At 69.8% G+C, this 44700-nt stretch carries 44 protein-coding genes (2 of these 44 running past the window's edge); 18 read left to right on the top strand and 26 right to left on the bottom strand.

Annotated features, from left to right (window positions below; all coding sequences use genetic code 11):
• The 8 genes from AAG689_RS24125 to AAG689_RS24090 form a co-directional block, all read right to left on the bottom strand.
• Positions 1-122 carry the 5' portion of a benzoate/H(+) symporter BenE family transporter gene (locus tag AAG689_RS24125; protein ID WP_406624121.1) on the bottom strand. It extends 1072 nt beyond the left edge of the window, so 122 of the gene's 1194 nt are visible here — the first part of the coding sequence; it begins with the start codon at positions 120-122; the stop codon falls past the left edge of the window.
• A 108-nt stretch (positions 123-230) separates the two neighbouring features.
• The gene (locus AAG689_RS24120) at positions 231-2102 is read right to left on the bottom strand and encodes a potassium transporter Kup (protein ID WP_020229459.1); all 1872 of its coding nucleotides are present in this window, start codon (positions 2100-2102) and stop codon (positions 231-233) included.
• Positions 2103-2222: 120 nt separating this feature from the next.
• On the bottom strand, positions 2223-3518 hold the full coding sequence (gshA, locus tag AAG689_RS24115) for a glutamate--cysteine ligase (RefSeq protein WP_406624120.1): 1296 nt from the start codon (positions 3516-3518) through the stop codon (positions 2223-2225).
• Positions 3519-3563: 45 nt separating this feature from the next.
• On the bottom strand, positions 3564-5030 hold the full coding sequence (locus AAG689_RS24110) for a TrkH family potassium uptake protein (RefSeq protein WP_406624119.1): 1467 nt from the start codon (positions 5028-5030) through the stop codon (positions 3564-3566).
• Positions 5031-5037: 7 nt separating this feature from the next.
• Positions 5038-6498 (bottom strand): Trk system potassium transporter TrkA, encoded by a 1461-nt coding sequence (trkA, locus tag AAG689_RS24105; RefSeq protein WP_406624118.1) that lies wholly within the window; start codon positions 6496-6498, stop codon positions 5038-5040.
• 13 nt (positions 6499-6511) lie between these two features.
• Positions 6512-7792, bottom strand: coding sequence for a glutamate-5-semialdehyde dehydrogenase (locus tag AAG689_RS24100; RefSeq protein WP_406624117.1), 1281 nt, complete (start codon positions 7790-7792; stop codon positions 6512-6514).
• Positions 7789-9267: a sensor histidine kinase gene (locus AAG689_RS24095; protein ID WP_406624116.1), complete on the bottom strand. Its 1479-nt coding sequence runs from the start codon at positions 9265-9267 to the stop codon at positions 7789-7791. Before AAG689_RS24095 ends, AAG689_RS24100 begins: the two co-directional genes overlap by 4 nt.
• Entirely contained in the window at positions 9260-9934 is a 675-nt protein-coding gene (locus tag AAG689_RS24090) for a response regulator transcription factor (protein WP_406624115.1), read from the bottom strand. The genes AAG689_RS24095 and AAG689_RS24090 overlap by 8 nt, the downstream gene beginning before the upstream one ends.
• Positions 9935-10085: 151 nt before the next feature.
• Here AAG689_RS24090 and phnD point away from each other — a divergent pair, with 151 nt between their 5' ends.
• From phnD to AAG689_RS24065, 5 genes are all read left to right on the top strand, one after another.
• On the top strand, positions 10086-11090 hold the full coding sequence (gene phnD / locus AAG689_RS24085) for a phosphate/phosphite/phosphonate ABC transporter substrate-binding protein (RefSeq protein WP_406624114.1): 1005 nt from the start codon (positions 10086-10088) through the stop codon (positions 11088-11090).
• On the top strand, positions 11087-11857 hold the full coding sequence (gene phnC, locus AAG689_RS24080) for a phosphonate ABC transporter ATP-binding protein (RefSeq protein WP_406624113.1): 771 nt from the start codon (positions 11087-11089) through the stop codon (positions 11855-11857). Before phnD ends, phnC begins: the two co-directional genes overlap by 4 nt.
• 161 nt (positions 11858-12018) lie before the next feature.
• The gene (gene phnE / locus AAG689_RS24075; RefSeq protein WP_406624112.1) at positions 12019-12801 is read left to right on the top strand and encodes a phosphonate ABC transporter, permease protein PhnE; all 783 of its coding nucleotides are present in this window, start codon (positions 12019-12021) and stop codon (positions 12799-12801) included.
• Positions 12794-13591, top strand: coding sequence for a phosphonate ABC transporter, permease protein PhnE (phnE, locus tag AAG689_RS24070; RefSeq protein WP_406624111.1), 798 nt, complete (start codon positions 12794-12796; stop codon positions 13589-13591). Before phnE (AAG689_RS24075) ends, phnE (AAG689_RS24070) begins: the two co-directional genes overlap by 8 nt.
• Before the next feature lie 11 nt (positions 13592-13602).
• Positions 13603-13890 carry a hypothetical protein gene (locus AAG689_RS24065; protein WP_020230639.1) on the top strand — a complete coding sequence of 96 codons (288 nt, stop codon included), beginning with the start codon at positions 13603-13605 and terminating at the stop codon, positions 13888-13890.
• 36 nt (positions 13891-13926) lie between these two features.
• Here the strand turns inward: AAG689_RS24065 and holA are convergent, their stop codons facing one another.
• From holA to leuS, 3 genes are all read right to left on the bottom strand, one after another.
• Positions 13927-14976 (bottom strand): DNA polymerase III subunit delta, encoded by a 1050-nt coding sequence (gene holA / locus AAG689_RS24060; RefSeq protein ID WP_020230638.1) that lies wholly within the window; start codon positions 14974-14976, stop codon positions 13927-13929.
• A 52-nt stretch (positions 14977-15028) separates the two neighbouring features.
• Positions 15029-15529, bottom strand: a complete 501-nt coding sequence (lptE, locus tag AAG689_RS24055) for an LPS assembly lipoprotein LptE (RefSeq protein ID WP_406624110.1) — start codon at positions 15527-15529, stop codon at positions 15029-15031.
• 158 nt (positions 15530-15687) lie between these two features.
• On the bottom strand, positions 15688-18393 hold the full coding sequence (gene leuS / locus AAG689_RS24050; RefSeq protein WP_406624109.1) for a leucine--tRNA ligase: 2706 nt from the start codon (positions 18391-18393) through the stop codon (positions 15688-15690).
• A gap of 188 nt (positions 18394-18581) precedes the next feature.
• Here leuS and AAG689_RS24045 point away from each other — a divergent pair, with 188 nt between their 5' ends.
• Positions 18582-19790, top strand: coding sequence for a mechanosensitive ion channel family protein (locus AAG689_RS24045; RefSeq protein WP_406626400.1), 1209 nt, complete (start codon positions 18582-18584; stop codon positions 19788-19790).
• A gap of 91 nt (positions 19791-19881) precedes the next feature.
• Here AAG689_RS24045 and AAG689_RS24040 read toward each other — a convergent pair whose 3' ends face one another.
• Complete coding sequence (locus AAG689_RS24040; protein WP_406624108.1) at positions 19882-20577, bottom strand: helix-turn-helix transcriptional regulator; 696 nt, start codon at positions 20575-20577, stop codon at positions 19882-19884.
• A gap of 173 nt (positions 20578-20750) precedes the next feature.
• Between AAG689_RS24040 and AAG689_RS24035 the strand changes: the two genes are divergently transcribed.
• Complete coding sequence (locus tag AAG689_RS24035) at positions 20751-23363, top strand: EAL domain-containing protein (protein ID WP_406624107.1); 2613 nt, start codon at positions 20751-20753, stop codon at positions 23361-23363.
• 3 nt (positions 23364-23366) lie between these two features.
• Positions 23367-24992, top strand: a complete 1626-nt coding sequence (locus tag AAG689_RS24030) for a methyl-accepting chemotaxis protein (protein ID WP_406624106.1) — start codon at positions 23367-23369, stop codon at positions 24990-24992.
• 101 nt (positions 24993-25093) lie between these two features.
• Here the strand turns inward: AAG689_RS24030 and AAG689_RS24025 are convergent, their stop codons facing one another.
• The 4 genes from AAG689_RS24025 to AAG689_RS24010 are packed head-to-tail and all read right to left on the bottom strand — an operon-like array spanning position 25094 to position 27613.
• Positions 25094-25522 (bottom strand): ExbD/TolR family protein, encoded by a 429-nt coding sequence (locus tag AAG689_RS24025; RefSeq protein WP_406624105.1) that lies wholly within the window; start codon positions 25520-25522, stop codon positions 25094-25096.
• Position 25523: 1 nt separating this feature from the next.
• The gene (locus tag AAG689_RS24020; RefSeq protein WP_020230629.1) at positions 25524-26180 is read right to left on the bottom strand and encodes a MotA/TolQ/ExbB proton channel family protein; all 657 of its coding nucleotides are present in this window, start codon (positions 26178-26180) and stop codon (positions 25524-25526) included.
• A 7-nt stretch (positions 26181-26187) separates the two neighbouring features.
• The gene (gene dapB, locus AAG689_RS24015; protein ID WP_406624104.1) at positions 26188-27009 is read right to left on the bottom strand and encodes a 4-hydroxy-tetrahydrodipicolinate reductase; all 822 of its coding nucleotides are present in this window, start codon (positions 27007-27009) and stop codon (positions 26188-26190) included.
• Positions 27010-27067: 58 nt separating this feature from the next.
• Entirely contained in the window at positions 27068-27613 is a 546-nt protein-coding gene (locus tag AAG689_RS24010; RefSeq protein WP_369799116.1) for an outer membrane protein assembly factor BamE, read from the bottom strand.
• Positions 27614-27706: 93 nt separating this feature from the next.
• On the opposite strand from AAG689_RS24010, the gene fur reads away from it, so the two are divergent.
• Positions 27707-28123 (top strand): ferric iron uptake transcriptional regulator, encoded by a 417-nt coding sequence (fur, locus tag AAG689_RS24005; RefSeq protein ID WP_020230626.1) that lies wholly within the window; start codon positions 27707-27709, stop codon positions 28121-28123.
• 6 nt (positions 28124-28129) lie between these two features.
• On the opposite strand, the gene hprK is transcribed toward fur, so the two are convergent.
• From hprK to hpf, 3 genes are all read right to left on the bottom strand, one after another.
• Positions 28130-29083 (bottom strand): HPr(Ser) kinase/phosphatase, encoded by a 954-nt coding sequence (gene hprK, locus AAG689_RS24000; RefSeq protein ID WP_406624103.1) that lies wholly within the window; start codon positions 29081-29083, stop codon positions 28130-28132.
• Between the two features lie 10 nt (positions 29084-29093).
• Positions 29094-29561 carry a PTS sugar transporter subunit IIA gene (locus AAG689_RS23995; protein ID WP_034691713.1) on the bottom strand — a complete coding sequence of 156 codons (468 nt, stop codon included), beginning with the start codon at positions 29559-29561 and terminating at the stop codon, positions 29094-29096.
• Between the two features lie 106 nt (positions 29562-29667).
• Positions 29668-30018, bottom strand: a complete 351-nt coding sequence (hpf, locus tag AAG689_RS23990) for a ribosome hibernation-promoting factor, HPF/YfiA family (protein ID WP_020230623.1) — start codon at positions 30016-30018, stop codon at positions 29668-29670.
• Between the two features lie 335 nt (positions 30019-30353).
• Between hpf and AAG689_RS23985 the strand changes: the two genes are divergently transcribed.
• Positions 30354-31274 carry a phosphoribosylaminoimidazolesuccinocarboxamide synthase gene (locus tag AAG689_RS23985; protein WP_406624102.1) on the top strand — a complete coding sequence of 307 codons (921 nt, stop codon included), beginning with the start codon at positions 30354-30356 and terminating at the stop codon, positions 31272-31274.
• Positions 31275-31284: 10 nt separating this feature from the next.
• Here AAG689_RS23985 and AAG689_RS23980 read toward each other — a convergent pair whose 3' ends face one another.
• A complete protein-coding gene (locus tag AAG689_RS23980; protein WP_406624100.1) occupies positions 31285-32058 on the bottom strand; it encodes an META domain-containing protein in 774 nt (257 codons plus the stop codon).
• 49 nt (positions 32059-32107) lie between these two features.
• A complete protein-coding gene (gene trxA, locus AAG689_RS23975; protein WP_406626399.1) occupies positions 32108-33016 on the bottom strand; it encodes a thioredoxin in 909 nt (302 codons plus the stop codon).
• 85 nt (positions 33017-33101) lie between these two features.
• On the opposite strand from trxA, the gene purE reads away from it, so the two are divergent.
• The 4 genes from purE (at position 33102) to AAG689_RS23955 (ending at position 36787) form a co-directional block, all read left to right on the top strand.
• Positions 33102-33599: a 5-(carboxyamino)imidazole ribonucleotide mutase gene (gene purE, locus AAG689_RS23970; RefSeq protein WP_020230618.1), complete on the top strand. Its 498-nt coding sequence runs from the start codon at positions 33102-33104 to the stop codon at positions 33597-33599.
• A complete protein-coding gene (locus AAG689_RS23965; RefSeq protein WP_406624099.1) occupies positions 33596-34762 on the top strand; it encodes a 5-(carboxyamino)imidazole ribonucleotide synthase in 1167 nt (388 codons plus the stop codon). The genes purE and AAG689_RS23965 overlap by 4 nt, the downstream gene beginning before the upstream one ends.
• Positions 34762-35760: an L-threonylcarbamoyladenylate synthase gene (locus tag AAG689_RS23960; protein WP_406624098.1), complete on the top strand. Its 999-nt coding sequence runs from the start codon at positions 34762-34764 to the stop codon at positions 35758-35760. The genes AAG689_RS23965 and AAG689_RS23960 overlap by 1 nt, the downstream gene beginning before the upstream one ends.
• Positions 35761-35833: 73 nt before the next feature.
• Positions 35834-36787, top strand: a complete 954-nt coding sequence (locus AAG689_RS23955) for an SGNH/GDSL hydrolase family protein (protein ID WP_406624097.1) — start codon at positions 35834-35836, stop codon at positions 36785-36787.
• A 148-nt stretch (positions 36788-36935) separates the two neighbouring features.
• Here the strand turns inward: AAG689_RS23955 and AAG689_RS23950 are convergent, their stop codons facing one another.
• The 3 genes from AAG689_RS23950 to dacB form a co-directional block, all read right to left on the bottom strand.
• Positions 36936-37610 carry an OmpW/AlkL family protein gene (locus tag AAG689_RS23950; protein ID WP_406624096.1) on the bottom strand — a complete coding sequence of 225 codons (675 nt, stop codon included), beginning with the start codon at positions 37608-37610 and terminating at the stop codon, positions 36936-36938.
• An 11-nt stretch (positions 37611-37621) separates the two neighbouring features.
• Positions 37622-38761, bottom strand: a complete 1140-nt coding sequence (locus tag AAG689_RS23945; protein ID WP_406624095.1) for an SGNH/GDSL hydrolase family protein — start codon at positions 38759-38761, stop codon at positions 37622-37624.
• Between the two features lie 103 nt (positions 38762-38864).
• Positions 38865-40286 carry a D-alanyl-D-alanine carboxypeptidase/D-alanyl-D-alanine-endopeptidase gene (dacB, locus tag AAG689_RS23940; protein ID WP_406624094.1) on the bottom strand — a complete coding sequence of 474 codons (1422 nt, stop codon included), beginning with the start codon at positions 40284-40286 and terminating at the stop codon, positions 38865-38867.
• A gap of 35 nt (positions 40287-40321) precedes the next feature.
• On the opposite strand from dacB, the gene tsaB reads away from it, so the two are divergent.
• The 4 genes from tsaB (at position 40322) to corA (ending at position 43391) form a co-directional block, all read left to right on the top strand.
• A complete protein-coding gene (tsaB, locus tag AAG689_RS23935; protein ID WP_406624093.1) occupies positions 40322-41029 on the top strand; it encodes a tRNA (adenosine(37)-N6)-threonylcarbamoyltransferase complex dimerization subunit type 1 TsaB in 708 nt (235 codons plus the stop codon).
• On the top strand, positions 41026-41502 hold the full coding sequence (gene rimI, locus AAG689_RS23930; protein ID WP_406624092.1) for a ribosomal protein S18-alanine N-acetyltransferase: 477 nt from the start codon (positions 41026-41028) through the stop codon (positions 41500-41502). Before tsaB ends, rimI begins: the two co-directional genes overlap by 4 nt.
• On the top strand, positions 41499-42233 hold the full coding sequence (locus AAG689_RS23925) for a uracil-DNA glycosylase family protein (protein WP_406624091.1): 735 nt from the start codon (positions 41499-41501) through the stop codon (positions 42231-42233). Before rimI ends, AAG689_RS23925 begins: the two co-directional genes overlap by 4 nt.
• 171 nt (positions 42234-42404) lie before the next feature.
• Complete coding sequence (gene corA, locus AAG689_RS23920; RefSeq protein WP_020230607.1) at positions 42405-43391, top strand: magnesium/cobalt transporter CorA; 987 nt, start codon at positions 42405-42407, stop codon at positions 43389-43391.
• 96 nt (positions 43392-43487) lie between these two features.
• On the opposite strand, the gene AAG689_RS23915 is transcribed toward corA, so the two are convergent.
• The gene (locus AAG689_RS23915; protein ID WP_406624090.1) at positions 43488-44234 is read right to left on the bottom strand and encodes a 5'-methylthioadenosine/adenosylhomocysteine nucleosidase; all 747 of its coding nucleotides are present in this window, start codon (positions 44232-44234) and stop codon (positions 43488-43490) included.
• 61 nt (positions 44235-44295) lie between these two features.
• Positions 44296-44700: the 3' end of a long-chain-fatty-acid--CoA ligase gene (locus AAG689_RS23910; RefSeq protein WP_406624089.1), read on the bottom strand. The gene runs 1272 nt beyond the window's last position; only the last 405 of its 1677 coding nucleotides appear in the window; its start codon lies beyond the right edge, outside the window; its stop codon occupies positions 44296-44298.

The following is a 44700-nucleotide window of genomic DNA, read 5'->3' as shown; positions in this document are numbered from 1 at the left end:
GGCGTGGCGCCGAACGCCTGGGCCGCCTGGAACACGATGGCCACCGAGCTGGTGAAGCCCACGAGCACGGCGACGAACCCTGCCGTGAACGCAGACAGGCTCAGGTCTTTGAAGAATCGCATGGCGCCCGATTGTGGCAGCTCCCCCGGCCGGGCGCTGGGCACGGGCATTCAAAAAGCATAGCTGCTTGCGCTTGACTGGCAAGCGCTAGAGACCAAAATTGCTCTCAATCAGATTTCCACCTTCGAGCCCAGCTCCACCACCGCATTGCTGGGCAGGTGCAGGAAGGCCGCCACGCCGCTGGCGTTGTGGTGCATCTGCGCGAACAGTTTTTCGCGCCAGGGCGCCATGCCGCTGCCGATGGTGGGCACCACCACGTCGCGCGACAGGAAATAGCTGGTGCTCATGGCGTGCAGCTCGCAGCCGCGGCCCTGCATGAGGCCCAGGGCGCTGGGCAGGTCCAGCTCGTTCTTGAAGCCGTAGTTCACGGTGACCTGCCAGCAGTCTCCGCCCAGCGCCTGCACCTGCAGCCGCTGGTCCAGGCCGATCCAGGGCGTCTCGTGGTAGCGCACGGTCACGAACAGGTTCTGCCGGTGCAGCACCTTGTTGTGCTTGAGGTTGTGCAGCAACGCATTGGGCACGATGCCCGGCTCGGCGCTCAGGAACACGGCCGTGCCGTCCACGCGGACGGGCGGGTGGGCCAGCACCGAGGCCAGGAAGTCCGGCAGGCCGATGGCCTCCTCGCGCAACCGGTCGTTGAGCAGTTCGCGGCCGCGCTTCCAGGTCATCATGAGCGTGAACACCAGCGCGCCGATCAGCAGCGGGAACCAGCCGCCCTGCAGCAGCTTGAGCAGGTTGGAGGAGAAGAACGCCAGGTCCACGACGAAGAAGAACCCGGTGGCCGCCAGGCACAGCGCCAGCGGATAGCCCCATCCGTAGCGGATCACGAAGAAGGTGAGCACGGTGGTGATCAGCATGTCCAGCGTCACCGCGATGCCGTAGGCCGCCGCCAGGTTGCTGCTGGAGCGGAACATGACCACCGCCAGCACGATGGCGACGAACAGGCTCCAGTTGACGAAGGGCAGGTAGATCTGGCCCGTGTCCCGCACGCTGGTGTGCAGGATGTTCAGCCGCGGCAGGTAGCCGAGCTGGATCACCTGCTTGGTGACGCTGAACGCCCCGGTGATGAGCGCCTGCGACGCGATCACCGTGGCCATGGTGGCGAGCAGCACCAGCGGCAGCAGCGCCCAGTCGGGCGCCATCATGAAGAACGGGTTCTTCACCGCGGCCGGATCGGCCAGCAGCAGTGCGCCCTGGCCGAAGTAGTTGACGGTCAGCGCCGGCATGGCCACGCTGAACCAGGCGATGCGGATCGGGCGCTTGCCGAAGTGGCCCAGGTCGGCATACAGCGCCTCGGCGCCGGTGACGCACAGCACCACCGCGCCCAGGATGATGAAGCTGACGCCCGGGTTGTGCCAGATGAAGCCCAGCGCATGGTGCGGACCCAGGGCGCCCAGGATCTCGGGGTGGCCCGCGATGTGGGGCACGGCGAGCAGCGCGATCGACAGGAACCAGGCCAGCATCAGCGGCCCGAAATAGCGCCCGATGCCCGCCGTGCCGCGCTTTTGCACGGCGAATAGCCCGAACAGCACCACCAGCGTGAGCGGGATGACGGCCTTGCGGAAGTGGGGCGACACCACCTCCAGCCCCTCGATGGCCGAGAGCACCGAGATCGCCGGCGTGATCACCCCGTCGCCATAGAAGAGCGAGGTGCCGAAGATGCCCACCACCAGCATGCCGCTGCGCAGCCGCGGATGGCGCTGCTTGAGCGCCTGCGAGGCCAGCGCCAGCATGGCGATCAGCCCGCCTTCGCCATGGTTGTCGGCGCGCAGCACCAGCACCACGTATTTCAGCGAGACGATGACCGTGAGCGTCCAGAACAGGATGGAGAGCACGCCGTAGACGTTGGCGTGCGTGAACGGCACATGCCCGGAGCCGAACACCTCCTTGACCGCGTACAGCACGCTGGTGCCGATATCGCCATAGACGACGCCGATGGCGCCCAGGGTGAGCGCGGCGAGCGATGACTTGGAATGTTGCACTGCAGGTTGCCGGTGCCCGGAGGCATCGGCGGGTCAAGCGGGATCGCCATTGTGCGCCGCGCCTGCGCGGCGTGCATGCCCCCGCCGCCGATGTTGCAACGCAGCAACTGGCGGTCGGCGTCAGTCGTAGACCTCGGCCTCGGGGTCGGTGGCTTCCAGCTCGTAGCTCGCCGCCAGCATGGCCAGGCGAGCGATCACGCCGTACATGTAGAAGCGGTTGGGCGCGCTCGCGCCCGGGCGCGCGCCGGGCTGGGGCAGGCGGGTGCTGTGCTCGAAGGCCAGGGGGACGAAGCTGGCGCCGGGGGCGTTCAGGTTCTCGTCCGTGCCGCGCTCGGCGTGCATGCGGTAGAAGCCGCCGACCACGTAGCGGTCCATCATGTAGACCACCGGCTCGGCCACCGCCTGGTGCACTCGCTCCTGCGTGAGCACGCCTTCCTGCACGATCACGTCGTGCACCACCTGGCCGTCCTTGATGACGGCCATCTTGTTCTTGGTCTTGCGGTTCAGGCCGTCAAGCTCCTTGGCGTCGCGCACAGTCATGATGCCCATGCCGTAGGTGCCGTTGTCGGCCTTGACCACGACGAACGGCTTCTCGTTGATGCCGTATTCCTTGTACTTGCGGCGCACCTTGGCCAGCGTGGCGTCGACGGCGCCCTGCAGCGCATCCAGCCCCAAGCCTTCGTTGAAGTCCACGCCCTCGGCGCGGGTGAACAGCGGGTTGATGAGCCAGGGGTCGATGCCCAGCATCTTGCCGAAGCGCTTGGCCACCTCCTCGTAGCTCTGGAAGTGGCGGCTCTTGCGGCGCACGCTCCAGCCCGCGTGCAGCGGCGGCAGCAGGTACTGCTCGTGCAGTTCCTCCAGGATGCCCGGGGGGCCGGCCGACAGGTCGTTGTTCAGCAGGATGGTGCAGGGGTCGAAGTTCTTCAGCCCCAGGCGGCGCTTGGTGCGGATCACCGGCTCCAGCACGACGGATTCGCCGTGCGGCAGCGTGACGGTGGTGGTCTTCTTGATGTCCGGGCTGATGGAGCCCACGCGCACGTTGAGCCCGGCCATGTTGAAGATGCGCTGCAGCTGCACCACGTTGGCCAGGTAGAAGGTGTTGCGCGAATGGTTCTCGGGAATGATGAGCAGGTTGCGCGCCTCGGGGCAGATCTTCTCGATCGCCGCCATGGCCGCCTGCACCGCCAGCGGCAGCATCTCGTCGGTCAGGTTGTTCCAGCCGCCGGGGAACAGGTTGGTGTCCACCGGCGCGAGCTTGAAGCCCGCGTTGCGGATGTCCACCGAGGTGTAGAACGGCGGCGTGTGCTCCATCCACTCCAGGCGGAACCAGCGCTCGATGGCGGGCATGGAGTCGAGGATGCGCTGCTCCAGTTCGTTGATCGGTCCGGTGAGTGCCGTGATGAGATGGGGAACCATGTATCGCCCTCGGAAAAAGGTTGCGGTCGATTGTAGGGATCAGCCCTAGCGCCGCCAGAACGCCGGCGCCAGCAGCGCCATGAAGCTCAGGATCTCCAGCCGCCCGAGCAGCATGGCGAGCGTGCACACCCAGAGCTGGAAGTCGGTGAGCACCGCGTAGTTCGACGCCGGCCCCAGTAAACCCAGGCCCGGGCCGGTGCAGTGCACGCTCGCCAGCACGGCGGAAAACGCGGTCACCATGTCCAGGTCGGTCAGCAGCAGCACCATGCTCAGCGTGATGACGGTGGCGCCGTACATCAGCATGAAGGCCAGCACCGAGAAGATCATGCGGTTGTCCACCACGCCCTCGCCCAGCCGCACGGGCTGCACCGCGCGCGGGTGCACGATGCGCGTCATCTCGCGGCGCGCCTGCTTGAGCAGGATGAGCATGCGCACCATCTTGATGCCCCCGCCCGTCGATCCCGCGCTGGTGGCCACGCCCGACAGCAGCAGCATGAACACCGGCGCGAACACCGGCCAGGCGAGGTAGTCGGTGGTGGTGAAGCCGGTCGTCGTGGCGACGGAGACGACGTGGAACATGCCGAAGCGCAGCGCCTCCAGCGGCCCGTACACGCCCTTGGCCCACAGCAGCAGCGCCACCAGCAGCCCGCCGCCGATCAGCGCGGCCATGGTGGCGCGCATCTCGGGGTCGCGCCAGAAACCCTGCCAGTTGCCCTTGCGCAGGGCGATGAAATACAGGGCGAAGTTGCAGCTCGCGCACAGCATGAACACCAGCGCGATCGCTTCCACCAGCGGCGAGTGGTAGTAGCCCAGGCTCTCGTCGTGCGGCGACAGCCCGCCCAGGCTCACCGTGGCGAACATGTGCATGAGCGCTTCCTGCGGCGCCATGCCGGCCAGCCAGTAGGCCAGCGCACAGGCCAGCGAGAACAGCACGTAGACGCCCCACAGGCCCTTGGCCGTCTCGGTCATGCGCGGGGTGAGCTTGGTGTCCTTCACCGGGCCGGCCGCCTCGGCCTTGAAGAGCTGGCTGCCTCCCACGCCCAGCAGCGGCAGCACGGCCACGGCCAGGATCAGGATGCCCATACCGCCGATCCACTGCATGAAGGTGCGCCACACGTTCACCGACAGCGGCAGCGTGTCCAGGCGCGCCAGCACCGTGGAGCCGGTGGTGGTCAGGCCCGAGACGGCCTCGAAATACGCATGCGTGAACGACATCGGCCGGCCGATGGCCTGCATCACCATCAGCAGCGGCAGCGCCGCGAAGAACGGGATCACCATCCACACCAGCGACACCAGCATCACGCCGTGGCGCGGCAGCAGCTCGCGCCGGTGCTCGCGCAGGCCTACCCAGAGGATGGCGCTGGACAGGCAGGTGACGCAGATCGCCAGCGCGTACTGCGGCCACAGCCCCTCGTGCGCCCACAGCGACGCGGCCAGCGGCACGCACAGCGAGACGGCGAACATGGCCAGCAGCGCTCCGAGCACGCGCAGGACGGGCAGCACATCGGACATGGCGGCGTCAGAAGAAGGTCGCGCTCACGCGGAACAGCCGCTCCACCTCGCGCACCAGGCGCTTGTGGGGCAGGAAGAACACCACGTGGTCGTTGCTCTCGATCACCGTGTGGCTGCGCGGGATGATCACCTGCGGCTCGGCAGCGGCGGCGGCGCCCTGTGCATCGCCCGCATCGGGCAGGCCGCGCACGATCAGGCCCATGTGCACCTCGGCCGGCAGGTGGATCTCGCTGACCTTGCGCCCCACCACGCGCGAACTCTTGCGGTCGCCGCGCGCCACGATCTCCAGCGCCTCGGCCACGCCGCGGCGCAGGCTGTGCACCGCCTGCACGTCGCCGCGGCGCACGTAGGCCAGCAGCTCGCCCAGCATGGCCTGCGCGGGCGACAGGGCGATGTCGATCTGCGTGCCGTGCATCAGGTCGGCGTAGGTGCGGCGGTTGATGAGGGCCAGCACGCGGCTCGCGCCCATGCGCTTGGCGAGCAGGCAGGACATGATGTTGTCCTCGTCGTCGTCGGTGAGCGCGAGGAACAGGTCCACCTCCTCGATGCTCTCCTCGCTCAGCAGGTCCTCGTCGGTGGCGTCGCCCTGCAGCACGAGGATGTCGGACGGCAGCTCGGAGGCCAGCGCCACGCAGCGCTCCTGGCTCTCCTCCAGGATCTTGATGTGGAAGCGCCCCGACTGCCCGAGCTGCCGCGCCAGCCGCATCCCCACGCGCCCGCCGCCCGCGACCATGATGCGCCGCACCGGCCGCGCCGGATGGCCGTTCTGGTGGTAGAGCGCCGCCAGCACCTGCGGGATCTGCTCGCGCGCGGAGAGCACGAACACCTCGTCGCCCGGCTCCACGCGGGTGGAGCCGTCGCAAGGCACGAAGCGGTCAGGCTCATCGGGGAAGCGCCGGTAGATGGCCACGATGCGCATGGCCACGTCGGGCGCGGTCTCGCGCATGGTGGCGATGCGCATGCCCACCATGGACGCGCCGGGGCGCGCACGCACCGACACCAGGCAGGCGCGCCCGCCCGCGAACTCGCGCACCTGCAGCGCCTCGGGGTATTCGACGAGCTTGCCGATGTAGCGCGTCAGCGACTCCTCGGGACAGATGATGCGGTCCACGCCGAAGCCGTCCTTGCCCAGCAGCTGGTCGTCGTGCTCCAGCGCGAAGCCCGACGAGCGCACGCGCGCGATGCGCGTGGGAATGTTGAACACCAGCTGCGCCACCTTGCAGCAGACCAGGTTGGTCTCGTCCTGCGCGGCGCAGGCGATCAGCAGGTCGGTGTCGCGCGCGCCGGCTTCGGCCAGCACCTGCGGATCGATGCCGTTGCCCACCACGCCGCGCAGGTCGAAGCGCGCCTCCAGCTCGCGCAGGCGCTCCGCGTCGGTGTCGATGACGGTGATGTCGTTTTTCTCGGAAACCAGGCTGTCGGCCACGCTGTAGCCCACGCGGCCGGCGCCGAGGATGATGATCTTCATGGCGCCGTTGGCGTCAGTGGCGGACTTCGCCCTCGCCCAGCACGATCCACTTGAGCGACGTGAGGCCTTCGATGCCCACGGGCCCGCGCGCGTGGAACTTGTCGGTGCTGATGCCGATCTCCGCGCCCAGCCCGTACTCGAAGCCGTCGGCGAAGCGCGTGCTGGCGTTGACCATCACGCTGGCCGAATCCACGTCGCGCAGGAAGCGCTGGGCGTGCAGGTGGTCGCGCGTGAGGATGGCGTCGGTGTGGTGGCTGCCGTAGCGGTTGATGTGCGCGATGGCTTCATGCACCCCCGCCACCACCTTCACGCTGATGATGGGCGCGAGGTATTCCTCGCCCCAGTCGGCCTCGGTGGCCTCGGCCAGATGGGCGCCGGGCACGGCGCGCAGGATCGCCAGCGCCTCGGCGTCGCAGCGCATCTCCACGCCCTTGGCGGCGTAGACGGCACCGATGCGCGGCAGGAAGTCGGCCGCCACGCCGCGTGCCACCAGCAGGCCTTCACTGGCGTTGCAGGGGCTGTACTTCTGGGTCTTGGCGTTGTCGGCCACCTTCACGGCCATGTCCAGGTCGCAGGGATCGTCCACATACGTATGGCAGTTGCCGTCCAGGTGCTTGATGACGGGCACCTTGGCCTCGCGGCTGATGCGCTCGATCAGGCCCTTGCCGCCGCGCGGGATGACCACGTCCACGTACTGCGGCATGGCGATGAGCTGGCCCACGGCCTCGCGGTCGGTGGTCTGCACGAGCTGCACCGCGTCCTGCGGCAGGCCGGCCTCGGCCAGCGCCTGCTGCACCAGCCGGGCCAGCGCCTTGTTGGAGTCGATGGCCTCGGAGCCGCCGCGCAGGATGCAGGCGTTGCCGCTCTTGATGGACAGGCTGGCCGCCTCGATGGTCACGTTGGGCCGGCTCTCGTAGATCATGCCGAACACCCCGATGGGCACGCGCATCTGGCCCACGCGGATGCCGCTGGGCTGCTGCTTCATCCCGAGCACCTCGCCGATGATGTCGGGCATGGCCGCGAGCTGCTCGCAGCCCTGGGCGCAGGTCTCCAGCACCTTCGGGCTGAGCTTGAGCCGGTCGACCATGGGCTCGGCCAGGCCGGCGGCACGGGCGCGCTCCAGGTCGCGCGCGTTGTCCGCCTGCAGCGGCAGGACGCTCTCGCGCAACAAGCGCGCCAAGGCCAGCAACGCTTTGTTTTTGATAGCTGCTGGCGCTTGCGCCATAAGCGCTGAGGCCATTTTTGCCTGCAAACCAAGCGTCTGGGTGTATTCGGCGATGTGGAGCGCGTTCATGGGCGTGATTCTGACGCATCGGGCCGCCCGGCGCTGGCGCCGGGCCACCCCGGCAGCACGAGTGTGGCATCGAGCCCGCGCACGGCGCCGTCCACCCGGCGGTTCTCCACCACCAGGCGGCCGCCGCAGGCCTGGGCCAGGTCGCGGCAGATGGCCAAACCCAGGCCGGCGCCCCTGCCGCCCACCGCGCCGCTGACGAAGGGCACGAACAGGTCGCGCTGCATCTGCGCGGACAGGCCCGGCCCGTCGTCGTGCACCACCAGGCGCACGCCCTGTGCGTCCTGCTGCAGGCGCATGCCCAGCGCGCCGCCCTCGGGCGTGTAGGTCAAGGCGTTGTGCAGCAGGTTCATGGCGATCTCGCGCACCATCCAGGCCGGCCCCGTCCAGGGGCAGGGCTCGGCATCGAGCTGGAAGTCCTGGTGGCGTGCGGCGATGAGCGGCGACAGCTCCACGGCCACCTCCTCCAGCAGCGCGCGCAGGTCCACCGTGGCGATCTGCTCCGCGGGCACGCCGGCGCGCGCACGGTTCCATGCCAGCAGCTGCTGCACCACGCGCGCGGTGCGGCGCGTGGTGGCGGCCACCTGCTCCAGGGCCTCGCGTGCGGGCAGTTCGCCCGCCAGGCCGGCATGGGCCTGCAACTGCAGCACGGCCAGCGGCGTGCGCAGCTGGTGCGAGGCGTCGGCCACGAAGCGCTGCTGCGCCGCCTGCGCCTCGCGCGCGCGCTCCAGCAGGCCGTTGAAGGCGCTCACCGCGGGCAGCAGCTCCTGCGGGGTCTGCGGCTGCACGGCCACGGGCTCCAGGTCGGTGGCCGGGCGCGCCTCCAGCTGGCGCGCGAACACGCGCAGGGGGCGCAGGGCCACGGTGGCCACGCACCAGATCAGCACCACCAGCAGGGCCAGCAGCGCCGACTGGCGCGCCAGCGTCTGCCAGAGGATGCCGCGCGCGATGCGGTCGCGGTACTGCGAGGGCTCGCCCACCTGCACCACCACGTAGCGCATGCCGTCGTGCGTCTCCACGGGCTGCCACAGCGCCGCCATGCGCACGGGCTCGCCCGCGAGCTGCGTGCCGTAGAGCGCCAGGCGCACGCCGTAGCGCGGGTGCACGGGCGCCAGGCCCGCATAGGGCGCCACGGCGCGCTCGCCCGCGAGGTATTCGCCGTTCAGGTAGCTCACGCGGTAGATCATGCGGCTGCGCGTGACGGCGTCGCCGCGCCGGCCGGCCACCTCGGCCTCGTCGCCGTAGAGCTCCAGCGCCGCGTGCGGCAGGGTGATCTGCAGCTCGCCGCCCTCCAGGTGGATCAGGTCGGCCAGCGCGTGGGCCGAGGTGACCAGCAGCCGGTCGAACGCGCTCTGCGCAATGCCCGCCGCCGCGCGGTACGAGGCCCAGGCATCCACCAGGATGAACAGCGCCACCGGCAGCGCCAGCCACAGCATCAGCCTCTGGCGCACCGCACGGCCGCCGCGGCGCTCAGCCATGGGGCGACCGCACTTCCTGGATCAGGTAGCCCAGGCCGCGCAGCGTGGTGATCTGCACCTGCGTGTGGGCCAGCTTCTTGCGCAGGCGGTGCACCACCACCTCCACGGCGTCGGGCTGGCTCGGCGGCTCGGAGCCGAAGGCCAGCGCGGTGAGCCGGGCCTTGGTGATGGCGCGGCCCGGGTGCTCCATCAACCCCGCGAGCAGTGCGCTCTCGCGCGGCGTGAGTTCCAGCGCCTGCGAGCCCCAGTAGAAGGCGCCGGCGCCCCGGTCCAGGCGCAGCTCGCCGCAGCGCGGCTCGTCCTGCACGCCCGCGCGGCGCGCAAGGGCGCGCAGGCGGGCCTCCAGCTCGTCGGGGTCGAAGGGCTTGGCGAGGTAGTCGTCCGCCCCGGCGTTGAGCCCGGCCACGCGGTCGCCCACGGCGCCGCGCGCGGTGAGCACGAGCACCGGCAGCGCCAGGCCCCGCGCGCGCAGGCGCTGCAGCAGCTGCAGCCCGTCCATGCCGGGCAGGCCCAGGTCGAGCACGACGAGCTCGAACAGCTCGCGCTCCAGCAGGTGCAGCGCCTCGGCGCCGTGGGTGCAGTGCGTGACGTGGAAGCCCCGCCGCGTGAGCAGGCGCGTGAGGGCGCCGCTCAGGTCGAAGTCGTCCTCGACGACGAGCACCCTCATGCTTGCGCTCCGTCAGGGCTAGGGTTACTCCGGTCGGTTTTGAAAGGCAATTGAAAGCTCTCTGAAGGCAGGACGAAAGGATAGCGCCACGGCGCGCGGGGCGGCTTCCTATAGTCGGGCACATTTTTCTGGATCGCCTGCGAGGAACGCCATGCCCAACACCTCTTCCACCCCCATCGTCCTGCGCGGCGCCTTCGCCGCCGCCGTGCTGCTGGCCGCCGCCGGCGCCCAGGCGCAGGACGCCTGCGCCCACCGCGGCGACCTCGACGCGCAGTTCTGCGACGCCAACCGCGACCTGGTGGCCGACACGCCCACCGACCCCAAGCGCCTGAAGGACCCGGGCACGCTGGTGTTCGCCTTCACGCCCGTGGAAGACCCCTCCATCTACGAGAAACTGTTCCGCCCCTTCATGGGCCACCTGTCGCAGTGCGTGGGCAAGAAGGTGGTGTTCTTCCCCGTGCAGTCCAACGCCGCGCAGATCGAAGCCATGCGCTCGGGCCGCCTGCACATCGCCGCGTTCTCGCCGGGCCCGGTGAACTTCGCGGTGAACCTGTCGGGCGCCGTGCCGTTCGCCATCCGCGGCAACGACCAGGGCCCGGTGGGCATGTACCTGAAGATGATCGTGCGCAAGGACAGCCCCTACCAGAAGCTCGAAGACCTGAAGGGCAAGCGCATCGCGCACACCTCGCCCTCGTCCAACTCGGGCAACCTGGCGCCGCGCGCGCTGTTCCCCAAGATCGGCCTGACGCCCGACACCGACTACAAGGTGGTCTATTCGGGCAAGCACGACCAGTCCATCCTCGGCGTGAAGACGGGCGACTACGACGCCGCCCCCGTGGCCAGCGACGTGCTGCAGCACATGACCGAGCGCGGCGTGGTCAAGGGCGACGATTTCCGCGTGCTCTACACCAGCCAGATGTTCCCCACGGACGCCTACGCCTACGCGCACAACCTGGCGCCCGCGCTGCAGGACAAGATCAAGCAGTGCTTCTTCGACTACAAGGTGCCGGCCGAGATGGCCAAGGGCCTGGGCGGCGACCGCTTCCTGCCCATCACCTACCAGAAGGACTGGGAGCTGGTGCGCTCCGTGGCCGCCGCCTCCGGCGAACTGTTCACGCGCGAGGCCTTCGACAAGGCCGCCGCGGGCAAGAAGTGAGCGGCGCGCTGCACATCGAGCGGCTGGTCAAGGAGTACAAGCCCGGCGCGCCGGTGCTCAAGTCGATCGACCTCGCCATCGAGGGCACGGGGCTCACGAGCATCATCGGCCCCTCGGGCACGGGCAAGTCCACGCTGATCCGCTGCATCAACCGGCTGGTCGCGCCCACGTCGGGCCGCATCCTGCTGGACCTGCCGGGCGAGCGCGTGGACATGGCCCAGCTGCAGGGCCGCGCGCTGCGCCGCGCGCGCCGGCACATCGGCATGGTGTTCCAGGAATACAACCTCGTGGAGCGCCTGTCGGTCATGGAGAACGTGCTCACCGGCCGCCTGGGCTACCTCTCGGCCTGGCGCGCGTGGCGCCGCCAATTCGACCCTGACGACGTGGAGCGCGCCTACGCGCTACTCGATACCGTGGGCCTGGCCGCGTTCGCCGGCCAGCGCGCCGACGCGCTGAGCGGCGGCCAGCGCCAGCGCGTGGGCATCGCGCGCGCGCTGATGCAGCAGCCCGCCGTGCTGCTGGCCGACGAGCCCACCTCGTCGCTCGACCCCAAGACCTCGGTAGAGATCATCCAGCTGCTGCGCGAACAGGGCGTGCAGCGCGGCATCCCGGTGATGGTCAACATCCACGACGTGGAGCTGGCACGCCGCTACTCCGACCGCATCGTCGGCATGACGGGCGGCCACGTGGTCTACGACGGCCCGCCCGGCGGCCTCACCGAAGACCACCTGCACACGATCTACGGCGGCAAGGCATGGCTGGAGTGAAACGACAACCCCCTGAGCGGCTGCGCCGCTTCCCCTTCTCTCGGCTTCGCCGGGAAGGGGACGCCGCCCGTGCGGCGGGGCGGCCCTTGCACGGCGGCCCTCGCCTGGCGCACGCCGGTTGCATGGGGCGCGTGCGACGCACAGCATCGTGGAGAACTGGAATGAAATCCGCCATTCCCCGTCCCTTCGCCTGGAGCACGGGCCACAAGCTGGCCCTGGCCGCCATGCTGGCCTACTGCGCCTGGAGCCTGGCAGGCATGGGCGTGTCGCCCGAGCGCCTGGCCTCCGGCTGGGAGCAGGGCGCGAAGTTCATCGGCCGCATGTTCCCGCCCGAGCTGGGCAAGATGGACGAGCTCTGGCAGGGCATCAAGGAGACGCTGCAGATCGCCGTGCTGGCCACGGCGCTGGGCTTGCTGCTGAGCCTGCCCGTGGGCCTGCTCGCGGCGGCCAACCTCTCGCCCGCCCCGCTGCGCATGGCCGGCCGCGCGCTGATCGCCGCCTGCCGCGCGCTGCACCCGGTCATCAGCGCCATCCTGTTCGTGAAGGCCGTGGGCTTCGGGCCGCTGGCGGGCATCCTGGCGCTGGTGGTGGCCACCGTGGGCTTCGTGGGCAAGCTGTTCGCCGACGCGATCGAGGAAATCTCGCCCAAGCCCATCGAGGCCATGCGCGCCACCGGCGCCTCGTTCGCCAACGTGGTGCTGTTCGGCGTGCTGCCGCAGGTGGCGTCGCGCTTCGTGGGCTTTTCCACCTACCAGCTCGACTCCAACCTGCGCAACTCCACCATGGTCGGCATCGTGGGCGCGGGCGGCATCGGCGGCGCGCTGTTCGCGGCCTTCCTGCGCTACGAGTACAGCTTCGTGTTCACCATCCTCGCCACCGTGATCGCCATCATCGTCGTGGGGGAGATCGTGGTGAACGCCGTGCGAAAGGCCCTCGATGTCTGAGCACGCAATGCAATGGCAGCGCCATAGCCCGGGCCAGCGCCTGCTGCGCTACGCGCTGTGGCTGTTCACCGTGGCCGCCATCGTGCAGGCCGCGCGCACGGTGGAGGTGATCCCCGAGTTCCTGGCCGACGCGCCCGAGCAGATGGCCGACATGCTGCGGCGCATGTGGCCCGTGGACTGGGGCTATTACCGCGAAGGCGTGCATGCCGCGCTCATGGAGACGCTGCACATGGCCACGCTGGGCACACTGCTGTCGCTGGCCCTGGCGCTGCCGCTGGGCGTGATGGTGGCGCCCAACGTCACGCGCAGCCGCACGCTGAACCTCGTCGCGCGCGTGCTGCTCGTGGCCAGCCGCTCGGTCAACTCGCTCGTGTGGGCGCTGCTGTTCGTGGCCATCTTCGGGCCGGGGCCGCTCGCGGGCATGCTGGCGATCGCGCTGCGCTCGGTGGGCTTCGTGGGCAAGCTGGTGGGCGAGGCGCTGGAGCAGGCGCCGCGCGGCCCCATCGAGGCGCTGCAGGCCGCGGGCGCCTCGCGCTTCGCGCAGCTCTGGTACGGGCATTGGCCGCACATCAAGCCGGCCTTCTGGTCGGTGGCGCTGCTGCGCTGGGACATCAACGTGCGCGAATCGGGCGTGCTCGGCCTCGTGGGCGCGGGCGGCATCGGCGTGGTGCTCAACACCGCCATCGACCTGTTCCACTGGAACCGCGTGGCGCTGGTGCTCGCTGCCATCTTCGCCGTGGTGGTGGTGGCCGAGGTCGTGGTGCTGCAGATCCGCAAGCGGGTGCTGTAGGCTCGCCTGTCATGACCGCCGACCTCGCCGCCCTCCAGCTGGACAACCTGCACAGCGACCTGCAGGCCCTGCGCGACATGCGCATCACCAACCACGCCTTCAGCGCCGCCGCACGCGGCCACGCCGTGCTGCTGGCGGCCCTGCCGCCGCGCTACGGCGAGGTGCTGCTGGGCCTGCTGGACCGGCTGGAGGCCGGCGCGCTGTTCACCGAGGAAAGCTGCTCGTTCAGCCACAAGGAGCTGGTGGACAGCCTGGAACTCTGGGTGGAAAAGGCGCGCACGGCGCTCCTCAAAAAATAGCTTCCCGCGCTTGTCCGGCAAGCGCTGGAGCCATTTTCAACGTGCAACCTTGCACACCTGCAGCGCCAGCCGCTGCAGCGCCTGCCAGCCGTCCGTGGGCCAGTCGGGCGCCTTCAGGCCCTTGACGATGCCGTCCACCACGTGGGCCGACTGCAGCAGGCGCGCCAGGGCCGCGTCGCTGGCCTGGGGCAGGATGCGCTCGAACAGGCGCTCCTTCGCGCCCCAGACGCGGTTCTCGCGCAGGGCCATGGGCAGGGGCTTGCCGGCGTTCATGGCGTCCTTCACGCGCTTGAGGGCGCGGATGTCTTCGGCCAGCGTCCAGTGCACGAGCACCTCGGCCTCGCCCTCGGCCTGCAGGCCGTCGAGCATGCGCTGCATGCGCGCGACCTGGCCGGAGAGCACGGCCTCGCTGAGCTTGAACACGTCGTAGCGCGCTACGTTGAGCACGGCCGCTTCGACCTGCGCCCAGGTCAGCTCGCCCTCGGGGTGGAGCAGCGCGAGCTTCTGGATCTCCTGGTGCGCGGCGAGCAGGTTGCCTTCCACACGGTCGGCGAAGAACTGCAGCGTGCGCTGGCCTTCCTCGCCCGCCACCACGCGCTGGCCCTGGGCCGCGAGGCGCTGGGCGATCCACTGCGGGAGCTGCGCACGCTCCACCGGGTCGATCTGCACGCTGGCGCCCGCCGACTCCAGCGCGCCGAACCACGCGCCGGTGCGGGTGGCCTTGTCGAGCCGGGGCAGCAGCACGATGGTGAGCGTGCTGTCGTTGCCGCGCGCGGACTGGGCGATCTGCTGCAGCGCCGCGCTGCCGTCCTTGCCGGGTTTGCCCGAGGGGATGCGGATCTCGACGATCTGCTTGTCGGCGAACAGGCTCAGGGAGCCGCCGGCCGCGAGCACGGCGCTCCAGTCGAAGTGCGCGCCGGCGACGGTGTGGCTGCTGCGCTCGGTGTAGCCCTGCTCGCGCGCGGCGGCGCGGATGGCGTCCTGCGCCTCCTGCTGCAGCAGCGGCTCGTCGCCGTGCAGCACGTAGAGCGGCTGCACGCCCTTGCGCAGGTGCGCGGCGAGCTGGTTCAGGGGGATTTGAGCCAAATCGGCCTCCAGCGCTTGATGTACAAGCGCGAGTAGCTATTAAATTGATAGCTCACTGAGTCTTGACCACGGCCAGGCGCCGCATGAGCTGCTGCACCAGGTCGGTCTGCATGTTGCGGAACAGCAGCGCCTCTTCGCCCTCCTTGGAGAGCGCGATGGTTTCGTTGTAGCTGATGTCGCGCTGCTGCAGCAGCTCGGTGTCGGGAATCCATTCCTGCCCCTGCTGGCCGCGCAGGCGGAAGTGCACGCGCAGGCGCAGCTGCAGCTCGCGCACCTGGCCCGCGGCGTTCAGGCCGACGACGACGCGCTCCTGCCGCTCGGAGAGCAGGTCCAGGATGGCCTCGGCCTGCGTGAGCTGGGCGGGCTCGGTGAGCACCGCGAGGTCGCCGCCCGCGCCCTGCAGCGTGCGCCGCAGCTCGCGCGCCAGCGGCGAGCTGGCGGGCGCCTGCACGTACAGCGAGCGGAAGCCGAAGCTGGGCGCGCCGCGCAGGCGGAAGCCGCAGGCGGCCAGGGGCAGAACACCCAGGGCGGCAAGCAGAGTGCGTTTATTCATGTCTGATCCATAGCGCTACGCATGAAACTGGCGCCTGTCATGCAAGGGCAGCCGCGCAAGGGCCGCCCCGCCGCGCTGGCTGCGTCCCCTGCCCGCATTGCGCAGCAATGCGAGAGCGGGGGAAGGCGCGAAGCGACTCAGGGGGTGCCCTTTCATCCTCACACCACCACGTTGACCAAACGGCCCGGCACGACGATCACCTTCTTGGGCGTCTTGCCTTCGGCGAATTTCTGGAAATCCTCGCTGGCGACGGCGGCCTGCTCGATGGCGGCCTTGTCGGCCGTGGCGGGCACGCGGATCGCGCCGCGCAGCTTGCCGTTGACCTGCAGCACCAGCTCCAGCTCGTCCTGCTCCAGCGCGGACGGATCGACCTGTGGCCAGGGCGCGTCGAGCAACTCGCCCAGCGTGCCCGCGTAGCCCAGCTCGCGCCACAGCGCATGCGTGATGTGCGGCGTGGCCGGGTAGAGCACGCGCAGCAGGATGCCGAAGCCCTCGATGAGCGCGACCTGCGCGCCCGCGTCCTCCATGGCCTTGAAGTCTTCCAGCGCGTTGATCATCTTCATCGCGCCGGAGACCACGGTGTTGTACTGCATGCGCTGGTAGTCGTAGTCCACCTGCTTGAGCACGGTGTGGATCTCCAGGCGCAGGGCCTTGGCGGCCTTGCCGAACTGCACGTCTTGCAGGCTGCCGGCACCCGCCACGCTGGCGCTGGCCGCTTGCTTGTCGATGGCAGCCAGCTTCACGCCGAAGTTCCACACGCGGCGCAGGAAGCGGTAGCTGCCCTCGACGGCCGCGTCGTTCCACTCCAGCGTCAGCTCGGGCGGGGCGGTGAACATGGTGTACAGGCGCGCGGTGTCGGCACCGTACTTCTCGATCAGGTGCTGCGGGTCGACGCCGTTGTTCTTGGACTTGGACATGGTGCCCACGCCCTCGTAGTCGATGGGCGTGCCCACGGGCAGCAGGCCGTCGCCGCTCTCGGCCGGGTTCTTCAGCTTGGCGCCGATGATCTTGCCCGCGTCATCGAACACGTGCTCCACGTCGTGCGGCCAGAAGTAGTCCTTGCCGCCCTTGGCGGTGCGGCGGCTGTAGATGTGGTTGAGCACCATGCCCTGCGTGAGCAGCTTGGTGAAAGGCTCATCGACCTTGACGAGGCCCAGGTCGCGCATCACCTTGGTCCAGAAGCGCGCGTACAGCAGGTGCAGGATGGCGTGCTCGATACCGCCGATGTACTGGTCCATCGGCATCCAGTAGTCGGCGCCGCCGGCCACCATCTGCGCGGCGTTCTTCGCGTCGCAGTAGCGCATGAAGTACCACGAGCTGTCCACGAAGGTGTCCATCGTGTCCGTCTCGCGGCGCGCGGGTTTGCCGCAGCAGGGGCAGACCACGCCGGCATGGAAGGCCTCGCTTTTCACCAGCGGGTTGCCCGAGCCGTCGGGCACCAGGTCCTGCGGCAGCACCACGGGCAGGTCCTTTTCCGGCACGGGCTGCGGGCCGCAGGCTTCGCAGTGGATGATGGGGATCGGCGTGCCCCAGTAGCGCTGGCGGCTGATGCCCCAGTCGCGCAGGCGCCAGGTGGTCTTGAGCTCGCCCAGGCCCTTTTCATGGAGCGCGTGAGCCACGGCGGCCACGGCCTCCTGGTAGCCCATGCCGCTGAAGTTGTCGGAGTTGATGGTGACGCCGCGTTCCTTGTCGCCGTACCAGTCCTGCCAGTGGTGGTAGTCGAAGGTTTCGCCATCGACCAGCACCACCTGCTTGATCTCGATGCCGTACTTGAGCGCAAACGCGAAATCGCGCTCGTCGTGCGCGGGCACGCCCATCACGGCGCCGTCGCCGTAGCTCATGAGCACGTAGTTGCCCACCCACACCTCCACCGGCTCGCCCGTGATCGGGTGCGTGACGGAAAGGCCGGTCTTCATGCCCTCCTTTTCCTTCACGGCCAGCTCGGCCTCGGTGGTGCCGCCCTTCTTGCATTCCTCGATGAAGGCGGCGAGCTGCGGGTTGCCGGCCGCCGCGTGTGCGCTGAGCGGGTGCTCGGGCGCCACGGCGCAGAAGGTGACGCCCATGATGGTGTCGGCGCGCGTGGTGAAGACGTACATCTTCCCGTCCTGGATCAACTGGCCGTCGGCGCCTTGGATGCCGTGCGTGAACGCGAAGCGCACGCCGCTGGACTTGCCGATCCAGTTCTCCTGCATCAGCCGCACCTTGTCGGGCCAGCCGTTGAGCGTCGCCTTCTCGCCGCCGACCTGCACGTGGTCCAGCAGCTCCTGCGCGTAGTCGGTAATCTTGAGGTAGTAGCCGGGGATCTCGCGCTTTTCCACCGGCGCGCCGGTGCGCCAGCCCTTGCCGTCGATGACCTGCTCGTTGGCGAGCACCGTCTGGTCCACCGGGTCCCAGTTCACCACCTGGGTCTTGCGGTAGGCGATGCCCTTGTCCAGCATCTTCAGGAACAGCCACTGGTTCCAGCGGTAGTAGTCGGGGTCGCAGGTGGCGACCTCGCGGCTCCAGTCGATGGCCAGGCCCATCGCCTGCATCTGCTGCTTCATGTAGGCGATGTTGTCGTAGGTCCACTGCGCGGGCGGCACCTTGTTCTTGAGCGCCGCGTTCTCGGCCGGCAGGCCGAAGGCGTCCCAGCCCATGGGCATGAGGACGTTGTAGCCCTTCATGCGCAGCTGGCGCGTGAGCATGTCGTTGATGGTGTAGTTGCGCACGTGGCCCATGTGCAGCTTGCCGCTGGGGTAGGGCAGCATGGAGCAGGCGTAGAACTTCGGCCGGGCCGCGTCCTCGGTGACGCGGTAGGCGTCCAGGGCGGTCCAGTGGGCATGCGCGGCGCGCTCCACCTCGGTGTGGTTGTATTTGTCTTGCATGGAAGCTGGGAATCTAGGGAACCGTGCCGGGACGCGGTGGTCACAATCGGCGGCTACGCCGGATTCTAGGCGTTCATCCCCCCACCCTCTGCACTGCCGGCCCGCCGCATGGGCCGGCCCGCTTTCCCTTTGCAAGGAGATTTCTTCACGTGCCCGCCCTCACGCTGCTGGATTCGTTCGACCCCTGGATGCAGGCCGCCATCGGCTTGGCCGCCCTGCTGGTGCTGGCCGGGTGCGCGCAGGCCGTGGCGCAGTACGTGCTGCTGCACACGGTGCCGCGCATCCGCGAGCGCATGGGCGTGCGCTGGGCGCGCGTGGTCTGGCACGACAAGGTGCTGCGGCGCCTGGCGCACGTGGCGCCCTCGCTGGTGGTGCAGGCAGGCATCGCCGCCGTGCCGCACCTGCACCCGGCCGCCATGGCGGTGGTGCGCAACGTGGCCGTGGCGGTCACGGTGCTGCAGCTGGTGCGCGCGCTGACGGCGCTGCTGGACGCCGTGCTGCACGAGCACGAGCGCGCGCCCGAAGGCGCGCCCACGTCCACGCGCTCCATCAAGAGCTACGTGCAGCTGGGCAAGCTGCTGCTGGTCCTGGTGGGCGCGATCGCCGTCGTGGCGGCGCTGGTGGACCGCTCGCCGCTGATCCTGCTGTCGGGCCTGGGCGCCATGTCGGCCGTGCTGATGCTGGTGTTCAAGGACACCATCCTCTCGTTCACCGCGGGCGTGCAGCTCTCCTCGAACGACATGCTGCGCGTGGGCGACTGGATCGAGATGCCCCAGGTGGGCGCCGACGGCTTCGTGGTGGACATCGCGCTGCACACCGTGAAGGTGCAGAACTGGGACAAGACCATCACCACCATCCCCACCTGGCGGCTGATGAGCGAGAGCTTCAAGAACTGGCGCGGCATGTTCAGCTCCGGAGGGCGGCGCATCCGCCGCGCGCTGCGGCTGGACACGAACGCGGTGCGCTTCCTGGCGGACGAAGAGATCGAGCGCCTGTCGCGCATCGCCCTGCTGCACCCGTACCTGGAGGACAAGCGGCGCGACGTGCAGTCATCGAACGAGGCCGTGCGCGAGCGCCTGGGCGAACACGCCGTGGCGCAGCCCGCCAACCTGCGGCGGCTGACCAACATCGGCACCTTCCGCGCCTACGTGCAGGCCTACCTGCGCGCGCACCCGCGCATCCACCAGGACATGCTGCTCATCGTGCGCACGCTGGAGCCCACGGCCGAGGGCGTGCCGCTGGAGCTGTACTGCTTCACCGCCACCACCGCCTGGGTGGAATACGAGGCCATCCAGGGCGACATCTTCGACCACCTGATCGCCGTGCTGCCGGAATTCGGCCTGCGGCTGTACCAGAGCCCCACGGGCGGGGACCTGCGGCTGGCGCTTCAGAAATAGGAGCTGGTTGCGCTTGTCTATCCTGGGTTTCAGATACGAAGTATCGTGAAACCCTTGAAAGCAAAGCGCAAGCAGCTCCTTTTTCAGGAGTTCAGATGCTTTCGCTCTGCTTGAAGACCAGCCGCCCCAGCGGAACGCAGCCCGGCCCCGAGCAGGCCTTGCGCGGGAAGCGCGCCTGGTCGGGGTTGTCCGCCACGAGCCACCAGCCGTCGCCGTCGCGCTGTGCGCGGCGCACCAGCAGCTCGCCGTAGAAGTTGACGGCGAACACCCGCCCCTCGCGCAGCGTGACATCGGCGGTGTTGATGACGAACATGTCGCCCACGCACAGCGACGGCTCCATGCCGGGGTTCTTGACGCGCAGCGCCAGCAGCTGGCCGGGCGCATAGCCGCGCCGCGCCAGCCAGTGCTTGTGCAGGGACAGGGGCGCGTCCTCGTCCGTCTCGTCGGGGCAGACGGTGTAGCCCTCCGTGCCGGGGCTCACGCGCAGCTCGACCGGGAACAGCTCGTACACCAGCGGCCCCGTCTCAAAGTCGAAGGCCGCCATGGCCTCGCGCGCGCTCTGCGACGCGGCCGCCTGTGAAAACCACGCGTGCATGCCGCGCATGGCCTCGATGCGCCTGACCGTCTTGTCCGACACGGCCCGGTTGCCCAGCAGCATCTGGCGCACGAACGCGCCGCCGCCGTAGCCCAGCAGCCTGCCGAATGCCGTCACGTTGCCGCCGCTCACCTTCTTCACGGCATCGGCCAGACGGGTGCGGCGCAGCTCCTGAATCTGACTCTCGTCCATCGGAGCAAGGTAGCATGCTGATCACCATCAATTGCTCCCAATAAAAAGTAGCAAATGATTCCACTTCGCGACACAATTACGCTACAGCGGAATGTCAATCACTGTCATTGAGGCCCACTGTTTTCCACTTTAATAGCAAATGAGATCAATAATCACGTAACTAGAAGTTACCCATGGCCGACACACTCCCGCCCCTCCGTCCCGGCTCTGCCTCCGCAGAGGGGGCGCTGCACGAGCAACTGCTGGTGCAGACGCTGGAGCAGGCCATCGATGCCGTGGTCGTCATCGACGAGCACAACCGCGTGGTGCTGTTCAACGCGGCGGCCGAGGCCCTGTGGGGCTGGCCGCGCGGCGAGGTGCTGGGGCGCAACGTGGACATGCTGGTGCCGCGCGGCATCCGCGCGGCGCACGACGGCTATGTGAATGCCAACCGCGCCACGGGCGTCAACCGCATCGTGGGCACCTCGCGCGAAGTGCCGGTGGAGCGCCGCGACGGCGCGCGGCTGTGGGCGTCGATGTCGATCTCGCGCGTGGTGATCGGCCCGCGCGTGCTCTACACCGCCTTTCTCAAGGACGTGACCGCCCAGCGCGCCCAGCAGCAGCACCTGCGCCAGCTCTCGCTGGTGGTGGACCGCAGCGGCAGCGCGATGGTCGTGACCGGCGCCGACCGGCGCATCACCTATGTGAACGCGGGCTTCACGCGGCTGCTGGGCTACACCAGCGCGCAGGCGCTCGGGCAGCTGCCCTCGGAGCTAGTCTGCGGGCCGCACACCGACCTGCACACCATCGGCGCCCTGCGCGGCTGCGCCGGGACGGGGCAGGAGATGCAGGCCCAGGTGCTGCTCTACGCGGACGACGGGCGCCCGCTGTGGGCCTCGGTCATGATGAACCCGGTGCTCGGCGCCGACGGGCTCGAGCACATCGTGTTCGTGCTCACCGACATCACGCACACCAAGATGCACGAGGTGCTCCAGCACAAGGTGCTGGACGCGATGGCGCACGGCGCGCCGCTGCGCGACACGGCCATGCTGCTGTGCCGCGAGGTCGAGCGCATCGCACCCGAGGTCACGGCCACGCTGCTGGAGGTGGACACCGCTGGTTGCCTGGGCGTGCTCGCCGCCCCCAGCCTGCCGCCGGAGATCGTGGACCTGACCAACGGCGTGCCCATCGGCCCCGAGGTCGGCTGCTGCGGCGCGGCGGCCGCCACGGGCCTTCCGGTGCTCTCGTGCGACATCGCGTCCGACCCGCGCTGGGACCCCATGCGGCAGGCCTTCACCGGCCACGGCCTGCGGGCCTGCTGGTCCAACCCCGTCAAGGCGCGCGACGGCACGGTGCTCGGCACGCTGGCCTTCTACTACCGCGAGCCGCGCGGCCCCGACGCGCTGCACGAGCGGCTGGTGGACGTGGGCCTGCACCTGTGCGCCCTGCTGCTGCAGCGCGAGCGCGAGCGCGCCCACATCCACCAGCTGGCCTACTACGATGCGCTCACCGGCCTGGCCAACCGCAGCATGCTGCGCACGCAGGCCGAGCGCAGGCTGCACGAGGCGCGGCGCGGCGGCACGCCGCTGGCGCTGCTGTTCATCGACCTGGACCGCTTCAAGCAGGTCAACGACACGCTGGGCCACACGGCCGGCGACGCACTGCTGCGCGCGGTGGCCCAGCGGCTGCAGGACACGGCGCGTGCAGGCGACGTCGCCGCGCGCATGGGCGGCGACGAATTCGTGCTCGTGCTGCCCCAGTGCGGCGCGCACCAGGCCACGCAGGCGGCCGAGCGGCTGCTGGCCGCCATCACCGAGCCGATCGAGGTGGCAGGCGCCACGCTGCACCCGAGCGCCAGCGTGGGCATCGCCATCTACCCGGAGGACGGCGGCGATGCCGAGGGCCTGCTGCGCTGCGCCGACATCGCCATGTACCAGGCCAAGACCGAAGGCGGGCGGCGCTTGCGCTTCTACCGCGCCGAGATGAACGCCCAGGCACAGGAGCGCTCGCGGCTGGAAGCCGACCTGCGCGCAGCGCTGCAAGGCGGCTGCGGGCTGGCGCTGCACTACCAGCCGCAGGTGCATGCGCACGAGGGGCGCCGGCTGCACGGCGTGGAGGCATTGCTGCGCTGGCAGCACCCGCAGCTCGGCGCCATCGCGCCGCTGCGGGTGGTGGAGCTGGCAGAGGAATGCGGGCTCATCGGCGCGCTCACGCGCTGGGTGCTGGACGAGGCCTGCCGCCAGCTCGCCGACTGGCACGCGCGCGGCGTGCCCGTGCCGCGCGTGGCCGTGAACTTCCAGGCCGGGAGCTTCCGCGACCCCGGCCTGCCCGCGATGCTCTCGCACACGCTGGCCGTGCACGGGCTGCGGCCCGAGCACCTGCTCGCCGAAATCACCGAGACCGTGATGCTCGCACCCGAACCCGCCGTGCTCGCCACCATCGCCGCGCTGCGCGAGCACGGCATCGGCCTGTCGCTGGACGACTTCGGCACGGGCTACTCCAACCTGGGAGCGCTGCACCGCCTGCCCGTCAGCGAGATCAAGATCGACAAGAGCTTCGTACAGGACATCAGCCACAGCGCGCCGGCGCGCGCCCTCACCTCCGCGATGCTGCACATCGGCGCAAGCCTGGGCATGAAGGTGGTGGCCGAAGGCGTGGAAACGGAGGCCCAGCGCAGCTTCCTGGCCGAGCACGGCTGTCCGCTGCACCAAGGCTACCTCTACACGCGGCCGCTGCCGCCGCAGGCGCTGGAAGCGTGGCTCGCAGCCCCATTCCCCTTTCATCCCCTCCCATCGGAAGCTCGATAAGCAATGCAACAGTTCCTCAGAGACATCACCGTCCGCCGCATGGTCATGTGCGTGCTCCTGCTGGTCAGCGCGCTGGTCGCGGCCCTGGCGTTCATCAGCACACGCGGACTGCTGCACGCCGAAAAATCACTGGAGGAGAGCCACGCGCTGCTCACCGAAGTCTCGTCGCTGCGCCTGGCGCGCAACCAGATGCTGCAGGCGCAGCTGGGCCTGTCGCGCCAGCACGACTCCTCGGCCGCCAAGGACCCTGGCGCCGCAGCCGCGGAAGCGGCGGGCATCGACGCCGCCTTGGCCTCCGCGCGCGAGCAGTTCGCGGTCTTCGTGCGCGAAGCACGCCCGCACGCGCCGCAGCCGCTGCTGCAGGCGCTGGAGACGCATTTCCAGATCCTGCTGGAGCAGGGCATCATGAAGCAGCGCGCCTTGCTCGGCGCGGGCGAGGAGACGCAGGCGGCGCAGCACGTGCGCGTGGTGTCCCTGCCGGCGGGCCGTGCGCTGGACGAGTCCATGGCGCGCTACGAAACCTACGCCAAGGAACACGAAGAGCGGCTGACCCAGGCCGCACACGCCAACCGCACCGACGCCATGGCCGGCACGGCCACGGTGCTCGCCGTCTGCCTGCTGCTCGTGGTGCTGGGCGACCGCTACGTGGTGCATTTCGTCAAGCAGCCGCTGGACGACATCAAGGGCCACTTCCGCCGCATCGCGGACGGCGACCTCACCCAGCCCACCGCTCTCTTCGGCGGCAACTGCGTGGGCCAGATCCTGCCCTACCTGCGCGACATGCAGGGCAGCCTGATCGCCACCGTGGGCACGGTGCGCGAAGGCGTGGTGCAGATCACCGGCGGCGCCACCGAGATCGCGGCTGGCAACACCGACCTGTCCTCGCGCACCGAGCAGCAGGCGTCGTCGCTGGAGGAAACCGCCGCCAGCATGGAGGAGCTGGCCTCCACCGTGCGCAACAACGCCCAGAACGCCGCCCAGGCGCGCGGCATGGCCGAGCAGGCCACCGCCACCGCGCAGCGCGGCGGCAGCGCCGTGCAGCAGGCGGTGGAGACCATGCGCCGCATCGCCGACAGCTCGCGGCGCGTGGACGACATCACCACCGTCATCGACTCCATCGCCTTCCAGACCAACATCCTCGCGCTCAACGCGGCCGTCGAAGCCGCGCGCGCCGGCGAGCAGGGCAAGGGCTTCGCGGTGGTGGCCAGCGAGGTACGCACGCTCGCGCAGCACAGCGCGGCCGCCGCCAAGGAGATCAAGGAGCTGATCGCCGCCTCCAGCGCCACGGTGGCCGAGGGTTCGCGGCAGGTGGAAGCCGCAGGCGTCACGATGGACGACATCCTCGAGTCCGTGCGCCGGCTGTCCATGCTGGTCGGCGAGATCGCCACCGCCTCGCATGAGCAGGCGGCAGCCATCGAACAGGTCAACCTCGCAATGTCGCAAATGGACCAGGTGACGCAGCAGAACGCCGCGCTGGTCGAGCAGGCCGCCGCCGCGGCGGGCTCGCTCGAAGCCCAGGCCCAGCACCTGCGGCAGGCCGTCGCCATCTTCCGCCTGAACGAGGAGGCGGCCCCGGCTGCGCCCGCGCAGCTGCCCTACGCCGCCGTGCCGCGCCTGGCGCAGGCCTGAAAGGCCCGCCTGGGTCCGCCTCGCCCTGATCGTGGGTCGAGCACACAGCCAGCGCTTGAATTCAAAAAGGCCTCCAGCGCAATACCAGCAAGCGCAAGCAGCTATTTCTTTGGTAGCACCCTGGGCTCCGCCACGAAGCCGATGCGCGACAGCCCTGCGGCCTGGGCCGCGCCCATGACCTCCACCACCCGGCCGTAGGGCACGGTGGTATCGGCGCGCAGCTGCACCTCGGTGTCGGGCTGGCGCGCTGCGATGTCCAGCAGGCGCTGCGCCAGCGCGTCCTGCGCCAGGGGCTCGTCGTCCAGGAAGGCCTGGCCTTCCTTGTCCACGGCCAGCGTGACGGCCTGCGGCGCGGCGCCGGGCTGCGCGCCCTGCGCGCGCGGCAGCTCCAGGCGGATGCTGCTGGCCAGCAGCGGCGCGGTGAGGATGAAGATGACCACCAGCACCAGCATCACGTCCACCAGCGGCGTGACGTTGATCTCGCTCATGGGTTGCGGGCCCGGGGTGCGTTCCAGGCGGCCGAAAGCCATCTCAAGCCGCCGTGTCGGTGAGCAGCTCGCGCAGGTCGCGCGCGAAGCCTTCCAGGTCGGCCTCGACGCGGCCGATGGCGCGGCCGAACCAGTTGTAGGCCAGCACGGCGGGAATCGCCACCGTGAGGCCGGCGGCGGTCATGATGAGCGCCTCGCCCACGGGGCCGGCCACGCGCTCGATGGTGATCTGCCCCGCGCCGGCCATGGCCGTGAGCGCATGGTAGATGCCCCACACCGTGCCCAGCAGGCCCACGAAGGGCGCGGTGGAGCCCACGGTGGCCAGCAGCACCTGGCCGAAGTGCAGGTGGCCCAGCACGCCGTGCAGCGCGCCGCGCAGCTCGCGCGTGAGGCGCTGGCCCAGGCTGCCCTGGCCGGCCAGCGGCGCGCCCGCGGCGGACGGCGCGACCCGCGCCGCAGCCTGCACCAGCGGCAGCACCAGCGCCGCGCGGTCGAACGCGGGCAGGCGCTCCAGCGCGGCGGCGAGCGACGGCGCCTGCCAGAACGCGGCCGTGGCGCGCGGCACATCCGCGCGCGCGCGCCACATCAGGCGCAGTTTCCAGAAGATGACGACCCAGCTCGCCACCGACATGGCCAGCAGCAGCAGCGCGGATCCTTGCGTGACCGCATCGCCCTGGCGCAACCAGTGCAGGCCGTCCATGGGGTGGCTACTTGAGTTTCAGCACGTCGAACATGTCGAACATGCCCGTGCGCTGCCCGGCCAGGAAACGCACGGCGCGCAGGCTGCCCTGCGCGTAGCCGGCGCGGCTGTTGGACTTGTGGGTGACTTCGACGCGCTCTCCCGCGCCGATGAACATCACCGTGTGGTCGCCCACGATGTCGCCGCCGCGCACGGTGGCGAAGCCGATGGTGCCTTCCTTGCGCTCGCCGGTGTGGCCGTAGCGCTCGTAGACGGCGCGGTCGGCTAGGCGCGTGCCCTGCGCCTCGGCGATGACCTCGCCCATCTTGAGTGCGGTGCCCGAGGGCGCATCGACCTTGTGCTTGTGGTGGGCTTCGATGATCTCGATGTCGTAGCCCGTGTCCAGGGCCTGGGCGGCCATCTGCAGCAGCTTGAGCGTGACGTTCACGCCCACGCTCATGTTGGGCGCGAGCACGATGGCGGTCTTCTGCGCGGCGGCGGCGAGGTCGGCCTTCTGCGCGTCGGAAAAGCCCGTGGTGCCGACGACCAGTTGCACGCCCATCTCGGCGCACGCGGCCGCATGGGCCAGCGTGCCCTCAGGGCGGGTGAAGTCGATGAGCACGTCGGCGTTCTTCAGCCCCTCGCGCAGATCGGCGGTGATGGCCACGCCGCTGGTGCGGCCGAGGAAGGCGGCGGCATCGGTGCCGATGGCGGGGCTGCCGGACACGTCGAGCGCGCCGGCGAGCACGCAGCCGTCGGCGGCGGCGATGGCTTCGATGAGCATGCGGCCCATGCGGCCCGAGGCACCGGCCACGGCGATGCGGCGGGGAGCGGAAGAGGAAACGGTCATGTGAGGGGCAGTCTTCGGTGCAATGCCTGCGGCAAGGAGGGCCGCACGCGGCGTCGCCTCAGCGGCGCGGGGATTCCAGAGGCGGGTAGCTCGCGGCCGGCGGCGCGGCGGGCGCGGCGGCGGCCTCGGCGGGCGGTTTGGGGAAGCGCGCGAGCTGCTCCTCGGTGGCTTCGAGCTGCGGCACCTTGGGCTTGGCCAGCTTGGTGGCCAGCGAGGCCACGAATTCGGATTCGGAGGGCATCTCGTCGCCCTCCACGCGGTCCATCACGTTGTCCTTGAAGAACACGGTGAGCCGGCGCGTCTGCACCTCGACGTCCGGGCGCTTGAGGGTGAAGACGTATTCCCAGCGGTCGGCATGGAACAGGCTGGTCATGAGCGGCGTGCCCAGGATTTCGCGCACCTGCTGGCGGCCCATGCCGGGCTTGAGCGCCTCGACCTGCTCGCGCGAGACGAAGTTGCCCTGCACCACGTCCACCCGGTAGGGCGTGACCATGCTGGCCACACGTTCGCCGGTGCCCGCGCAGCCAGCCAGCGCAGCGGCCATCCCGGCACCAATCAACACAACGGCGCCCCGGCGGGCGCCCCAACGGGCGGGAGCAAACATGGGTTTCTGCATAGGGGCTATGATCCGATTCATTGTAGCGGCTGGATTTCCCGGGCCTTGCGCGCAGCCATTCGGCACACGAAAGACCTTGTCATGACGAATATCGACGAACTCAAGAGCACCGGCCTCAAGGCAACACTGCCCCGCCTGAAGATCCTGGACATCTTCCAGAAGGGCTCGCAGCGCCATATGACGGCCGAAGATGTCTTTCGCGTGCTGCTGGAAGAGCGCTCCGACATCGGTCTGGCGACCGTGTACCGCGTGCTGACGCAGTTCGAGCAGGCGGGCATTCTGATCCGCAGCAATTTCGAGAGCGGCAAGGCGGTCTACGAGCTCAACGAAGGCCAGCACCACGACCACTTCATCTGCACCTCCTGCGGCAAGGTCGAGGAGTTCTACGATCCCGAAATCGAGAAGCGCCAGCAGATGGTGGCCCAGGCCAAGGGCTGGGTGGTGCACGACCACGCGATGGCGCTGTACGGCCAGTGCGCGCTCTGCGCGAAGAAGTAGCGCCCGTCAGACGCCGCCGCGCTCCATGGCGCGCCGGTGGCGCTCCACGAATTCCTGGTAGGTATCGATGCCGCGCAGCTGCAGGATGGTGTTGCGCACCGCCGCCTCGACCAGCACGGCGATGTTGCGCCCCGCCACCACCTGGATGACGACCTTGAGCACGGACACGCCCAGCACGTCCTGCGTGAGCGGCTCGTAAGGCATGCGCTCGTAGTCGCGCTCCAGCGTCTCCTTGCGCACCAGGTGCACGATGAGCTTCAGGCGCATGCGCCGGCGCACCGCCGTCTCGCCGAAGATGGCGCGGATGTCCAGCAGGCCGATGCCGCGCACCTCCAGCAGGTTCTGCAGCAGCTCGGGGCACTTGCCCTCGATGGTGGTCTGGTTGATGCGGTAGAGGTCCACCGCGTCGTCGGCCACGAGGCCGTTGCCGCGCGTGATGAGCTCCAGCCCCAGCTCGCTCTTGCCCAGGCCCGACTCGCCGGTGATGAGCACGCCAAGCCCCAGGATGTCCATGAACACGCCGTGCATGGTGGTGCGGTCGGCGAAGTGCTTGGACAGGTAGGCGCGCAGCACGTCGATCACGAAGGCCGCCGACTCCCGCGTGGAGAACATGGGAATCTGCGCACGCTCGCACATCGACACCAGCTCGGGCACCGCGTGCTGCCCGTCGGCCAGCACCAGCACCGGCGGCTCCAGCGTGACGATGCGCGCGATGCGGCGCTTGCAGTCCTCCGGCGTGGCGTTGGTCAGGTAAGCGACCTCGCGCTCGCCCAGGATCTGCACGCGGTAGGGGTGGATGTAGTTCAGGTAGCCGACCAGGTCGGCGCCCGAGCGCGCAGCCCGCACCGCAACCTCGGCGAAGCGGCGCTCGGAGGCGCCCAGCCCCGCCACCCATTCCCATTTCAGCAGGCTGCGGAACTCCTCGAAGAGGACATCGGCGCTGACGACGGTGGGTTTCACGGCGGCGGCGTCAGGCGCTCTGGGCCGGCAGCCAGTCCGCGATCAGGCCGTGCAGCAATTGCGCGTCGGCGCAGCCCTTGAGCCGCTCGCGCAGGGCGCTGTCGCTCAGCAGCTCGGCGATCTCCGAAAGGATCTCCAGATGCTTCTGCGTGGCCGCCTCGGGCACCAGCAGGAAGATCAGCAGCGCCACGGGCTGTTCGTCGGGCGCGTCGAACCCGATCGGCTGGGCGAGCTGGAACACGGCCGCCATGGGCGACTTGAGCCCCTTGATGCGTCCGTGCGGAATGGCCACGCCATGGCCCAGGCCCGTGGAGCCCAGCCGCTCGCGCGCAAACAGGCTGTCGGTGATCAAGGCCCGAGACAAGCCATGCTGGCTTTCGAACAACAGGCCCGCCTCTTCGAACGCACGTTTTTTGCTGGTGGCATCGACGCTCACGAGCACTTGTGCGGGAGGCAGTATGGAAGCAAGTCGATTCATGGTGAGTGAGCGACGATTATGCACGCCTAGCGGAAACCCTGAGAGTGTATCCAAGAGCAACAAAAAACCGCCCCGAAGGGCGGTTGTTGCAGCGCCGCAGGCTGCTTCATGCGGCCGCGCCGGCGGCCTGGATGGTGGCCCGACGCACGCCGGCCTGGTGATCCTGCAGTCGGTCCTTGTAGCGCACGACCTGGCGGTCGAGCTTGTCGATCAGTTCATCGACGGCGGCATACAGATCGAAATGGGTGCTTTCGGCAAAGAGATCGCTTCCTTTCACATGCACGTTGCATTCGGCGCGCTGGCGCTTTTCCTTTTCCTTTTGCTTCTCCACGGTCAGTAGGACCTTGACATCCACCACCTGGTCGAAATGGCGCGTGATCCGCTCCAGCTTGGAGGTCACGTAACTGCGCAATGCGGGGGTCACTTCGAGATGATGGCCGCTGATCGTCAAGTTCATAGAAAGTCTCCTGTGACTACACAGTTGAAGAACACCGCCCCGTACCGGTCCAGGGCAGCTAGCGAACGTGAATGCATTCAGGCCTGGGTTCACTATGCGCCCGCCCCCCGTGAAAAGCAACGCGATTCCGTCCGCAGCGCACGGGTTATGACGGGCCGATGTCAAACCCGCCAAAAAGCATCACAATCATCCGGTTGCCTCCCCTGCGGGGCGCGCCACCCCCCGCCTGCCGCCCAGCCAGCCCGCCGCAGGCGCGGCCGCTAGAATTTCCCGCCTGGCCCGGCGCTTTCGCCGCCCCTTCCCTCCGTTCACCGCGCGCCTTCCGTTCGACCGCCATGACCCAGACCAGCTCTTCCGCCCTGCACACCTCCGCCCTGACCTCCCTACCGCTGCTGGCGCGTGGCAAGGTGCGCGACAACTACGCCGTGGGCGAGGACCGCATCCTCATGGTGGCCAGCGACCGCCTGTCGGCCTTCGACGTGATCATGGGCGAGCCGATCCCCGGCAAGGGCGAGCTGCTCACCCGCATGGCGCTGTTCTGGTTCGACAAGCTGGGCCACATCGTGCCCAACCACCTGACGGGCGAGGTCCCCGAGAGCGTGGTCGCGCCCGCCGAAGTGCCGCAGGTGCGGGGACGCTCCATGCTCGTGCAGCGCCTCAAGCCCATTCCGGTGGAGGCCGTGGTGCGCGGCTACCTCGCGGGCAGCGGCTGGAAGGAGTACCAGGAGTCCCGCTCGGTGTGCGGCGTGCAGCTGCCCGAGGGCCTGACCAATGCCGCCAAGCTGCCGCACACCATCTACACCCCCGCAGCCAAGGCGGCGATGGGCGAGCACGACGAGAACATCAGTTTCGAGCGCACGGTGGAGATGGTGGGGCTGGAACTGGCCACGAAGATCCGCGACATCTCCATCCAGCTCTACGAAGCCGCCGCCGCCATCGCGCTGGAGAAGGGCATGATCATCGCCGACACCAAGTTCGAGTTCGGCCTGGCGCCCGACGGCACGCTGGTGCTGATGGACGAGGTGCTCACGCCCGACAGCTCGCGCTACTGGCCCGTGGAGGGCTACGCCGAGGCGCTGGCCCAGGGCGAGAACCCGCCCAGCTACGACAAACAGTTCGTGCGCGACTGGCTGGAGCAGGCCCAGGTGGGCGGCAAGCCCTGGAACAAGACGGCCCCGGCGCCGCGCCTGCCGCGCGAGGTGGTCGAGAAAACCGCCGCCAAGTATCGCGAGGCACTGCAGCGCCTCACGGCCTGACGCCGCCGCGTCACTGGGGCAGCAGGGGCGGCTCGCCCTCGTCCAGGCGGGGCTCGCCCCACTCCTCGGCCACGAAGCGCAGCAGTGGCTTGCCGTCCGCGCCGCGCAGTTCCAGCTCCCGCCCCTGCTGCCGGTAGAAGGCCACGGCGCCGAGCTGCTGCAGGTAGGCCATCTCGCTCGCCCCGCCCTGCAGGCACAGTTGCAGGCCCGACACCAGGGCATAAAAACGCAATTGCCCGCCCTCCTGTGCGTAGCGGGCCGTGAAACGGTTGCAGCCGCCCGAGCCCGCCGCCTGGTCGCCGTCGCGCTGCAGGACGAGGTGCGCGGGGCTGGCACCGGCGGCCGGCGCGGACACCGGTGCGGCGTCCACCACTTCCACGAGCTTCCAGTAGGTCTGCCTCAGCGGCACGGCCGCGTCCCAGGTGGCCTCCTGCTGCGGCATGCGGGCCAGGATCACGTCCACGTGCCGGAAGGCGGGGTCGATCAGCACCGGGTGCACGCCCGGCGTATCGAGCAGCAGGCGCCCGCGCTGGGTGACGGCGGCGCGCACCTCGTAGCGGCCCTGCGCATGGATGCGCGCCGCGTGGTAGGGGATGCGCAGCTGGTAGGGCAGCGGCCCCGCCGGGTCGATGCGCTGGCGGCCCAGCACGGCGAGCGGGTCGCCCACGCGCGTGACGTCCACGAGCGCCGCATCGAACAGCGCATCCGGCGGCACGTAGAGCCGCTCGCGCGAGAGGACGGTGCCGGTGATGGCCGCGTCGGGCGCGGGGGAGCGCCGGCGCATCCGGCCAGCAGCAGCGCGGCCAGCGCCGCGATGGCTCCCCAGCGCCGCGTCAACTCAGCACGACGCTGGACAAGCGGCGGCGGTAGGTGGCCACCACGGGGTCTTCGGGCGGAATCTGGCCGTCGGCCACCTTCACCGGCGGCGGGGCGATGATCTCCAGCACCGCCACGTAGGCCTTGCGCGCCGCCTCGTCGTTCCAGGATTTGTCGCGCATCAGGATTTCGAGCAGCTCGTCCATCGCCTCCTGCCAGCGCTGGCGAGCCATGAGCCAGCGTGCGCGGCCGAAGCGCGCCTCGAAGTCGCGTTTGTTGGCGGCGATCTTGGCGTCAAAATCGGCTCCAGCGCTTTCCCCATGAGCGCCGGCAGCTACGAAATCAAGAGCATCCATCCAGGCCTTGAGCGCCGACAGGCGGCGCGAGGTTTCGGCCTTGGCGATCACGGGGGCGAAGGCCACCTTGGCATCGTCCTCGCGTCCGAGCTGCAGCAGCAGCCGCACGTAGTCGAAGCGCGCATCGTCGTTGGCGGGGTCGGTGGCCACGGCGTGCTGCAGCTTTTCCAGGGCGGCGTCGGTGTCGCCCTCGGCCAGCGCATCCAGGGCTTCTTCCTCCTGCGTCTCGGCTTCGAGCACCTCGGCGCTGGGCACGTGCTTGTCGAGGAAGGCGCGCAACTGGCCCTCGGGCTGTGCGCCCATGAAGCCGTCCACCGGCTGGCCGTTCATCATCAGCACGCAGGTGGGGATGCTGCGGATGCCGAACATGGCGGCCAGCTGCTGCTCCTGGTCGGAGTCGATCTTCACCAGCTTGAAGCGGCCAGCGTACTCCACCTCCAGCTTCTCCAGCACCGGCCCCAGCGTCTTGCACGGGCCGCACCAGGGCGCCCAGAAGTCCACCAGCACAGGCACCTCCATCGACGCGGCGACGACTTCGGTTTCAAAGGTTTCGAGGGTGACGTCCATCATGTGCTTGGGCTCTGTGTCGGCGTGCATGCACACCAAAAGTAAAATCGCGGGTTCCACTTAGGCAGGCGGCAGCGCCCACCCTCTCATGCAACCCATCCAGATCGGCGTGGTCATGGGCTCTTCCAGCGACTGGGAGACCATGCAGCACGCAGTGCAGATTCTCCAGCAATTCGGTATCGCGCACGAAGCGCAGGTGGTTTCGGCCCACCGCATGCCCGACGACATGTTCGCCTACGCCGAGGCCGCCGCAGGCCGGGGCTTGAAGGCCATCATCGCCGGTGCCGGCGGCGCCGCCCACCTGCCCGGCATGATCGCCGCCAAGACCACCGTGCCGGTGCTGGGCGTGCCCGTGGCCAGCCGCCACCTGCAGGGCGTGGACTCGCTGCACTCCATCGTGCAGATGCCCAAGGGCGTGCCGGTGGCCACCTTCGCCATCGGCGCGGCCGGTGCGGCCAACGCGGCCCTCTTCGCCGTGGCTCTGCTGGCCAATGAAAACCCCGCGCTGCGCGAGCGGCTCGATGCCTTCCGCGCCGAGCAGACCGCCGCCGCGCGTGCCATGGCCCTGCCGCCGGTGGCCGCATGAGCGAGGGCGTGATCCTGCCCGGCGCCACGCTGGGCGTGCTGGGGGGCGGCCAGCTCGGCCGCATGTTCGTGCATGCCGCGCAGGCCATGGGCTACTTCACCGCCGTGCTCGACCCGGACGCCGACAGCCCCGCCGGGCTGGTGAGCCACCACCACATCCGCACCGGCTACGACGACCCGCAAGGCCTGGCCGCGCTGGCCCAGGCCTGCGCCGCCGTCACCACCGAGTTCGAGAACGTGCCCGCTGCCGCGCTCGACACGCTGGCGCGCAGCCTGCCGGTGTCGCCCGCCGGCAGCGCCGTGGCCATCGCCCAGGACCGCGCGCGCGAGAAGGCGCATTTCGTGCAGTGCGGCGTGCCCGTGGCACCGCATGCAGTGATCGAGACCCCCGCGCAGCTCGCCGCCTTGGACGCGGCCCTGCTGCCCGGCATCCTCAAGACCGCCCGCCTGGGCTACGACGGCAAGGGCCAGGCGCGCGTGCGCACGCCCGGGGAGCTGGCCGCCGCATGGGAGCAGCTCGGCCGCGTGCCCTGCGTGCTGGAGCAGATGCTGCCGCTGGCGCACGAATGCTCGGTCATCGTGGCGCGCGGCCGCGACGGCACCGTGGTGCACTTGCCGGTGCAGCGCAACCTGCACCGGGGCGGCATCCTGGCCGTGACCGAGGTTTATGAGGGAAATCTGCCTCCAGCGCTTTCCAGTCAAGCGCTGGCAGCTGCGAAATCCGTAGCAGACGGGCTGCAGTACGTGGGCGTGCTGTGCGTGGAATTCTTCGTGCTGCAGGACGGCCGGCTGGTGGTCAACGAGATCGCCCCGCGCCCGCACAACAGCGGCCACTACAGCCAGGACGCCTGCGACGTCTCGCAGTTCGCGCTGCAGGTGCGCTGCATGGCCGGCCTGCCGCTCACGCCGCCGCGCCAGCACAGCCCCGCCATCATGCTGAACCTGCTGGGCGATCTGTGGTTCGCGCACGGCGGCGACGCGCCCGCCAGCCCCGCCTGGGACCGCGTGCTGGCCCTGCCCGGCTGCCACCTGCACCTGTACGGCAAGACGCAGCCCAAGCGCGGGCGCAAGATGGGCCACCTGAACGTGACCGGCAGCACGGCGGAGCAGGTGCGTGCGACCGCACTGCAGGCGGCGGACATCCTGGGCATCGAGGCATTCTGATGATCCTCGACGGCACACAGGCCGCCGCCGTGCAGGCCGCCGCGCAGGCCCTGCAGCGCGGCGAGCTGCTGGGCTTGCCGACGGAAACCGTCTACGGCCTGGCCGCCGACGCCGACAACGACGCGGCCGTGGCGCAGATCTTCGCGGCCAAGGGCCGGCCCGCCGACCACCCGCTGATCGTGCACGTGGCGGGCAGCAGCGCCATCACGCACTACGCCAAGGAAGTGCCCCTGTTCGCGCAGCAGCTCATCGACGCCTTCTGGCCCGGCCCGCTCACGCTGATCCTGCCGCGCCTGCCCCACGCGGCCCGCGCCTCCACGGGCGGGCAGGACAGCGTGGGCCTGCGCTGCCCCTCGCACCCCGTGGCACAGGCGGTGCTGGCCGCCTGCCTGCGGCTGGACCCGCCGGTGCGCGGCGTGTCGGCCCCCAGCGCCAACCGCTTCGGCCGCGTCAGCCCGACCACCGCGCAGCACGTGGCCGAGGAGTTCGGCGACGGCCTGCTGGTGCTCGACGGCGGCGCCTGCGCCGTGGGCATCGAGTCCACCATCATCGACTGCACGCGCGGCGTGCCCGTGCTGCTGCGCCCAGGCGCCATCTCGCGCGAGGACGTGCAGCGCGCCTGCGGGCTGCGACCGCTATCGAAAGAAGAGCTCCCTGCGCTGACCCCTCGGGCGTCAGGCACGCTTTTGGCGCACTATGCCCCCACGGCGCGCGTGCGCCTGATGGACGCGCGGCAGCTGCAGGCCGGCCTGGACGTGCTGGGCGCGGACGCCGCGCACCTGGCCGTCTACGCCCGCACGCCGCTGCGCTCGCCGTCCCCGCACATCGTCCTGCGCCGCATGCCGGACGATGCCGCGGCCGCCGCGCAGCAGCTGTTCGCCGCGCTGCGCGGCTTCGACGACGCGGGGGTCAAGCTGATCTGGATCGAGACCCCGCCCGACACCGCCGACTGGGAAGGCGTGCGCGACCGGCTGCAGCGCGCCGCCGCGGCGGGCTGAGGCGCCGTACATCGCGCAACAGCGCACTCCCCTGCAATCGTTACACTCACGCCCACCTAATCCGGAGAAATACATGGCAGCAAATTGGATGCGCCGTACCGCCCTCGCCGCCGCTTGCGCAGCGGCTGCGCTGCTGGCGGCCTGCGGCTCCAGCACCACCGAGTCGGCCTTCACGCCCAACCGCCTGATCGCCTTCGGCGACGGCTTCACCGACGTGGGCCAGAAAGGCTCGGCCTACACGGTCAACGACGGCAGCCTCAACAACTGGACGCTGCAGGTCGCTTCGCGCTACGGCCTGGAGCTCAAGCCTGTCTCGGCCGGCGGCCTGAGCTACGCCCAGGGCAACGCACGCGTCACCGACACGCCCGATGCGGCGGGCGACGCCTCCACGCCCACGGTGGCGCAGCAGATCGACAGCTTCCTGGCCAGCCGCCAGTTCCTCGATGGCGACCTGGTGATGATCAACGGCGGCGTGAGCGACATCATCGCCGGCATGGCCCGCGTGCGCTCCGGCGCCCAGACCGAGGAACAGTACCTGGCCGCGGCCCGCCAGGCCGGCGAGACCATGGCTGCGCAAGTGGCCCGCCTGTCCGACGCCGGCGCCAAGCACATCCTCGTGACCGGCACCTACGACCTGTCGCGCACGCCCTGGGCCAAGGCCATCGACAAGCAGACGCTGATCAGCCAGGCCAGCCGCAACTTCAACGACGGCCTGCTGGTGAAGATCTCCACCCTGAACAAGACCGTGGCCTTCGTGGACATGGCCTACTACGTGAACCTGTTCGAAGGCTCGCCCGGCGGCTACGGCTTCAACAACGGCGACACGCCCGTGTGCACGTCGGTCGATCCGGGCCCGGGCATCGGCATCGGCGCGGGCGAGGTGAATTCCGCCCTGTGCACGCCGAACACGCTGCAGTCGGGCGCGGACACCGAGCGCTACGTCTTCGCCGACAAGGTCTACATCACCCCCTCGGCCCACCGCCAGCTCGGCAACTACGCCTACGACCGGCTGCGCGTGCGCTGGTGATCCCCGGCGCCCGCACGGGCGCCTGCACTCCTTGCAAAAAGAAGCCGGCCCCGCAAGGAGCCGGCTTTCAAGCCTTGGAGATCTGTATCCCCCCTGGGGCGCCCGGTTGCGTGTGCACCGGAGCCTCCTTCCCTCTGCTACTTGAACGCTAGAAGCGGTATCCCACCCCGATCGCCACCACGTCGGGGTTCAGGCGCATGGCGATGCTCTGGCCACTCGACAGATGGGCCGTGGTCTTCAGGAAACTCTTCGCATAGGACATGTCGAGGAACCAGCGGTCGCTGAAATTCCACACGAAGCCCACCTGCGGCGTGAGACCGAACTTGTTGTCGAGCCGGGCGGTCGTGGGGTTGGCAGGCGAGCCGCCGGTGACGGCCGTCAGGGCCATCGTGCTGCGGTTCTTGAAGAACTTGGCGTAGGTCACGCCCAGCCCGACGTAGGGACGGAACGCGGCGTTGGCCTCGCCGAAGCGGTACTGCGCGAACAGCGTGGCGGGGACCACCTTGGTCTGGCCCAGCTTGCCCACGCCGGCGATGGCGTCGTCTCCGTAGAACGCATGCTTGAACGGCAGGCCCACGGGCAGGTCCAGCGCCCAGTGGTCGGTCAACATGTAGGTGATGCCGCCCGTGAGCGTGGTATCCGAGCCCACGTCCACCTTGGTGTTGGGAAAGCTCGGCGCGGACAGGTTGCCGCTCTTGGTCTGCGGCGAGATGTGCGTGAAGCCGGCGCGCACGCTGAAAGTGCCTGCCACCTGGGCCTGGGCCGCGCCGCACAGGGCCGCGATGGCGAGCGCACAGCCGGCGCGCAGGAAGGGATGTCGCATGGTCCTCTCCTTCACAGCCAGCCCGCCTGCGACAGCGAGCGCGACACCAGTTGGCCCATCAATTGGTGGGCGTACGGTGTGGGGTGGAAGAAGTCGGAGAAGGCATAGCTCTTCCACCAGTCGGCACCGCCCGTGGCGCCCTGCGGCGGCGTCATGGCCGACAGCGCGGCGGCCGTACAGGCCGGAAAGCTGTAGGTCGGCAGGCCGTTGCCATCCACGCCGGTGGCAGGACAGACGGGCGTGGTCACATTGGTATAGGAATACTGCGCGGGGTGCGCGGCCTGGTCCTTGAACGATGCGTAGAAATCCACCACGGCCACGCGCTTGTCGCCGGCGAGCTGGGCGGCCAGCTTGGTGTTGAAGGCCTGCACCCAGCCGTCGAACAGCGCCTCGAGCTGCGCCGCGGCCTGCGCGCCGTTGGCGGCGGCGATCGAGGCCAGCACCATGCGGAACTTGGGCGTCAGCGTCACGCCGGGCATGTTGAGCACGGCCACGCGCGGCGCACCCTTGTCCAGCGCCTGCGCCTGGATCGTGGCGGCGAACTGCGTGGCCAGCGCCTGCATGTAGGCGCCGCCCGCCTGGGCCAGGCCCGCGGCTCCGCCGGCCAGCAGGGTGTTCACCGTGGCGGCATCGAGCACCGTGCCCAGCAGCGCGGCGTAGGACTGGCCGCCGTCCTTGGACGCGGCGAGGTAGGCGCTGATCAGGTCGCCGGCGTCGTTGCCCCCGCCGTCGATCAGCAGCAGATCCCCCGCCCCATAGCCCGCGGCGCCCGCATCCTTGAGCTGGCGCACGATGGACTGGGGCGCGGTGGGCGCCTTGAAGTAGTTGATGGCACCGCCGCCCACCGCATAGTTGGTGCAGCCCGCCTGGGTGTTGAAGCTGCTGCCCGCGGACACGTAGTGAGGGCACAGCGTCTGCCCGTAGCTGCCGGCCACGCGTTCGGGCCAGATGGGCGTGGAGCCGGGGCCCGTGGGGGCCGAGCCCTGCACGGTGAACTTGATGCCGAAGGTGCCGCTGTCGGCCAGGCTGTCGCCCACCACCTTGACGGAGGTGATGGCCGCTGCCGGCGTGGTGTTGGCGCCGCCGCCGCCGCAGGCGGCGAGCAGGGCGGCCGCCGCGGCGGCTGCGGCCCAGTGCAAGCGCAATTTCATCGCGAACTCCTGTTTTAAATAGAACGAACGTTCGTTTTTGATGAAATGTAGCGGCTATCCCTTCGCTTGCCTCTCGGGGGAAATACCGACTGCGCTGCCGGCGCTACCGGTCGGCCGCGGCCCAGTCCACCAGCGCCTCGATGGCGGGCCGTGCCGCCGGCGCGTTCGGGTGGTTGACGATGGCCACCAGCACGTAGCGCCGGCCGCTGGCCGCATGCACGTAGCCGGCCATGGCGGCCACGTCGCGCAGCGTGCCGGTCTTGAGGTGGGCCGCGCCCGCCGCACGGCCCTGGCTGCGCCGCAGCGTGCCGTCGACGCCCGCGATCGGCAGCGACGCGAGCAGCTCCGGCATCACCGGCGAGGCCCACGCACGCTGCAGCATGCGCGCCAGCCCTTGCGCGGTCAGGCGCGCCTCGCGGCTCAGGCCCGCGCCGTTGTCGGCCACCAGCACGTCGGCGCCCACGCGCTGGCGCCACCATTGCGCCAGCACGGCGCGCGCACTCTCGAAGCTGCCCACGCCGCCCTGCTGCAGCGCCAGCGTCAGGAACACCTGCTGCGTCATGACGTTGTTGCTGTATTTGTTGATGTCCCGCACCGCCTCGGCCAGGGCCGGCGAGCTGGCGCTGAAGGCCGGCTGCAGGCCCGGCGGCACCGTGCCGTCGCGCACGCGGCCGGTCAGCCGGCCACCGAGCTCGCGCCACATGCCTTCCACGGCCCGTGCCGCGAAGCCGCGCGGGTCGGCCAGCGCCACGGACCACTGCCGCTCGCCACAGGCGGCCGGGTAGACCCCTTCGAAGGCGACGCGCACGGGGTCGGAAAAACCCGCGCGCAGCCCCGCGCGCCAGTCGCCGCACGCGGCGCCCGCGGCCGCCAGCGGCACCGTGGAGGGCAACTCCACGTGCGCCAGCGGCGGCTCGTAGTGCACGCGCGCCACGCCGGCGGCCACGTCGGGCACGAAGCCCATGGCCACGGCGTTGTAGTTCAGCAGCAGCGCATCGGGCGCCACGTTGTAGGGGCGCCAGGGCTCGCCGTCGAACAGGGCCGCATCGTGCGGCACGGCCGCGAAGGCGCTGCGGTCCAGCACGATGTCGCCCGCGATCGTCTCGATGCCCTGCGCGCGCAGGCGCCGCATGAGCAGCCACAGGCGCTCCACCACCAGCTTGGGATCGCCCCGCCCCTGGATGTAGACGTTGCCGCGCAGGCTGCCGCCCTGCGGTGCGGCATCCAGGTACACCGGCGTGTCCCAGGTGAAGGCCGGACCCAGCAGGTCCAGCGCTGCATAGGTGGTGACCAGCTTCATGACCGAGGCGGGGTTGGACGGCACGTCGGCGCGCCACGCCAGGCGCGGCAGTTGGCGCCCCTCGGCCTCCACCACCAGCACCGACAGCGCCTCGGGCGGTACCTTGGCGCGCTGCAGCGCGGCCAGGGCGGCGGGCGGCAGCGGCCCATTCGCCCAGGCGGGCAGGCAAAAAACGCCCAGGAGCGCCGCCCAGGCCCAGCGGCGCGCAAACAGGAAATGCAGCATCGGGCGAGTGTAGGGGGCGGATAATGCCCCCTTCCATGAATCTGCTCGCCTTCGACACCAGCACCGACACCCTGTCCATCGCCGTGCAGCACGGCGGCCAGGTGTACGGGCACAGCGGCGCGGGCGGCGCCCAGGCCTCGGCCACGCTGATCCCAGCCATCCGCGCGCTGCTGGCGCAGGCCGGGCTGCCGTTCGACCGCCTGGACGCCGTGGTCTTCGGCCGCGGCCCCGGCTCGTTCACCGGGCTGCGCACCACCTGTGCGGTGGCCCAGGGGCTGGCCTTCGGTGCGCGCGGCGGCCGGGGCGTGCCCGTGCTGCCGGTGGACACGCTGCTGGCCGTGGCCGAGCAGGCGCGCGCCGAGCACGGCTGCCACCGCGTGGTGACGGCGCTCGACGCGCGCATGGACGAGGTCTATACCGCCCCCTTCGAATGGCAGGCCGAGGCCGGGCTGTGGCGCTCCTCGCCGGACTTCGGCCTGTGCGCGCCCGAAGCGGTGCAGGTGCCGCCCGGCTGGACGGTGGCGGGCAACGCGCAGGCCGCCTATGGCGCGCGCCTGGCGCCGCAAGCGTCGCACGTGCATGCCCTGCCCACGGCCGCAGCCCTGCTGCGCCTGGCACCCGCGCTGCTGACCGCAGGCGGCGCCGTGCCCGCGAGCGCCGCGCTGCCACGCTACATCCGCGACAAGGTGGCGCAAACCACCGCCGAGCGCGAAGCGGCGAAGCAGGCTGCGCACCAACCATGAGCGCCATCGCCCCGACCCTGGAGGCCGCCGAGGCCATGTTCGAGTCCCTCACGCCGGCGCGCCTGGACGCGCTCATGGCCGTGGAGGAAATCGCCTACACCCACCCCTGGACGCGCGGCAACTTCCTCGACGCGCTGGCCGCTGGCTACCAGGCACAGCTGCTCACCGCCGGCGGGGAGATCCTGGGCTACTTCGTGGCCATGCGCGGCGTGGACGAGGTGCACCTGCTCAACATCACCGTAGCGCCCGCCTTCCAGGGCCAGGGCTGGGCCCGCGTGATGCTGGACGCGCTGGCCCTGTGGGCGCGCGGCCAGGGCGCGCAGTGGCTGTGGCTGGAGGTGCGCATGGGCAACGAGCGCGCGCGCCGCATCTACGAGACCCACGGCTACCGCCGCGTGGGCGAACGCAAACGCTATTACCCCGCTGCCGACGGCCAGCGGGAAGACGCCGTAGTCATGAGCCTGCCCCTATGAGCCTGGAACTCGACGCCCGCCAACGCGCCATGCTGCAGGAAATGAGCATCACGGTCTGGGCCCCCGCGCCCGCACCTGCCATGCCCCCTGCGGCAGCACCTGTGCCGCCCGAGCCGGCCGCCTCTCCCGCCGCGCCGCGCACTCCCGTGCGCGCAGGAGCCACGCCGACGCAGGCCGCACCGGAACCCGCTCCGCCCCCCCTCGCACCCACGCCCCCCAGCGCGCCGCTGCTGCATGCGCCCCAGGCGCTCTACCCGCAGGCGGACCCTGCGGCCACGCCGCCCGAGCTGGGGCCGTGCTGGCTGATCGTGGTGGAGAGCGCCACGCCGCACCAGCCCCTGTCCGGCGACGCGGGCCAGCTGCTGGACAACATGCTGCGCGCCATGCGCCTGCACCGGCACCCGCGCGCCTTCGTTGCGCCGGTGGCACGCGCTGCGGCAGGCCTGCCGGACGAGGGCGCCCTGCCCCTGCCGGTGCCCCAGGTGCTGGAAACGCTGCGCCCGGCGATGGTGCTGGCGCTGGGGCTGGGCGCGGCGCGCGCGGTGCTGGGCAGCCGCGAGCCGCTGGGCCGCCTGCGCGCTGCCGTGCACCGGCTTACGGACGGCACGCCCGACGGGATCCCTGTCGTGGTCAGCCACGACCCGGCCTACCTGCTGCGCGCGCCCGACGCCAAGGCCGCCGCCTGGGCCGATCTGTGCCGCGCGCTGGCGCTCGCCCGCCCGGCCGCGTGACAGGCACTGTCACATTTCCACGCACCCCGGGTGCGATAATTTCGGGTTGACAACGCAAGGAGACAGCTCCGTGGAAACCTACCCCAGTTGGTAGCTTTCAACTCCCGGCCTGCCGCGGGTTGAAAGCGCCCCCATCCCTCGCAGACGCCGCAAGAACCCCGGGAGTGAGCCATGCTCAACATCTTTACGCTCGCCAATGGCCGGCTGGTCCAGGAAGAGATCGAATCTCTCGAAGAGCTGGCCCGCTTCCAGCCGATCTGGGTGGACCTGGAGTCCCCCACGCTGGAAGAGAAACGCTGGATCAAGCAGCACTACGGCCTGTCCATCCCCGAAGACGCGATGGACGAGGACATCGAGGAGTCGGCCCGCTTCTACGAAGAGGACAACGGCGAGCTGCACATCCGCAGCGACTTCCTGATCGACGACCACGACCAGCCGCGCGGCGTGCGCGTGGCCTTCATCCTCAACCTCGTCAACGACGAGCTCAAGAGCAAGGGCGTGCTGTTCTCCATCCACGACGAGGACGTGCCCGTATTCCGCCTGCTGCGCCTGCGCGCGCGCCGCGCGCCCGGCCTCATCAACGACGCGCGCGAGGTGCTGCTCAAGCTGTTCGACGCCGACGCCGAGTACTCCGCCGATACGCTGGAGGGCATCTACGACGAGCTGGAGTTGGCCAGCAAGCAGGTGCTATCGGGCGATGTGACCGACGCGCTGGCCGGCGAGGTGCTGGGTGCCATCGCGCGCCAGGAAGACCTGAACGGCCGCATCCGCCGCAACGTGATGGACACGCGCCGCGCCGTGAGCTTCATGATGCGCAGCAAGATGCTCAACGCCGAGCAGTTCGAGGAAGCGCGCCAGATCCTGCGCGACATCGACTCGCTGGACAGCCACACGGCCTTCCTGTTCGACAAGATCAACTTCCTGATGGACGCCACGGTCGGCTTCATCAACATCAACCAGAACAAGATCATCAAGATCTTCTCGGTGGCCAGCGTCGCGCTGCTGCCGCCCACGCTGATCGCCAGCGTCTATGGCATGAACTTCCGCTTCATGCCCGAGCTGGAGTGGGAATACGGCTACGTCTACGTGGTGCTGCTCATGATCCTGAGCGCCGTGGGGCCGATGCTCTACTTCAGAAAACGCGGCTGGTTGAAGTAGAGACCATCCCCCTGAGCGGCTGCGCCGCTGGCATGGCATGCGCCGGTTTCAAGCCAAAATGGCCTTCAGCGCTTATCCAGCAAGCGCGAGCAGCTCCTATTTTGGAAGCAACTGCAGCAGGCGGCGGACGATGCCGTCGGCATAGCGGCTGGCCACGTTCTGCACGAAATGCGCGAAGTCCACGTGGGCGCTGTCGTCCGCGCGGTCGGAGATGGTGCGCACCGCCGCGAACGGCAGGCCGTAGTCGCGGCACACCTGGGCGACGGCGGCACCTTCCATCTCCACGGCCAGCACGTCGTGCCCGGCCGCCAGCAGCGCGGCGCGCAGCGTGCCCGACTCCTGCGCGGTGGAGACGAAGCGGTCGCCGCTGGCCATCAGGCCCGCATGGGTGCGCGGCTGATTTTGTGCATCGAAAATGCCCTCAGCGCCCGCCAGGCAAGCGCCAGCAGCTTCCAAAAGCAGAGCGCAAAGCACCGGGTCGCACACCATGCGGGCACCGCCATAGCCCGGGACTTCCCAGCGCGGGAAGATGGGCGAGGCGTCGATGTCGTGTTGCAGGTAGTCCTGCGCCACCACCACGTCGCCCACCTGCACGCCTTCGCCCACGCCGCCTGCCACGCCGGTGAACACGATGCGCGCCACGCCGAAGCGCTCGGCCAGCACCGTGGCCGTGGTCGCGGCGGCTACCTTGCCGATGCCCGACAGTGCCAGCACCACGGGCTGCCCCTGCAGATGGCCGCGCCAGAAGGCACGGCCGGCATGGGTGATGCGCTCGGGCTGCGCCAGGGCGTGGACGAGGCCACCCTGCTCTTCGGGCAGGGCGCTGAGGATGGCGGTGGTCATGGCGGTGGCAGGCGTAAAAAAGCCGGGATTATCCCGGCTGTGGCAAGGGCTCAGGCGCGGCCTATTTCTTGTCGCGCAGTTCGCGCCGCAGGATTTTTCCGACCGGCGTCTTGGGCAGTTCGGTGCGGAACTCGATCACGCGCGGCTGCTTGTAGCCCGTGAGGTTGGCCTTGCAGAACTCGCGCACCTGCGCCTCGGTGAGCGCGGGGTCCTTCTTCACGATGACGAGCTTGACGGCTTCGCCGGTCTTCTCGTCGGGCACACCGACCACGGCGCACTCCATGACGCCGGGCATCAGGGCCACCACGTCCTCCACCTCGTTGGGATAGACGTTGAAGCCGCTGACCAGCACCATGTCCTTCTTGCGGTCCACCACCTTGAAGAAGCCGCGCTCGTCCATGGTGCCGATGTCGCCGGACTTGAAGAAACCGTCCTCGGTCATGACCTTGGCTGTCTCGTCGGGGCG

It is taken from the genome of Acidovorax sp. SDU_ACID1, assembly GCF_045291395.1.
GTDB lineage: Bacteria > Pseudomonadota > Gammaproteobacteria > Burkholderiales > Burkholderiaceae_C > MR-S7.
This window is presented reverse-complemented; position numbering and strand designations above follow the sequence as displayed.

What these genes read in the sequence shown, in the direction of transcription:
- phnE (WP_406624111.1), top strand. Translation starts at nt 12,794, where the DNA reads ATGTCTGAGCACGCAATGCAATGGCAGCGCCATAGCCCGGGCCAGCGC.
- hpf (WP_020230623.1), bottom strand. Translation starts at nt 30,018, where the DNA reads ATGAACTTGACGATCAGCGGCCATCATCTCGAAGTGACCCCCGCATTG.
- AAG689_RS23950 (WP_406624096.1), bottom strand. Translation starts at nt 37,610, where the DNA reads ATGCGACATCCCTTCCTGCGCGCCGGCTGTGCGCTCGCCATCGCGGCC.
- phnD (WP_406624114.1), top strand. Translation starts at nt 10,086, where the DNA reads ATGCCCAACACCTCTTCCACCCCCATCGTCCTGCGCGGCGCCTTCGCC.
- trkA (WP_406624118.1), bottom strand. Translation starts at nt 6,498, where the DNA reads ATGAAGATCATCATCCTCGGCGCCGGCCGCGTGGGCTACAGCGTGGCC.
- AAG689_RS24110 (WP_406624119.1), bottom strand. Translation starts at nt 5,030, where the DNA reads ATGTCCGATGTGCTGCCCGTCCTGCGCGTGCTCGGAGCGCTGCTGGCC.
- AAG689_RS23915 (WP_406624090.1), bottom strand. Translation starts at nt 44,234, where the DNA reads ATGACCACCGCCATCCTCAGCGCCCTGCCCGAAGAGCAGGGTGGCCTC.
- gshA (WP_406624120.1), bottom strand. Translation starts at nt 3,518, where the DNA reads ATGGTTCCCCATCTCATCACGGCACTCACCGGACCGATCAACGAACTG.
- rimI (WP_406624092.1), top strand. Translation starts at nt 41,026, where the DNA reads ATGAGCGCCATCGCCCCGACCCTGGAGGCCGCCGAGGCCATGTTCGAG.
- AAG689_RS23965 (WP_406624099.1), top strand. Translation starts at nt 33,596, where the DNA reads ATGAGCGAGGGCGTGATCCTGCCCGGCGCCACGCTGGGCGTGCTGGGG.
- AAG689_RS23980 (WP_406624100.1), bottom strand. Translation starts at nt 32,058, where the DNA reads ATGCGCCGGCGCTCCCCCGCGCCCGACGCGGCCATCACCGGCACCGTC.
- AAG689_RS23945 (WP_406624095.1), bottom strand. Translation starts at nt 38,761, where the DNA reads ATGAAATTGCGCTTGCACTGGGCCGCAGCCGCCGCGGCGGCCGCCCTG.
- AAG689_RS24090 (WP_406624115.1), bottom strand. Translation starts at nt 9,934, where the DNA reads ATGAGGGTGCTCGTCGTCGAGGACGACTTCGACCTGAGCGGCGCCCTC.
- phnE (WP_406624112.1), top strand. Translation starts at nt 12,019, where the DNA reads ATGAAATCCGCCATTCCCCGTCCCTTCGCCTGGAGCACGGGCCACAAG.
- AAG689_RS24035 (WP_406624107.1), top strand. Translation starts at nt 20,751, where the DNA reads ATGGCCGACACACTCCCGCCCCTCCGTCCCGGCTCTGCCTCCGCAGAG.
- AAG689_RS24010 (WP_369799116.1), bottom strand. Translation starts at nt 27,613, where the DNA reads ATGTTTGCTCCCGCCCGTTGGGGCGCCCGCCGGGGCGCCGTTGTGTTG.
- AAG689_RS23925 (WP_406624091.1), top strand. Translation starts at nt 41,499, where the DNA reads ATGAGCCTGGAACTCGACGCCCGCCAACGCGCCATGCTGCAGGAAATG.
- fur (WP_020230626.1), top strand. Translation starts at nt 27,707, where the DNA reads ATGACGAATATCGACGAACTCAAGAGCACCGGCCTCAAGGCAACACTG.
- AAG689_RS24030 (WP_406624106.1), top strand. Translation starts at nt 23,367, where the DNA reads ATGCAACAGTTCCTCAGAGACATCACCGTCCGCCGCATGGTCATGTGC.
- corA (WP_020230607.1), top strand. Translation starts at nt 42,405, where the DNA reads ATGCTCAACATCTTTACGCTCGCCAATGGCCGGCTGGTCCAGGAAGAG.
- tsaB (WP_406624093.1), top strand. Translation starts at nt 40,322, where the DNA reads ATGAATCTGCTCGCCTTCGACACCAGCACCGACACCCTGTCCATCGCC.
- dapB (WP_406624104.1), bottom strand. Translation starts at nt 27,009, where the DNA reads ATGACCGTTTCCTCTTCCGCTCCCCGCCGCATCGCCGTGGCCGGTGCC.
- lptE (WP_406624110.1), bottom strand. Translation starts at nt 15,529, where the DNA reads ATGAATAAACGCACTCTGCTTGCCGCCCTGGGTGTTCTGCCCCTGGCC.
- trxA (WP_406626399.1), bottom strand. Translation starts at nt 33,016, where the DNA reads ATGATGGACGTCACCCTCGAAACCTTTGAAACCGAAGTCGTCGCCGCG.
- AAG689_RS24020 (WP_020230629.1), bottom strand. Translation starts at nt 26,180, where the DNA reads ATGGACGGCCTGCACTGGTTGCGCCAGGGCGATGCGGTCACGCAAGGA.
- AAG689_RS23995 (WP_034691713.1), bottom strand. Translation starts at nt 29,561, where the DNA reads ATGAATCGACTTGCTTCCATACTGCCTCCCGCACAAGTGCTCGTGAGC.
- AAG689_RS24025 (WP_406624105.1), bottom strand. Translation starts at nt 25,522, where the DNA reads ATGGCTTTCGGCCGCCTGGAACGCACCCCGGGCCCGCAACCCATGAGC.
- AAG689_RS24040 (WP_406624108.1), bottom strand. Translation starts at nt 20,577, where the DNA reads ATGGACGAGAGTCAGATTCAGGAGCTGCGCCGCACCCGTCTGGCCGAT.
- AAG689_RS24100 (WP_406624117.1), bottom strand. Translation starts at nt 7,792, where the DNA reads ATGAACGCGCTCCACATCGCCGAATACACCCAGACGCTTGGTTTGCAG.
- leuS (WP_406624109.1), bottom strand. Translation starts at nt 18,393, where the DNA reads ATGCAAGACAAATACAACCACACCGAGGTGGAGCGCGCCGCGCATGCC.
- AAG689_RS24065 (WP_020230639.1), top strand. Translation starts at nt 13,603, where the DNA reads ATGACCGCCGACCTCGCCGCCCTCCAGCTGGACAACCTGCACAGCGAC.
- AAG689_RS23985 (WP_406624102.1), top strand. Translation starts at nt 30,354, where the DNA reads ATGACCCAGACCAGCTCTTCCGCCCTGCACACCTCCGCCCTGACCTCC.
- AAG689_RS24045 (WP_406626400.1), top strand. Translation starts at nt 18,582, where the DNA reads ATGCAGGCCGCCATCGGCTTGGCCGCCCTGCTGGTGCTGGCCGGGTGC.
- AAG689_RS24095 (WP_406624116.1), bottom strand. Translation starts at nt 9,267, where the DNA reads ATGGCTGAGCGCCGCGGCGGCCGTGCGGTGCGCCAGAGGCTGATGCTG.
- purE (WP_020230618.1), top strand. Translation starts at nt 33,102, where the DNA reads ATGCAACCCATCCAGATCGGCGTGGTCATGGGCTCTTCCAGCGACTGG.
- AAG689_RS23960 (WP_406624098.1), top strand. Translation starts at nt 34,762, where the DNA reads ATGATCCTCGACGGCACACAGGCCGCCGCCGTGCAGGCCGCCGCGCAG.
- AAG689_RS23955 (WP_406624097.1), top strand. Translation starts at nt 35,834, where the DNA reads ATGGCAGCAAATTGGATGCGCCGTACCGCCCTCGCCGCCGCTTGCGCA.
- dacB (WP_406624094.1), bottom strand. Translation starts at nt 40,286, where the DNA reads ATGCTGCATTTCCTGTTTGCGCGCCGCTGGGCCTGGGCGGCGCTCCTG.